General features: G+C 73.3%; 56 protein-coding genes (1 of these 56 cut by a window edge). 17 read left to right on the top strand and 39 right to left on the bottom strand.

The window, feature by feature from the left end; genetic code table 11:
* The 4 genes from EAH89_RS06370 to EAH89_RS06385 all read left to right on the top strand — a co-directional run.
* The coding region (locus EAH89_RS06370; protein ID WP_140881969.1) for a murein hydrolase activator EnvC family protein at positions 1-575 on the top strand (575 nt) is incomplete at its 5' end.
* Positions 576-693: 118 nt separating this feature from the next.
* The gene (locus EAH89_RS06375) at positions 694-2181 is read left to right on the top strand and encodes a S41 family peptidase (protein WP_140881970.1); all 1488 of its coding nucleotides are present in this window, start codon (positions 694-696) and stop codon (positions 2179-2181) included.
* A gap of 39 nt (positions 2182-2220) precedes the next feature.
* Positions 2221-3387, top strand: coding sequence for a divergent polysaccharide deacetylase family protein (locus EAH89_RS06380; RefSeq protein WP_140881971.1), 1167 nt, complete (start codon positions 2221-2223; stop codon positions 3385-3387).
* Position 3388: 1 nt separating this feature from the next.
* Positions 3389-3880, top strand: coding sequence for an RNA pyrophosphohydrolase (locus EAH89_RS06385; protein ID WP_140881972.1), 492 nt, complete (start codon positions 3389-3391; stop codon positions 3878-3880).
* Here the strand turns inward: EAH89_RS06385 and EAH89_RS06390 are convergent, their stop codons facing one another.
* The 7 genes from EAH89_RS06390 to EAH89_RS06420 form a co-directional block, all read right to left on the bottom strand.
* A complete protein-coding gene (locus EAH89_RS06390; RefSeq protein WP_241666885.1) occupies positions 3881-4990 on the bottom strand; it encodes an endo-1,4-beta-xylanase in 1110 nt (369 codons plus the stop codon).
* A gap of 2 nt (positions 4991-4992) precedes the next feature.
* A complete protein-coding gene (locus tag EAH89_RS06395) occupies positions 4993-5847 on the bottom strand; it encodes a ferritin-like domain-containing protein (RefSeq protein WP_140881973.1) in 855 nt (284 codons plus the stop codon).
* Positions 5848-6176: 329 nt separating this feature from the next.
* The gene (atpC, locus tag EAH89_RS06400) at positions 6177-6587 is read right to left on the bottom strand and encodes an ATP synthase F1 subunit epsilon (RefSeq protein ID WP_140881974.1); all 411 of its coding nucleotides are present in this window, start codon (positions 6585-6587) and stop codon (positions 6177-6179) included.
* 4 nt (positions 6588-6591) lie between these two features.
* Positions 6592-8019, bottom strand: a complete 1428-nt coding sequence (gene atpD / locus EAH89_RS06405) for a F0F1 ATP synthase subunit beta (protein ID WP_140881975.1) — start codon at positions 8017-8019, stop codon at positions 6592-6594.
* 13 nt (positions 8020-8032) lie between these two features.
* Positions 8033-8917 carry a F0F1 ATP synthase subunit gamma gene (locus EAH89_RS06410; RefSeq protein ID WP_140881976.1) on the bottom strand — a complete coding sequence of 295 codons (885 nt, stop codon included), beginning with the start codon at positions 8915-8917 and terminating at the stop codon, positions 8033-8035.
* 23 nt (positions 8918-8940) lie between these two features.
* Positions 8941-10473, bottom strand: coding sequence for a F0F1 ATP synthase subunit alpha (atpA, locus tag EAH89_RS06415; RefSeq protein ID WP_140881977.1), 1533 nt, complete (start codon positions 10471-10473; stop codon positions 8941-8943).
* A gap of 2 nt (positions 10474-10475) precedes the next feature.
* A complete protein-coding gene (locus EAH89_RS06420; protein ID WP_140881978.1) occupies positions 10476-11060 on the bottom strand; it encodes a F0F1 ATP synthase subunit delta in 585 nt (194 codons plus the stop codon).
* A gap of 336 nt (positions 11061-11396) precedes the next feature.
* Between EAH89_RS06420 and EAH89_RS06425 the strand changes: the two genes are divergently transcribed.
* A complete protein-coding gene (locus EAH89_RS06425) occupies positions 11397-11639 on the top strand; it encodes a hypothetical protein (protein WP_140881979.1) in 243 nt (80 codons plus the stop codon).
* A 4-nt stretch (positions 11640-11643) separates the two neighbouring features.
* On the top strand, positions 11644-11904 hold the full coding sequence (locus EAH89_RS06430) for a hypothetical protein (protein WP_140881980.1): 261 nt from the start codon (positions 11644-11646) through the stop codon (positions 11902-11904).
* A gap of 45 nt (positions 11905-11949) precedes the next feature.
* Here the strand turns inward: EAH89_RS06430 and EAH89_RS33010 are convergent, their stop codons facing one another.
* Both EAH89_RS33010 and EAH89_RS06440 read right to left on the bottom strand, forming a co-directional pair.
* Positions 11950-12540 (bottom strand): ComEA family DNA-binding protein, encoded by a 591-nt coding sequence (locus EAH89_RS33010; RefSeq protein ID WP_140881981.1) that lies wholly within the window; start codon positions 12538-12540, stop codon positions 11950-11952.
* A 107-nt stretch (positions 12541-12647) separates the two neighbouring features.
* Positions 12648-14975 carry a primosomal protein N' gene (locus EAH89_RS06440; protein ID WP_206667473.1) on the bottom strand — a complete coding sequence of 776 codons (2328 nt, stop codon included), beginning with the start codon at positions 14973-14975 and terminating at the stop codon, positions 12648-12650.
* 60 nt (positions 14976-15035) lie between these two features.
* On the opposite strand from EAH89_RS06440, the gene fsa reads away from it, so the two are divergent.
* Positions 15036-15692, top strand: coding sequence for a fructose-6-phosphate aldolase (gene fsa / locus EAH89_RS06445; protein WP_140881982.1), 657 nt, complete (start codon positions 15036-15038; stop codon positions 15690-15692).
* Positions 15693-15731: 39 nt separating this feature from the next.
* On the opposite strand, the gene EAH89_RS06450 is transcribed toward fsa, so the two are convergent.
* The 5 genes from EAH89_RS06450 to EAH89_RS06470 form a co-directional block, all read right to left on the bottom strand.
* Positions 15732-16160 carry a cupin domain-containing protein gene (locus EAH89_RS06450; protein WP_241666886.1) on the bottom strand — a complete coding sequence of 143 codons (429 nt, stop codon included), beginning with the start codon at positions 16158-16160 and terminating at the stop codon, positions 15732-15734.
* Positions 16161-16229: 69 nt separating this feature from the next.
* On the bottom strand, positions 16230-16898 hold the full coding sequence (locus EAH89_RS06455; RefSeq protein ID WP_140881983.1) for an orotate phosphoribosyltransferase: 669 nt from the start codon (positions 16896-16898) through the stop codon (positions 16230-16232).
* A complete protein-coding gene (locus EAH89_RS06460; protein WP_241666887.1) occupies positions 16895-18166 on the bottom strand; it encodes a Zn-dependent hydrolase in 1272 nt (423 codons plus the stop codon). The genes EAH89_RS06455 and EAH89_RS06460 overlap by 4 nt, the downstream gene beginning before the upstream one ends.
* The gene (locus EAH89_RS06465) at positions 18163-19125 is read right to left on the bottom strand and encodes a dihydroorotate dehydrogenase (RefSeq protein WP_140881984.1); all 963 of its coding nucleotides are present in this window, start codon (positions 19123-19125) and stop codon (positions 18163-18165) included. The genes EAH89_RS06460 and EAH89_RS06465 overlap by 4 nt, the downstream gene beginning before the upstream one ends.
* Before the next feature lie 10 nt (positions 19126-19135).
* The gene (locus EAH89_RS06470; protein WP_140881985.1) at positions 19136-19948 is read right to left on the bottom strand and encodes a dihydroorotate dehydrogenase electron transfer subunit; all 813 of its coding nucleotides are present in this window, start codon (positions 19946-19948) and stop codon (positions 19136-19138) included.
* Positions 19949-20091: 143 nt separating this feature from the next.
* Between EAH89_RS06470 and EAH89_RS32450 the strand changes: the two genes are divergently transcribed.
* The 3 genes from EAH89_RS32450 (at position 20092) to EAH89_RS06485 (ending at position 22666) form a co-directional block, all read left to right on the top strand.
* Positions 20092-20742, top strand: a complete 651-nt coding sequence (locus tag EAH89_RS32450; protein WP_140881986.1) for a hypothetical protein — start codon at positions 20092-20094, stop codon at positions 20740-20742.
* Positions 20739-21635 carry a tyrosine recombinase XerC gene (locus EAH89_RS06480; protein ID WP_408906285.1) on the top strand — a complete coding sequence of 299 codons (897 nt, stop codon included), beginning with the start codon at positions 20739-20741 and terminating at the stop codon, positions 21633-21635. The genes EAH89_RS32450 and EAH89_RS06480 overlap by 4 nt, the downstream gene beginning before the upstream one ends.
* A gap of 68 nt (positions 21636-21703) precedes the next feature.
* Positions 21704-22666, top strand: coding sequence for a tripartite tricarboxylate transporter substrate binding protein (locus EAH89_RS06485; protein ID WP_140881987.1), 963 nt, complete (start codon positions 21704-21706; stop codon positions 22664-22666).
* Positions 22667-22700: 34 nt separating this feature from the next.
* Here EAH89_RS06485 and EAH89_RS06490 read toward each other — a convergent pair whose 3' ends face one another.
* Positions 22701-23465, bottom strand: a complete 765-nt coding sequence (locus EAH89_RS06490; RefSeq protein WP_140881988.1) for an SDR family oxidoreductase — start codon at positions 23463-23465, stop codon at positions 22701-22703.
* 101 nt (positions 23466-23566) lie between these two features.
* Between EAH89_RS06490 and EAH89_RS06495 the strand changes: the two genes are divergently transcribed.
* Positions 23567-24079 (top strand): winged helix-turn-helix transcriptional regulator, encoded by a 513-nt coding sequence (locus tag EAH89_RS06495; protein WP_140881989.1) that lies wholly within the window; start codon positions 23567-23569, stop codon positions 24077-24079.
* Here the strand turns inward: EAH89_RS06495 and EAH89_RS06500 are convergent.
* The 12 genes from EAH89_RS06500 to EAH89_RS06555 form a co-directional block, all read right to left on the bottom strand.
* The gene (locus tag EAH89_RS06500) at positions 24025-25359 is read right to left on the bottom strand and encodes an MATE family efflux transporter (protein ID WP_140881990.1); all 1335 of its coding nucleotides are present in this window, start codon (positions 25357-25359) and stop codon (positions 24025-24027) included. The genes EAH89_RS06495 and EAH89_RS06500 overlap by 55 nt on opposite strands.
* Entirely contained in the window at positions 25352-25855 is a 504-nt protein-coding gene (locus tag EAH89_RS06505) for a winged helix-turn-helix transcriptional regulator (protein WP_140881991.1), read from the bottom strand. Before EAH89_RS06505 ends, EAH89_RS06500 begins: the two co-directional genes overlap by 8 nt.
* Before the next feature lie 54 nt (positions 25856-25909).
* A complete protein-coding gene (locus EAH89_RS06510; RefSeq protein ID WP_140881992.1) occupies positions 25910-26365 on the bottom strand; it encodes a GreA/GreB family elongation factor in 456 nt (151 codons plus the stop codon).
* Between the two features lie 7 nt (positions 26366-26372).
* Positions 26373-26675 (bottom strand): PGPGW domain-containing protein, encoded by a 303-nt coding sequence (locus tag EAH89_RS06515; RefSeq protein WP_161993495.1) that lies wholly within the window; start codon positions 26673-26675, stop codon positions 26373-26375.
* 66 nt (positions 26676-26741) lie between these two features.
* A complete protein-coding gene (lpdA, locus tag EAH89_RS06520; RefSeq protein ID WP_140881994.1) occupies positions 26742-28133 on the bottom strand; it encodes a dihydrolipoyl dehydrogenase in 1392 nt (463 codons plus the stop codon).
* 204 nt (positions 28134-28337) lie between these two features.
* Positions 28338-29327, bottom strand: coding sequence for a Brp/Blh family beta-carotene 15,15'-dioxygenase (locus tag EAH89_RS06525; RefSeq protein ID WP_206667474.1), 990 nt, complete (start codon positions 29325-29327; stop codon positions 28338-28340).
* Positions 29328-29339: 12 nt separating this feature from the next.
* The gene (locus EAH89_RS06530; RefSeq protein ID WP_140881995.1) at positions 29340-30146 is read right to left on the bottom strand and encodes a bacteriorhodopsin; all 807 of its coding nucleotides are present in this window, start codon (positions 30144-30146) and stop codon (positions 29340-29342) included.
* A 172-nt stretch (positions 30147-30318) separates the two neighbouring features.
* Positions 30319-31095, bottom strand: coding sequence for an ABC transporter ATP-binding protein (locus tag EAH89_RS06535; RefSeq protein ID WP_140881996.1), 777 nt, complete (start codon positions 31093-31095; stop codon positions 30319-30321).
* A complete protein-coding gene (locus EAH89_RS06540; RefSeq protein ID WP_140881997.1) occupies positions 31092-32210 on the bottom strand; it encodes a FecCD family ABC transporter permease in 1119 nt (372 codons plus the stop codon). Before EAH89_RS06540 ends, EAH89_RS06535 begins: the two co-directional genes overlap by 4 nt.
* A gap of 6 nt (positions 32211-32216) precedes the next feature.
* Entirely contained in the window at positions 32217-33365 is a 1149-nt protein-coding gene (locus EAH89_RS06545) for an ABC transporter substrate-binding protein (RefSeq protein WP_140881998.1), read from the bottom strand.
* Positions 33366-33539: 174 nt separating this feature from the next.
* Positions 33540-34799, bottom strand: coding sequence for a 2-oxoglutarate dehydrogenase complex dihydrolipoyllysine-residue succinyltransferase (gene odhB, locus EAH89_RS06550; protein ID WP_140881999.1), 1260 nt, complete (start codon positions 34797-34799; stop codon positions 33540-33542).
* Positions 34800-34824: 25 nt separating this feature from the next.
* Positions 34825-37725, bottom strand: coding sequence for a 2-oxoglutarate dehydrogenase E1 component (locus EAH89_RS06555; protein ID WP_140882000.1), 2901 nt, complete (start codon positions 37723-37725; stop codon positions 34825-34827).
* 565 nt (positions 37726-38290) lie between these two features.
* Here EAH89_RS06555 and EAH89_RS06560 point away from each other — a divergent pair.
* The 6 genes from EAH89_RS06560 (at position 38291) to EAH89_RS06585 (ending at position 42780) form a co-directional block, all read left to right on the top strand.
* Positions 38291-38899 carry a MarR family winged helix-turn-helix transcriptional regulator gene (locus tag EAH89_RS06560; protein WP_140882001.1) on the top strand — a complete coding sequence of 203 codons (609 nt, stop codon included), beginning with the start codon at positions 38291-38293 and terminating at the stop codon, positions 38897-38899.
* Positions 38896-39588, top strand: a complete 693-nt coding sequence (locus tag EAH89_RS06565) for a response regulator (RefSeq protein ID WP_140882002.1) — start codon at positions 38896-38898, stop codon at positions 39586-39588. The genes EAH89_RS06560 and EAH89_RS06565 overlap by 4 nt, the downstream gene beginning before the upstream one ends.
* Positions 39589-39637: 49 nt before the next feature.
* Complete coding sequence (locus EAH89_RS06570) at positions 39638-41149, top strand: ATP-binding protein (protein WP_194152308.1); 1512 nt, start codon at positions 39638-39640, stop codon at positions 41147-41149.
* A gap of 130 nt (positions 41150-41279) precedes the next feature.
* Complete coding sequence (cysE, locus tag EAH89_RS06575; protein ID WP_140882003.1) at positions 41280-42104, top strand: serine O-acetyltransferase; 825 nt, start codon at positions 41280-41282, stop codon at positions 42102-42104.
* Positions 42105-42186: 82 nt separating this feature from the next.
* Complete coding sequence (locus EAH89_RS06580) at positions 42187-42375, top strand: hypothetical protein (protein WP_140882004.1); 189 nt, start codon at positions 42187-42189, stop codon at positions 42373-42375.
* Between the two features lie 150 nt (positions 42376-42525).
* On the top strand, positions 42526-42780 hold the full coding sequence (locus tag EAH89_RS06585; protein ID WP_140882005.1) for a hypothetical protein: 255 nt from the start codon (positions 42526-42528) through the stop codon (positions 42778-42780).
* Positions 42781-42795: 15 nt separating this feature from the next.
* On the opposite strand, the gene ychF is transcribed toward EAH89_RS06585, so the two are convergent.
* From ychF to EAH89_RS06645, 12 genes are all read right to left on the bottom strand, one after another.
* Positions 42796-43890, bottom strand: coding sequence for a redox-regulated ATPase YchF (gene ychF, locus EAH89_RS06590; RefSeq protein WP_140882006.1), 1095 nt, complete (start codon positions 43888-43890; stop codon positions 42796-42798).
* Between the two features lie 119 nt (positions 43891-44009).
* Positions 44010-44582 (bottom strand): aminoacyl-tRNA hydrolase, encoded by a 573-nt coding sequence (pth, locus tag EAH89_RS06595; RefSeq protein WP_140882007.1) that lies wholly within the window; start codon positions 44580-44582, stop codon positions 44010-44012.
* Positions 44583-44675: 93 nt separating this feature from the next.
* A complete protein-coding gene (locus EAH89_RS06600) occupies positions 44676-45371 on the bottom strand; it encodes a 50S ribosomal protein L25/general stress protein Ctc (protein WP_140882008.1) in 696 nt (231 codons plus the stop codon).
* A gap of 164 nt (positions 45372-45535) precedes the next feature.
* The gene (locus EAH89_RS06605) at positions 45536-46621 is read right to left on the bottom strand and encodes a branched-chain amino acid aminotransferase (protein WP_140882009.1); all 1086 of its coding nucleotides are present in this window, start codon (positions 46619-46621) and stop codon (positions 45536-45538) included.
* 117 nt (positions 46622-46738) lie between these two features.
* A complete protein-coding gene (locus EAH89_RS06610; protein ID WP_140882010.1) occupies positions 46739-48214 on the bottom strand; it encodes a SulP family inorganic anion transporter in 1476 nt (491 codons plus the stop codon).
* 212 nt (positions 48215-48426) lie between these two features.
* Positions 48427-49317: a succinate--CoA ligase subunit alpha gene (gene sucD, locus EAH89_RS06615; protein WP_140882011.1), complete on the bottom strand. Its 891-nt coding sequence runs from the start codon at positions 49315-49317 to the stop codon at positions 48427-48429.
* A 2-nt stretch (positions 49318-49319) separates the two neighbouring features.
* Entirely contained in the window at positions 49320-50513 is a 1194-nt protein-coding gene (sucC, locus tag EAH89_RS06620; protein WP_140882012.1) for an ADP-forming succinate--CoA ligase subunit beta, read from the bottom strand.
* A 55-nt stretch (positions 50514-50568) separates the two neighbouring features.
* The gene (gene mdh / locus EAH89_RS06625) at positions 50569-51522 is read right to left on the bottom strand and encodes a malate dehydrogenase (protein ID WP_140882013.1); all 954 of its coding nucleotides are present in this window, start codon (positions 51520-51522) and stop codon (positions 50569-50571) included.
* Between the two features lie 163 nt (positions 51523-51685).
* On the bottom strand, positions 51686-52225 hold the full coding sequence (locus tag EAH89_RS06630) for a hypothetical protein (protein WP_140882014.1): 540 nt from the start codon (positions 52223-52225) through the stop codon (positions 51686-51688).
* 90 nt (positions 52226-52315) lie between these two features.
* Complete coding sequence (gene zapE, locus EAH89_RS06635) at positions 52316-53506, bottom strand: cell division protein ZapE (RefSeq protein WP_140882016.1); 1191 nt, start codon at positions 53504-53506, stop codon at positions 52316-52318.
* 220 nt (positions 53507-53726) lie between these two features.
* Complete coding sequence (locus EAH89_RS06640) at positions 53727-53957, bottom strand: DUF2171 domain-containing protein (RefSeq protein WP_140882017.1); 231 nt, start codon at positions 53955-53957, stop codon at positions 53727-53729.
* Between the two features lie 69 nt (positions 53958-54026).
* A protein-coding gene (locus tag EAH89_RS06645) for a Bug family tripartite tricarboxylate transporter substrate binding protein (protein ID WP_140882018.1) crosses the window boundary here: on the bottom strand, positions 54027-54142 show its 3' end. It continues 865 nt past the right edge of the window; 116 of the gene's 981 nt are visible here — the last part of the coding sequence; the start codon falls outside the window, past its right edge — the gene reads right to left on this strand; the stop codon is at positions 54027-54029.

Consider the following 54142-nt stretch of genomic DNA (forward strand, 5'->3'; position numbering starts at 1 on the left):
CCGAGGCGCGCGAGGCCGCCCGCGCCGCCCGTGCCCGCGAGGCGGGCGCCCGGGACGCGGCGCAGCGCGAGCGCGCCGCCCAGGACAGGGCTGCCCAGGAGCGCGCCGCCCGCGACCTGCGCGAGGCCGACCGGGCCGCCGAGCGCGCGCGGGCCAGCCTGGAGGACGCCCGCGAGCGGGCCCGCGAGGCCGCGACGACCACCCGCCCCACCCGCTCCGCCCCCGTCGCCGGCACGGTCCAGCGCGACTTCGGCGAGGGCGGCGCGAACGGCCAGACCTGGTCCGCGAGCCCCGGCGCGCGGGTGGTCAGCCCCTGCGGCGGCCGGGTCGTCTTCGCCGGGCCGTTCCGTTCCTACGGACGGATGTTGATTGTCGATTGCGGCGGCGGATACCATTTCGTCCTGGCCGGTCTCGACCGGCTGGACGCGGAGCCCGGGCAGCGCGTTCTGGCGGGCGAGGCGGTGGGAACACTTGGTAACCCCGGGGGATCTGGCGGGGGCCGCGCGTCGCTCTACCTTGAATTGCGGCGCGCCGGCCAGCCGGTGGACCCTGGGAACTGGACGAGCCGCGGCTAGGACCCCGGCCCCGGCGCATGCCGGGATCGGGGACGGGTCGGTAACCGTTGGGCAAGGCGCCCCGCGGCAATATGAAGGAGCCGCCGCGGCGCGCCGCGGCAGAAAGGGTGTCTGACCGATGCAAAATGCTGCCGGACCGTCGGACACGCCACCGGTTCCGCAAGGACTGGCCCCGCAAGGACCGGCTCCGCAAGGACCCGCGCCGGCGAAGCGGACGCGCCTGCGGATCCTGGGCCCGGTCGCCGCCGCCTTCACCGCGGGCGTGGTGATCGGCCCCGTGGTCGCGGCCTGGGCCCAGGACGGGTCCCGGGCCGAGACCTACCGCCTGCTGAACCTCTTCGGCGATGTCTTCGAGCGCGTGCGCGCCGAGTACGTGGAGCCCGTCAACGACCGCGACGTGATCGAGAACGCGATCAACGGGATGCTCCAGGGCCTCGACCCCCACTCCTCCTACATGAACCTCCGCAGCTTCCGGGACATGCAGGTCCAGACCCGCGGCGAGTTCGGCGGCCTCGGGATCGAGGTCAGCCAGGAGGCGGGCTACGTGAAGGTGATCTCGCCGATCGACGAGACCCCCGCGGCGCGGGCCGGCGTGAAGCCCGGCGACCTCATCACCCACATCAACAACACCACCACCCAGGGCCTGACCCTGCAGGAGGCGGTGGACCAGATGCGGGGCGAGCGCGGCAGCAGCATCCGCCTGACCATCCGCCGCGAGGGCACGGCCACCCCGATCGAGATCTCCCTCACCCGCGACGTGATCCGCCCGCAGGTGGTCCGCGCGCGGCTGGAGGGCGGCGACGTCGCCTATATCCGCCTCACCTCCTTCAACGAGCAGACCGAGGTCGGCCTGCGCCGGGCGCTCGCCAACCTGCGGACGCAGTCGCGGGACGGGCTGAAGGGCCTCGTGCTCGACCTCCGCAACAACCCCGGCGGCCTGCTCGACCAGGCCATCCAGGTCTCGGACGACTTCCTCGACCAGGGCGAGATCGTCTCCACCCGCGCCCGCCGCCCCGAGGACGCGCAGCGCTGGAACGCGCGCGCGGGCGACATCGCCCAGGGGCTGCCGGTCGTCGTGCTGGTCAACGCCGGCTCGGCCTCCGCCTCCGAGATCGTGGCGGGGGCGCTGCAGGACCACCGGCGCGCGATCGTCATGGGGGTCAAGAGCTTCGGCAAGGGCTCGGTGCAGACCGTCATGCCGCTGCCGGGCAACGGCGCCATCCGGCTGACCACGGCGCGCTACTACACGCCGTCGGGCCGCTCCATCCAGGCGACGGGCATCGAGCCCGACATCGAGGTGCTCGCCCAGCGCGAGGACGCCGTCCAGAACCGCGAGCGCGACCGGGAGGCCGACCTGCGGCGGGCGCTGCGCAACGACAACGGTGGCACCGCCGGCGCGGCGACCGGCGTGAACGCCCGCCCGCCCGCGCCCCTGCCGCCGCTGAACCTGCCGGCCGGCGCGGTGGACCGCGTGCAGCGCCTGCCGGCCGAGGGCGCCCCCGCCTTCGACCCGACGAAGCCCGAGACCGACCACCAGCTCCAGCAGGCGGTCGGGCTGCTGCGGACCATCGCGGCCAACCCGCCGCAGCGCCGCGCCAGCCGCTGAGCGCACCCATGGGGGATGGGGGGACGCCGTAGGCCACGCATGAGGGCACTCGGCGTCTTCTGGCTGGCCGTGCTGGCCCTGCTCGGCGCGGGCGCCGCCGTCCTGCACGGACTGGGGCCGCCGGAGGGCGGCATCCCGCCCGGCCTGGTGCGCGCGCCCGAGCCGTCCGCCGCCACGGCGGAAGCGCCGGCGCCCGCCCCGGAACCCGCTCCCGAGCCCCCCGCCGCGCGTGCCGAGGCCGCGCCGCCGGCACCGGCCACCCCGACTGCCGAGCCCCCCGCGGCCCGCCCGGCGGAGCCGCCGGCCGCGCCCGACGCGGCAGCCCTGGTGGCCCTGCCCAGCGCGCCGGAGCCCCCGCCCCTGCCCAGCGCCGCCCGCCGCGCCGAGGCGCCGCCCGACCGTCCCATCCCGCTTCCAGACCCCGCCCTGCAGGAGCCCTCGCGCTACGGCCCCGTGCCGAAGCTCGGGCCGGAGGGCCGCACCTCCATCCGCGCCTATGGCCGCCCCTTCGACCGCGGCGAGACCCGCCCGCGCGTGGCGCTGGTGGTGGGCAACCTCGGCCTCTCCGCCTCGCTCTCCGAGGAGGCGATCGGGCGCCTGCCGCCGGCGACTGGCCTTGCCTTCTCCCCCTACGCGCCCCGCCCCGACCCCCTGCTGGAGCGCGCCCGCCTGCGCGGCATGGAGGTGCTAACGGCCATCCCGATGGAGCCCGCCAACTACCCCGCCAACGACCCCGGCGACCGCGCGCTGCTGACCACCCTGCCGGCCTCGGAGAACGGCGATCGCCTCGCCTGGATCATGTCGCGCATCGGCGGGCAGGTGGGGGCCATCGGCGCCCTCGGCCCCATGCGGGGGGAGCGCTTTGCGGCGTTGCCCGAATCGATCGGCGGCGTGCAGGACGTGCTGCGGGAGCGGGGGCTCCTCTACATCGACCCCCGCCCGGGCGCCCCCTCTCCCGGCCGCGCCTGGGGCCGGAGCGTGGACGTGGTGGTGGACGAGCCCGCCACCCGCGGCGAGATCGACCGACGCCTGGCCGACCTCGAGCGGCTGGCGCGGGAGAAGGGCTCGGCGCTGGGCCTGGCCGCCGACGTCTCGCCCGTGCTGGTGGACCGCGTCGCCGCCTGGGCGGCCGGGCTGGAGGCGCGGGGCGTGGTCATGGCCCCTGTCACCGCCCTCATCCGACGCCCCGAGGAGATCCCCCGCTAGGATGAGCCCGCTGCCGTTGCGCCCGAATGTCGGCGCCTGCCTGTTCAACCGCGACGGCCTCGTCCTCGTCGCCCGCCGCGCCGACCAGCCGGCGGGCGAGGCGGCCGCGGGCGCCTGGCAGCTTCCCCAGGGCGGGCTTGACCCCGGCGAGGACCCGGAGGCGGCCGTGCTGCGCGAGCTGTCCGAGGAGATCGGCACGCGCAACGCCCGGGTGATAGGCCGGATGGGGGAGTGGCTCGACTACGACCTGCCGGCCCATCTCGTCGGCAAGGCGCTCGGGGGCCGCTTCCGGGGGCAGACGCAGATGTGGTTCGCGCTGCGCTTCCTCGGCGAGGACGCCGAGATCCGGCTCGACGCCGACGCGCACCGGGAGTTCGACGCCTGGCGCTGGGCGCCGCTGGCCGAGCTGCCGGCCCTCGCCGTGGCCTTCCGCCGCCCGATCTACGAGCGGCTCGCGCGGGACTTCGCGCCCTACGCGGTGCCCGGCGCCTGATCAGGCATTCGCGAAGGCGCGGGCCATGGCGCGCCACATCGCCTTGCGGTTGTAGTCGCCATCCAGCGGCAGGCCGCGGTGCCGCTTGCCGTCGCGCCGCGCGACCGCCGGCTCGGTGACGAGCCAGGAGTACCGGTCCACCAGGCCCCAGGTGAGGAAGGTCCGCACCCCGCCCGCGATGGCCGCCTCCAGGAAGGCGGCGGCGCGCTCGGCCACCAGCTGGTCCCGCGCCGGCTCGTCCTCCGGCACGGCCGGGCCCTCGCGGATGTCGAGCTCCGTGACGATCACCGAGAGGCCCTCCGCCCGCAGCGCGCCCACGAAGCCCGTGAAGACCGGGACGCTGAAGGGGCGGAGCATCTGCAGGTGCGCCTGGATGCCGACCGCGTCGATCGGCACCCGGCGCCGGACCATGCCGCGGACGAGCGAGAGCAGGCGGCGCCGCTTCTCCTCGGCCCAGGGCGTGTCCTCCTCCACGCCGTACTCGTTCAGCACGAGACGAAGCGTGGGGTCCTGCTCGCGGGCCAGGCGGAAGGCCGTGTCGATGTAGGAGGGACCGAGGGCGCGGAGGAAGGGCGTGTCGCGCAGTTCCCCCTCGGCCTGGGGCGTGTCGCTGCCGGGCGCGTCGGCCACGGCCTCGTTCACCACGTCCCAGTCGCGGATCCGCAGCCGGGTGGTGGCGAGGACGCGCGCGACGTGGGCGGCCATGACGGCGCGCGCGCGGGCCGGCCCCTCCGCGACCGCCTCCCGCGCCCAGGCGGGGAAGGCCTCGTGCCAGACGAGCGCGTGCCCGCGGGTGGGGCGGCCGCGCGGCGTGCCCCAGTCGAGGATGGCGTCGAGGAGGGCGAAGTCGAAGGCGCCCTCCCGCGGCTGCAGGACGGACCACTTGGCCTCGAACTCCGGCACCAGCAGCCCGGCCTCCCGCTCGAAGGCGGCGGCGTAGGACGGGTCCGTGGCGAGAAGCCCGCCCTGCACCGCCGCGCCGAAGGTGAAGCCCTTCGCGCGCGCGATCGCGTGCAGCCCGGCCTCCGGTGCCGGCTGCGCGCGGGCGCGCCCCGCCAGGGCCGCGCCGAGCCCCGCGCCGAGGAAAGGGCGTCGGAAGACCGGCGGCACGCTCAGGCGGCGCGGCGGGCCGGGGCGTTCTCGTTCGCGGCGCCCGCGGCCTGGGCGTACTTGCTCCGGCGCCACTGCAGCAGCTTCCAGGCGCCCTTGGCCGCGAGGTCCGAGAGGCGCCCGCGCGGCTCCAGCCCGATGGACTTGAAGATCATGCCCATGCCGCGCTCGATGTGGCGGAATCGGTAGTAGGACATCGACCGCCCCATGTAGCCGCGCATGCAGCGGTCGTGGTCGTAGGGCAGAGTCGCCGGCTCGTTGCCGCAGTGATAGGCGAAGGCGAGCTCGTCGTCCTCGGACTCGCCGATCCGCCCGGCCGCGACCCGCAGGCGCTGCGGGAAGGAGAGCTTCTCCCGCGCGAGGTAGCGCTTCATGTGGTCGTAGAAGAGCTTGAAGTGCCGGTACTCGTCGGCCGCGATCAGGCGGCAGACCTGGCGGAGGACCGGCTCCTCCGTGCTCTCGCCGAGCGCCGTGTAGTAGGAGGAGGTGCCCGTCTCCACCATGCAGCGCGCGATCAGCTCCCCTGTGCGCGAGCCGCGGATGGAGGCGTCGGCCTTCACGTCGATCTTGTAGCCGGCGCGGTAGCGGGCGAAGGCCTCGTCGAAGGACCAGCCGGGATCGGCCATCTCCGCCCAGCGGCCGAGGGCGTCGCCGTGCTGGACCTCCTCCACCGCCCAGTTGTCGGCGGCCTGGCGGAAGTCGGGATCGCCGGTGAAGACGTTGTTGAGGTAGATCGCGTAGTCCACCCCGTTCTTCTCGACGAGCGCCGCGGCCTTCACGAGCGACAGGATGCCGGGATCGACCTTCGAGGGGTCGAAGGCGTCCCAGGCGATCTGGTCGAGGGTCCAGTGCTTCATCGATCGGTGGCCTCGCGCAAGGGAAGGGCGTGCGGTCCCATTTGCCGGTCCGGGGGGGCCGCTTTCAAGCCCCGCGGGCATCTTATCGGACGCCGGCCGCGCTCGCCGGCGCGTCCCTCCTCCGTTGGCCCGCGGTGGAGCCAAGGATCGACGGGCTGATCCTCGGCAGCGGCTTCCTCCGGACATGGCGGTGGGCGCCGGCTGGCGGAACGGAAAATGCCCGCGCACCATCCGGATGCGCGGGCAAACCATGCCTCGGAAATTTTCGCGGTGGGCACCGCGGACGACAAGTTGGGCTAGGAAATCCGCCGCTTCGTCCGCGGGCTCCGCTAGGCCGCCTGGGCGGCGTCCTGCATCGCGCGGGCGGCCATCAGCCGGTCGCTCGCGCGATCCCGGATCTCCGGGGCGTCGTTGGCGGCGGCGGCCAGCGCGGCCTCCGCCTCCGTCACGCGCTGCGCGGCCGTGGTGCGGGAGAGCGAGGCGAGCGGCGTCGCCTCGTCCGCCAGCACCGTCACGCGGCCCGGCGTGATCTCGGCGAAGCCACCCATGATGAACAGGCTCTCCGTCTCGCGCCCGCCCTCGGTCACGCGGATGACGCCGCCCCGGAGGGCGACGATCATCGGCGCGTGGCCGGGCAGCACGCCCATCTCGCCCTCATAGGCCGGGATGACCGCCATCTCGACGGGGCGCGAGAGGAGCAGGCGCTCCGGGCTCACCAGCTCGAGGTCGAAGGTGGCCATGGGATCAGGCCGAGACCTTGAGGGTGTCGGCCTTCTTCACGGCCTCCTCGATGGTGCCGACCATGTAGAAGGCGGCCTCGGGGAGGTGGTCGTAGTCGCCGGCCACGATGCCCGCGAAGGAGCGGATCGTGTCCTCGAGCTTCACGAAGACGCCCGGCGTGCCCGTGAAGACCTCGGCCACGTGGAAGGGCTGGGAGAGGAAGCGCTGGATCTTGCGCGCGCGCGCCACGACCAGCTTGTCCTCCTCGGACAGCTCGTCCATGCCCAGGATCGCGATGATGTCCTGCAGCGACTTGTAGGTCTGCAGGATGCGCTGCGTCTCGCGGGCCACGCGGTAGTGCTCCTCGCCCACCACGCGCGGGTCGAGGGCGCGGGAGGTGGAGTCCAGCGGGTCCACGGCGGGGAAGATGCCGAGCTCGGCGATGGAGCGGTTGAGCACCGTCGTCGCGTCAAGGTGCGCGAAGGAGGTGGCCGGCGCCGGGTCGGTCAGGTCGTCCGCGGGGACGTAGATCGCCTGCACCGAGGTGATCGAGCCCTTCTTGGTCGAGGTGATCCGCTCCTGCAGCGCGCCCATGTCGGTAGCCAGCGTCGGCTGGTAGCCCACCGCGGAGGGGATGCGGCCCAGCAGCGCCGACACCTCGGCGCCCGCCTGGGTGAAGCGGAAGATGTTGTCGATGAAGAAGAGCACGTCCTGGCCCTGCTCGTCGCGGAAGTACTCCGCCATCGAGAGACCCGAGAGGGCGACGCGGGCGCGGGCGCCCGGCGGCTCGTTCATCTGGCCGTAGACGAGCGCGACCTTCGAGCCGGCGGTGTCGCTCTCGCCGAGCTTGATGACGCCGGCGTCGATCATCTCGTGGTAGAGGTCGTTGCCCTCGCGCGTGCGCTCGCCGACACCGGCGAAGACCGACACGCCGCCATGGCCCTTGGCGATGTTGTTGATCAGCTCCTGGATCGTCACCGTCTTGCCGACGCCGGCGCCGCCGAAGAGGCCGATCTTGCCGCCCTTGGAGTAGGGCGCGAGGAGGTCGATCACCTTGATGCCGGTGACGAGAACCTCGGCACTCGTCGACTGGTCCTCGAAGGAGGGGGCGGCGCGGTGGATCGTGTAGGTCTTGTCGTGCGGGACGGGGCCGCGCTCGTCGATCGGCTCGCCGATGACGTTCACGATGCGGCCAAGCGTGCCCTCGCCGACGGGCACGGAGATGCCCTTGCCCTGGTCCACCACCTCGGAGCCGCGGACGAGGCCGTCCGTGGTGTCCATGGCGATGGCGCGCACGGTGCGCTCGCCGAGGTGCTGCGCGACCTCGAGCACGAGGGTGCGGTCGCCGATCTGGGTGGTGAGCGCGTTGAGGATCTGCGGCAGCTCGGCGGGGAACTGCACGTCCACCACGGCGCCGAGCACCTGGGTGACCTTGCCGACGTTGTTCTTCATGGCATTGGTTCCTTCAGACAGCCTCGGCACCGGAGATGATCTCGATCAGCTCCCGGGTGATGTTGGCCTGTCGCGTGCGGTTGTAGTTGAGCGTCAGCCTGTTGATCATGTCGCCGGCGTTGCGGGTGGCGTTGTCCATCGCGGTCATCTGGCTTCCGTAGAAGCCGGCCGCGCTTTCCAGCAGCGCGCGGTAGATCTGGATGGCGAGGTTCTTCGGCAGCAGCGCCGAGAGAAGCTCTTCCTCGCCCGGCTCGTACTCGTAGAGCGCCTGGGAACCCTCGGCCGTGCCGGGGTCGTTCGCGGGAAGCGGCGCCGGGATCAGGCGCTGCTCGCTCGCCACCTGGCTGATGACGCTCTGGAAGCGGTTGTAGACCAGCGAGCAGACGTCGAACTCGCCCGCCTCGAGCATCGCGGTGATGCGGGTGGCGATCTCGTCGGCCTGCTCGAAGCCGATGCGCTTGACGTTGGCGTAGCTGATCTCGCCCACCACGCGGCTGGCGAACTCGCGCTTGAGGTAGGTCGCGCCCTTGCGGCCCACGGTCAGCAGCTTCACCGTCTTGCCCTCGGCCTCCAGCGCGCGGATGCGGGCGCGCGCGAAGCGGCCGGCATTCGTGTTGAAGGCGCCCGAGAGCCCGCGCTCGGCGGTGACGACGATCAGGAGGTGGACCTGGTCGCGCCCCGTGCCGATGAGCATCCTCGGCGCGTCGGGGCTGCCCACCACGGCCGCGCCCAGGGAGGCGAGCATGCGCTCCATCCGCTGGGCGTAGGGCCGCGCCGCCTCGGCCTGCGCCTGGGCACGGCGCAGCTTGGCGGCGGCGACCATCTTCATCGCCTGCGTGATCTTGCGGGTCGACTTCACGCTGTTGATGCGACCGCGCAGGTCCTTGAGGCTGGCCATGGGGGTGCTCCGCTACTCCCGGGTCAGCCGAAGGACTTGGCGAAGCCGTCGAGGAAGCCGGCTAGGGCCTTGTCGTTTTCGCCCGTGATCTGGCCGCTGGTGCGGATGCTCTCCAGGATCTCCGGCTTGGCCGCCTTCAGCTCGCCCAGCATGCGGCGCTCGAACTCGCCCACCTGGTTCACGGGCACCTTGTCCAGGTAGCCGCGCGTGCCGGCGAAGATCGACACCACCTGCTCCTCGACCGGCACCGGTGCGTACTGGGGCTGCTTCAGCAGCTCGGTCAGCCGCGCGCCGCGGGCGAGCAGCGCCTGGGTGGAGGCGTCGAGGTCGGAGGCGAACTGCGCGAAGGCCGCCATCTCGCGGTACTGCGCCAGCTCGAGCTTGATCTTGCCGGCGACCTGCTTCATCGCCTTGATCTGGGCGGCGGAGCCGACGCGGGACACTGAGAGGCCGACGTTCACGGCCGGGCGGATGCCGCGGAAGAACAGCTCGGTCTCGAGGAAGATCTGCCCGTCGGTGATCGAGATCACGTTCGTCGGGATATAGGCGGACACGTCGCCCGCCTGCGTCTCGATCACGGGAAGCGCGGTCAGCGAGCCGAGGCCGGCCTCCTCGCCCATCTTCGCCGCGCGCTCGAGCAGGCGGGAGTGCAGGTAGAAGACGTCGCCCGGATAGGCCTCGCGGCCCGGCGGGCGGCGCAGCAGGAGGGACATCTGGCGGTAGGCGACGGCCTGCTTGGAGAGGTCGTCGTAGAAGATGACCGCGTGCATGCCGTTGTCGCGGAAGTACTCGCCCATGGTGCAGCCCGTGTAGGGCGCGAGGAACTGCATGGGCGCGGGGTCGGAGGCCGTGGCCGCCACGACGATGGAGTACTCCATCGCGCCGCGCTCCTCGAGGGTGCGGACGAGCTGGGCGACGGTGGAGCGCTTCTGGCCGATCGCGACGTAAATGCAATAGAGCTTCTTGCTCTCGTCGGTGCCGGCGTTGATCGTCTTCTGGTTGAGGATCGTGTCGATGATGACGGCGGTCTTGCCGGTCTGACGGTCGCCGATCACCAGCTCGCGCTGGCCGCGGCCGATCGGGATCAGGCTGTCGATCGCCTTGATGCCGGTCTGCATCGGCTCGTGCACGGACTTGCGGGGAATGATCCCCGGCGCCTTCACCTCGACGCGGCTCCGCGTCACGTCGACCAGCGGGCCCTTGCCGTCGATCGGGTTGCCCAGGCCGTCGACCACGCGGCCGAGCAGGCCGCGGCCCACCGGCACGTCCACGATGGTGCCCGTGCGGGAGACCGTGTCGCCCTCGCGGATGCGCGTGTCGTCGCCGAAGATCACGACGCCGACGTTGTCGCTCTCGAGGTTCAGCGCCATGCCGCGCACGCCGGCGGAGGGGAACTCCACCATCTCGCCGGCCATGACGTTCTGCAGGCCGTAGCAACGGGCGATGCCGTCGCCGACCGTCAGCACGGTGCCCACCTCGGCCACGTTGGCGTCGGTGTCGAAGCCAGCGATCTGCTGCTTCAGGATGTCCGAAATCTCTGCGGGACGAATGTCCATGGTCAGGCGGCCCCCTTCATGGCGTAGCTCAGGCGCTGGAGCCTGGACTTGATGGATGTGTCGTAGAGGCGGGACCCGATCTTGACGATCAGGCCGCCCAGGATGGACGGGTCCACTGTCTCGGACAGGCGGACGTTCGAGTACCCGGCCTCGGTGAGGCGGGCGGCGATCTGGGTGCGCTGGGTGTTGCTCAGCGGGTGGGCGGTGATCACCTCCGCCGCCTGCTGGCCACGCTGCTCGGCGAGCAGCGTGTCGAAGGCCGACAGCACCTGCGGCAGGATGGCGAGGCGCCGGTTGGCGATCATCACGCCGAGGAGGTTGCGCACGTCGCCCGAGACGCCCGCGCGGTCGAGCACGGAGAAGGTGGCGTTGCGCTGGGCCACGGCGTCCAGGCGCGGGTCGGCGATGAAGGCGCGGAAGCCGGGATCGTCGCGGGCGAGGGTCGCGAGGTTCTCGACGTCGGTCGCGACGGCGTCCACCGTCTTCTTGTCCTTGGCCAGGTCCAGCAGGGCGAGCGCGTAGCGCTGGGCCGCACCGCCGATCTGCGGCGCGGAAGTCTGGACGTTGGCGGCTGCTTCGGAGGCCACTGGCAATCCCGTTCGAGGGTTGGTGAAGACCCGGCGGCCCGTTGCGGTCCCGTCCCGGGGAGGCGTAGCGGGCCTGCGCGAAGGCCCCGGGGAATCCCCCGGGCGTCGGCGCGCGCCCCTTAACACGGTGCAATGCGGGGCGGCAACCGCCCTGCGCCCGCGCCATGCGCGCCGCGCCGCCCTTCTATGGGGACGCCGACCGGCCAGGGGAAGCCGCCGAAGGAGGGCGCCGATGGAACCTTGGGCGGGTCTGCCGCGCTCTATGCTGGACCGGTAACGCCGCGGGTCGCGGCGCGATCCCGGCCCACACGAGAGCCTCGACAGGAGGAGCCAGCGATGGACAAGGACCGCACGGACCAGAAGCAGGACAAGGAAACCGGCGACTGGGTGTCCGACCTCAGGCCCGGCGCCACCGCCGACGCCAAGGTGGACAAGGGCGTCGAGGACACCTTTCCGGCCTCCGACCCCGCCCCCAAGACCGGCGCCACGGGCTTCATCTCGCCCAGCGGCAAGGACACGGCGAAGGCCGCCGATCAGGGGCAGGGCCAGCCCGGCACGACCGCCGGCGGCAAGCCCTGATCCCATGGGCGCGCGCGTCGGGCCCGGGCGGCCGGAAGGCGATGAGGCCCGCGAGGGTCCGGGCTGGAAGCCCGGTCTCCAGCCCGGGACCGGGCGCGGGTCGGAGCTGGACGAGGGGCTGAAGGACGGGGAGGTCACCGACCCCGCCCTTCGCTCCCCCCTCCCCGGCTTCGTCGATCAGGCGGACGCGGTCGAGGAGGCGATCGAGGGCTCGGGCGTGTCGGAGGCCCGCAACGCCGTCGAGGACCTGCCGCGGCAGGGCTGAGGCGCCCGCCGGTCAGGCCCAGCGGCGCCCCATCAACGACTCACATCAACGAAGCGTGATCGCCGGGCGGATGCGGTCGAAGGCGGCCTGAGGCACCCCGCCCTTGCTCACGAGTTCCTCCGGCCGCGCGTAGGGCCGGCCCCGGATGATGGCGTCGGCCCGCGCGTCGCCGATCCCGGGCAGCGTGCTCACCATGTCCCGCTTCGTCGCCGTGTTGACGTTCACTTGGACAGTCGTGATGCGGCCCCGCAGGTCGCTGATCACGGAGGCGGGCACGCTCGCCTTCGAGACCACCTCCTCCGCTGAGCGGTAGGGCCGGTGGGTGACGATGGCGGCCGCCCGCGAGGGACCGATGCCCGGCAGGAGCTGCAGTTCCTCGACGGTGGCGAGGTTGAGGTCGATGGCCGCCTGCCCCGGTGCCGGCGGGCCGAGCGTGCGGGGCGGCGGGGGCGCCGGGCGGACGGCCTGCCCCGGCTGGCCGCCGGGCGCGTTGCCCGGCGTCCCGTAGGGCGATCCCTGCGTCCCGCCCTGGCCACCGCCCGGAGTCCCCCCCTGGGGCATCTGCGCCCCGGCCGGCAGGGCCAGGGCAGGCAGGGCCAGCAGGCCGAGGAGCAGGCCCTTCGTCAGAAACCGCATCGGTCACCCTTTCGATCTTCCACACAGGCCGGCCGTGGGCCTTCCTCCCCTCAGGCTAGGAGCGGCGCGCGGCGCGGCGAAGGGGGTTCCGCGGGGTCGGCGATCACTTAAAGGAAGCTGACGGGATCCACGTCCACCTGCACGCGCACGGCGTTGGGCACCTCCACCCGCGACAGCCACTCCCGCAGCAGCGGCTGCACCGCCACGTCCCGCCGCGCCTTCAGTAGCAGCCGGCGCCGGTGCCGGCCGCGCAGCATCGACAGCGGCGCGGGGGCCGGGCCGAGGACCTGCACCCCCTCCCCGCCCGGCGCCGCGAGGCCGAGGTCGCGCGCCACGCGGTCCGCCGCGCGCTCGTCCTCCGAGCTGACGATCAGCGCCGCAAGGCGCCCGAAGGGCGGCCAGCCGCCGGGGCGCCGCGCCTCCGCCTCCTCCGCCATGAAGGCCTCGAGGTTGCCGGAGACGAGCGCCTGCATGACGGGGTGGTCGGGGTTCCAGGATTGCAGCAGCACCCGCCCGGGGCTTTCCGCACGGCCGGCGCGGCCGGAGACCTGGTGGAGAAGCTGCACCGTCCGCTCCGCCGCCCGCAGGTCCCCGCCCGCGAGGCCGAGGTCGGCGTCCACGACGCCCACGAGCGTCAGGTGCGCGAAGTGCCAGCCCTTGGCGACGATCTGCGTGCCGATGAGGAGGTCCACCTCCCGGTCCTGGATCATCCGCGCGGCCTCGGCCGCCGCGGCGGGGCCGGGGATGGTGTCGGAGGCCATGACGAGGCGCCGCGCGTCGGGGAAGAGGACGGAGGCCTCCTCCTGCACCCGCTCCACGCCTGGCCCGATGGCCGTCAGGCTGCCCTCGGCGCCGCATTCCGGGCAGTGCGGAGGAATGGGCTCGGCATGGCCGCAGTGGTGGCACTGCAGCCGCCGCTGCGCGCGGTGCTCCACCAGCCAGGCCGTGCAGTTCGGGCAGCGGATGCGGTGGCCGCAGGCGCGGCAGAGTGTCATCGGCGCGTAGCCGCGGCGGTTGAGGAACAGCATCGCCTGCTCCCCCCGCGCCAGGGTCTCGGTGATCGCCTCGATCAGGGGCGGCGAGATGAAGCGGCCGCGCTCGGGCGGGACCTTGCGCAGGTCCAGCACCGTCACCTCCGGCAGCCCGGCGCTGCCATGGCGGCGTGGCAGGTTCTGGGCGGCGTAGCGGCCCTGCTCCGCGTTGGTCAGCGTCTCCAGGCTCGGTGTCGCGGACACGAGGACGCAGGTGGCGCCCGCCATGCGCGCCCGCACCACGGCCATGTCGCGGGCGTGGTAGATGACGCCGTCCTCCTGCTTGAAGGCGGTCTCGTGCTCCTCGTCGACGATGATGAGGCCGAGGTCCGGGAAGGGCAGGAAGAGGGCGCTGCGGGCGCCCACCAGCACCGGCGCCTCCCCGTCGGCCACGGCCCGCCAGGTGGCGCGGCGCAGGCGGCCGGAGAGCTCGGAGTGCCAGATGGCGGGGGCGCAGCCGAAGCGCTCCTTGAAGCGGTCCAGCCATTGGGAGGAGAGCGCGATCTCCGGCAGCAGCACCAGTGCCTGTCGCCCCTGCCGCAGGCACTCGGCCACGGCGTCCAGGTAGACCTCCGTCTTGCCCGAGCCGGTGACACCCGCCAGCAGCGTCACGCCGAAGGCGCGCGTGGCAACGGAGGCGCGCAGCCCCGCCGCCGCCGTCTCCTGCTCCTCCGCGAGGGACGGGCCGGGATGGTCCGGGTCCGGCCGCGCGAAGCTGCGGGGGCGCGGGAGGAGGGCGGGCTCGATCAGCCCCTGGTCGGCCAGGCCGCGCAGCACGCCGGTCGAGACCTCGGCCTCGTCGGCGATGTCGGCGCCGGCGCGGGGCTCGCCGGGCTCCATCACGTCCAGCACGCGGCGGCGCTGGGGGGTCAGGCGGTAGCCGGGCGCGCCGCCCTGGGCGAGCTCGCCCGCGGCCGAGAGCTTCCACCCCGCCTGCTGCCCCGCCGGCTCCAGCGCGGCGGGCACGGACATGGCCATGCGCAGCACCGCGCCCGGCGGCGCGAGGGTATAGGCCGAGACCCACTCGACGAAGCGGCGCAGGCTCTCCCTCATGGGCGGCGCGGGCAGCACGCCGAGGATGTCCCTCAGCCGCCCCTCGGCCAGCCCCGCGTCGGGCTCGCCGTCCCAGACCACGCCCAGCAGCTCCCGCCCCCCCAGCGGGACCGCGACAAAGCTGCCCGGCTCCGGCAGCGGGGTGCCGACCGGCACGCGGTAGTCGTAGGCGCCGCCCCCCGCGCCATCGAGCGGAATGGGCAGCAGCACGCGCACGCGGCGGGACGGCGGCCCGGCCGGCGCCGCGCGCCGCTTGCCCTTCGCGGTGGCGGGCGGGGCGGCGACAAGGCCGTCCCCGAACAATCCGCCATCGGGAGTTGCACCCTTGCTGCTGGACTCCACCCCGGTCATCGCTATTGATCCGCCCTCGACGACCGTGAAACGCCGCCCGCGGCACCCAGGACCCGTATCATGAAATTCTTCGTGGACACCGCCGAAGTCTCCGAGATCCGCGCCCTCGCCGAGAGCGGGCTGCTCGACGGCGTCACCACCAACCCCTCCCTGATCGCCAAGTCCGGCCGCCCGATGGCCGAGGTGATCAAGGAGATCTGCGACATCACCCCCGGCCCCGTCTCCGCCGAGGTCACCGCCACCGATTACGACGGCATGATGCGCGAGGGCGAGCACCTCGGGCGCATCGCGGGGAACGTCGTCATCAAGCTGCCGCTGACCGAGGCGGGGCTGCGCGCATGCAAACATATGGTGAACAACGGGGTCATGGTCAACGTGACCCTCTGCTTCTCCGCGGCCCAGGCGCTGCTCGCGGCCAAGGCCGGCGCCACCTACATCTCCCCCTTCGTCGGGCGGCTGGACGATATCGGCCAGGACGGCATGACGCTGATCGCGGACACCGTGCAGATCTACAAGAACTACGACGCGATCCGGACCGAGGTGCTGGTCGCCTCCATCCGCCACCCCATCCACCTCATCCAGGCCGCGAAGATGGGCGCGCACGTCGCCACCCTGCCGCCCTCGGTGATCAAGTCGCTCTACAAGCACCCGCTGACGGACCGCGGTCTGGAGAGCTTCCTGGCGGACTGGAAGAAGACGGGCCAGTCGATCCTCTGACCGGGACGCCGCCGCAGCCGGGGGCAGCCTCCCCGGCCGTCAGGCCGCCGGCCCGGGCACCGGCACCAGCCCGTGGCGCCGCATGACCTCGCCCATCCGGGCCGGGTCCGGCGCGCCGCCCGCGACCAGGGCCGCCAGTTCCTGGAAATAGCCCGGCCCGAGCACGCCCGGGGTGAGGATGCAGAGGCAGGTCGCCGCCTCCTCCGTGCTGTTCTGGAAGCCGTGCACGGCGCCGCGCGGGATGAAGAGGGACTCGCCGGGACCGAGGTCGACCTCGCGGCCCGCCAGCGTCCAGCGGGTCACGCCCGAGAGGCCGAGGATCGTTTCGTCCCAGCTCTCGTGGTAATGCGGCACGGGCATCCGGGCGTTCGGCTGGATCGTCATCTCGAAGAGGCCGAGCGCGCCGCCCGTCCCCTCCTTCGTCTGCCGGAACCGCAGTTCCAGGCCGCCGAGCCGGATGGTGTCCACGCGTGGCCTCCTTCGGTTGAACGGCCCGGCGGGTCAATCCGGGCCAGGCGATGACGGGCGCGGCCCGGGCTAGAGCGGGGGCTTCAGCAGCGTCGCCCGCCCGCCATGGGCCGCGGACCAGCCGATCGGGTCCGCGAGGAACCGCTCCAGCAGCGCCCGGTCCTCCGCCGGCAGCGCTCCCTCCCCCCCGGCGTCCAGGACGTCGCGCCAGCTCGCCAGCGCGACGAGGTTCAGCCCCAGCTTCTCCATCCGCTCGGCGCCGCCCGGAAAGGTGCCGTGCCGGAAGAGGCAGAGCGCGTCCTCCACCACCGCCCCCGCCGAGCGAAGCCCGCGGGCGAAGGCGACCTTGCTGCCGCCGTCGGTCATCAGGTCGTCCACCAGCAGCACCCGCATCCCCTCGACCGGCCCGCCCTCCACCTGGGCGTTGCGGCCGATGCCCAAGGGGCGCTTGCGGACGTAGCGGAGCGGCAGGTCCAGCGCCTCGGCCATCCAGGCGGCCCAGGGGATGCCGGCGGTCTCCGCCCCCGCGATCGCCTCCGGCGGCGCGACGAAGGCGGCGCGGACCGCCTCCACCGCCAGCGCGGTCGCGGCCCGGCGCAGGCGGGGCTCGCCCACCAGCAGCCGGCAGTCGACATAGGCGGGGCTGGCCCAGCCGGCGGCGAGGATGAAGGGCTGGCCGTGGCTGACGCGGACGGCGCCGCCCTCCAGCAGCAGGCGCGCCAGGGCGGCGCCGCTCACGCCGCGGCCTCCCGCAGGCTGCGCTCGAGAAGCTCGGCGCCGATGAGGAAGTCCTCCATCTCCATGGCCTCCGCGGGGTTGTGGGAGCCGTGCTGGTTGCGGACGAAGATCATCGCGCTCGGGATTCCCGCCTGCGCGAAGACCGCGGCGTCGTGGCCGGCGCCGCTCGGGATGGGCTCGTCGGGCAGGCCCATGGCGCGCAGCCCCGCGCGCAGCCGCTCGATCCAGCCCTCGTCCATTTGGGCGGGCGCGGAGTCCAGCCGCCGGTCGAGGCGGAACTCCACCCCCCGCTCCTCCCCGATCCCCGCGCATTCCGAGAGGAAGAGGTCGTAGAAGGCCTCCAGCGTCTCGATGCTCTGGCTGCGCGCCTCCATGGAGAAGCGCAGCCGGCCGGGGATGCGCGCCAGCGCGTGCTCGGCGGGGTCCGTGCCGATGATGCCGGAGGTCACCACCAGGTCCCGCCCGCGCTCGAGCAGGGTCCGCCAGTGGCGGTCGAGCCGCGTGATCAGCTCGGCGGTGGCGAAGACCGCGTCGTGGCGCAGCCAGCGCGGGATGGTGCCGGAATGCCCGGCCTCGCCGAGGCACTCGATGGCGCGGTGGCGGATGTTGCCCCGGATGCCCGTGACGATGGCCACCGGCAGGTTGCGCGCGACGAGCACCGGCCCCTGCTCGATATGGATCTCGAGCCAGGCGGCGAGGCTGGCGGGGTCCAGCAGCCGCTCCCCCCGCGCCACGCGCCCGACGTCCACGCCCGCCTCCCGCATGCAGTCGGCCAGCGGACGGCCGGTGACGACGTGGGGCGTCGCCAGGTCCTCGGCCGAGAGGCGGCCGAAGAGGGCAGCGGAGCCCATGTAGGCGCGCCCGAACCAGGCGCTCTCCTCCCCCCGCAGGGCGTAGAGCGCGATGCCCCGCCGCGGCGCGAAGCCCTCCGCCCGGAAGCGCGAGAGCGCCATGAGGCCCGCGACCACCCCCGCCGCCCCGTCGAAGTTCCCGCCCTGGGGCACGGAATCGAGGTGCGAGCCGCAGGCGATGACCGGCAGGGAGGGATCGCTTCCCGGCAGGGTGACGACGAGGTTGGCGCCGGCGTCCCGATGCGTCCCCAGCCCCCCGGCGCGGGCCTCGGCTTCCACGATGTCGAGCGCGAGGGACTCGCCCGCGCCGTAGCTCTCCCGCGTGATGCCGACGCCGTCGCCCGTGGCCTCGCGCAGCCGCTCGAACACTCGCTCGGCGAGCGCGCGGCCCGCCGGGGGGGCCAGCGTCGCGCTCACGGCCCGGGCTCCAGGGACGCAACCTCCGCCCACTCGATCTCGGCCTCGTCCGCCTCCTCCCGCCGGATGGCGCCGGTGAGGTCCGCGACGCGCGCGATGCCGCGCCCGGCGCAGAAGCGGGCGAGGCCCTCGATCACCGCCTCCATGGCGCCAGGATGGAGGAAGGTCGCGGTGCCGACCTGAACGGCCGTGGCGCCGGCCACCATGTACTCCGCCGCGTCCTCGGCCGTGGCGATGCCGCCGCAGCCGATGACGGGCAGGCGGACGGCGCGGGCGCACTGGTAGACCTGGCGCAGCACGATTGGCTTGATCGCGGGGCCCGAGAGCCCGCCCATCACGTTGCCCAGCCGCGGGCGGAAGGTGGCGAGGTCCACGGACATGGCGAGGATGGTGTTGGCCACCACCAGCGCGTCCGCCCCCGCGGCCTCGGCGGCGCGGGCGACCTCCGGCACGTCGCCCGTGTTGGGCGTGAGCTTCGCCCAGAGCGGAAGCGCCGTCGCGGCGCGCAGCCGTCGGATCACGGCCTCCGTCGATTCCGCCCGCATGGCGAAGGCGCGGCCGTCCTCCTCGATGTTGGGGCAGGAGATGTTCGCCTCGATGGCGGCCACGCCGGGCACCGAGACCTCGGCCGCCAGCGCCGCGAAGCCCTCGGCCGTCGGCGCGGAGATGCTCACCACGAGCGGCGGCGCGAAGGCCCGCAGCGCCGGCAGCGTGTGCTCGAGGAAATAGGGCACGCCCTTGGAGGGGATGCCGATCGCGTTCAGCATCCCGCCGGGCGTTTCCGCCACGCGGGGCAGCGGGTTGCCGGCGCGGAGCTCCCGCGTGATCGTCTTGGTCACCAGCGCGCCGAGCGCGTCGAGGTCGGCGGCGAGCGCCAGCCCCTCGGCGAAGGTGCCCGAGGCCGGCATCACGGGGTTGGCGAGCACGAGGTCGCCGATCCGCACGCTCATCTCGGTCATGCCGCCCTCCTCAGGCCACCGCCTCCCGCATGTCGAAGACCGGGCCGTCCCAGCAGACCCGCTTGTGGACGATGCCGCCATCCTCGTTGAAGTCGCGCACGCAACAGAAACACATGCCCAGCCCGCAGGCCATCTGCTGCTCCAGCGCCACCTGGCCGGGAATGCCGAATTCCCGGCCCAGCCGCTGCTGCACCCGCAGCAGCCGCGCGGAGCCGCAGGTGAGGAAGGCGTCCGCCGCCCCCTCCGCGACCAGGCCGCGCAGCAGGCGCTCGACATGGGCCGGGCCGCTCGTGCCCTCCTGGTCCGTCACCGTGATCACGCGGGCGCCCTCCGCCCGGAACAGGTCCTCCGACACCACGAGCTCCGGCCGGCGGGCGCTGAGGACCGCGGTGACGCCGATACCCGCCGCCCGCGCCGCCCGCGCGATCGGCGCCAGCGTCGCGAGCCCCGCGCCGCGCCCGACCGCCACCACGGACCGCCAGGCGGGGTCGAGCGAGAAGCCGTGGCCGAGCGGGCCCAGGATGTCGAGCGCCTCCCCCGCCGCCAGGGTCGCGAGCCCCCGCGTGCCCGCGCCGGTCACCTTGTAGAGGAACTCCACCGTGTCCCCCGCGGGATCGGCGCCGTAGAGGCTCATTGGCCGCCGCAGGAAGGGCGCCTCGCCGGGCGGCGCCGGGCAGAGGAGCTGGAAGAACTGCCCCGGCCGCGCGCCGGAGGCCGGGGCGCCGGCGCGCAGCACGAGGTGCCGGTACTCGGCGTTCAGCGGCGCGTGCGAGAGCACCTCGGCGCGGAGGGCGGCGACGGGGCGCGGGGAGGGATCGGCCATGGGGCGTCCTTGCGGGAGGCCCCATTTCAGCGCGCCGCGCCGGCCCGCAGAAGCCCCCCCCGCGCGGCGCCGCGCGGGGCGGCGCGCCCAGGGGGCCGAGCGAGGATTCGCCCTTCCCGCCCCGCCCTGGCAAAATGGGGCGGATGACCTTTCCAGCCCCGCAGACGGAGGATGGCCGCGAGGCCGAGGCGGCCCGGGTGGCGGCCTATCTCGCCGCCCATCCCGGCTTCCTCGCCGAGCGGCCCGCCCTCTACCGCGCCCTCCACCCGCCCCGGCGCGTGCACGGGGAGACGCTGGCGGACCACATGGCCGCGCTCCTCGTCGCCGCGCGGGCGGAGACGGGATTGGTCGCGGACGCGGCGCGGCTCGGCCTCGACCTCACCATCCGCTCGGCCACCGCCATCGCGGCGCTGATCGGGGCGGCGGACGTGCTCGGCGTCGTCGCCGCGGAGTGGCCGGCGCTGCTCGGCCTCGAATGCGCGTCGCTGGCCGCCGAGGAGGCCCCCTCCCCCGGCCTCCGCGACCTTCCCGCGGGGAGCGTCGCGCGGCTGACCGAGGGGCGGGAGGTGCTGATGCGCGACCACCCGCCCGAGGCCGCGATCCTCCACGGCGAGGCCCACGCCCTCGTCGTCCGGGACGCCCTGGTGCGCCTCCCCGGCGCGCGGCCGCGCCTCCTCGTCCTCGGCGCGCGGGAGGCCGGGCGCCTGCCCGCGCGGGGCGCCACCGCCTCGCTCCGGCTGCTCGCCCAGGCGCTCGCCCGCGCCCTCGACGGGACGGCCCGGGCCCGGCCGTGATCGCGCCGCTCGCGGCCCGCGAGGCCTTCCTCGACTGGCTCGCGCGCGAGCGTCGCGCCAGCCCGGAGACGGTGGAGGCCTACGGGCGCGACGTCGCCGACCTCCTCGCCTTCCTCTCGGCCCATCACGGGGGCGAGCCGGACCTGGCGGCGCTGCGGCTCGCGGACCTCCGCGCCTTCCTCGCCTACCGGGCGGGGCTCGGCATCGGCGCCGCCTCCCGCGCGCGGCAGCTCTCGGCCCTCAAGACCTTCCTCCGCTTCCTCGTCCGCCGGCACGGGCTGGCGCCGCTGCCGCTGGGCGGGCTGAGCGGGCCGCGCCGCAAGCCGCCCGTGCCCCGCGCCCTGACCGAGGACCAGGCCCGCATCGCGACGCTCGACAGCGCGGAGGACAGCCCGGCCCTCGCCGCGCGGAACACGGCGCTCTTCACGCTTCTCTACGGCTGCGGCCTGCGCATCTCGGAGGCGCTGTCCCTCAACATGCGGGACGCTCCCCGCGCCGGGCTGGGCCTGCGCGTGCTCGGCAAGGGGGGCAAGGAGCGGATCGTGCCCGTGCTGCCGGCGGTGGAGGCCGCCGTGGAGGAATGGCTCCGCCACCGCGGCCCCGCGACCCCCGACGCCCCGCTCTTCACCGGCGCGAAGGGCGGGCGGCTGGACCCGGCGGTCGCCCAGCGGGCGCTGCGCGACCTCCGGCGCCTGGCGGGCCTGCCGGAGCACGCGACGCCCCACGCGCTGCGCCACTCCTTCGCGACCCACCTCCTCGGCGGCGGCGCGGACCTCCGGGCGATCCAGGAGCTGCTCGGCCATGCCAGCCTCTCCACCACCCAGCGCTACACGGGGGTGGACCAGGCGGGGCTGCTCGAGACCTGGCGGCGGGCGCACCCGCGGGCGGACTAGGCGCCGCTTCCCTCCGCCCGCCCGCTCCCCGATACTCCCGGCAACGAAAAAACCCGGGAGGACACCTCGTGAGACTCACCCGCCGCCGCGCCCTCGGCCTGGGCGCCGCCCTCGCCCTTCCGCTGCCCGCCCTCGCCCAGCGCGGCTTCCCCGACAAGGCCATCCGCATGCTCGTGCCCTGGGCGCCGGGCGGGACGACCGACGTGCAGATGCGCGCCGTCTGCGAGCAGGCCGGGCGGCGCCTCGGGCAGTCCGTGATCGTGGAGAACAAGTCCGGCGCCGGCGGCATCCTCGGCGCCCAGGCGCTGCTGAACGAGCGGCCGGACGGCTACACCCTCTCGCAGATGCCGATCAGCGTCTTCCGCGTGCCCTTCATGAGCCCGCGCCCGCCCTTCGACCCGCTGGCGGACTTCACCTACGTCTCGCACCTCACGGGCTACCTCTTCGGCGTGGTGGTGCGGGCCGACGCGCCCTGGGCGGACTTCAACGCCTTCCTGGCGGACGCGAAGGCCAATCCCGGCAAGTTCAACTACGGCACGCCCGGCGTCGGCACCTCGCTGCACATCACCATGGAGCAGGTCGCGACGAAGCGGGACCTGAGCTGGGTCCATGTGCCCTTCCGCGGCGTCTCCGAGAACATGCAGGCGCTGCTCGGCGGCCAGATCCACGCGACGGCCGACAGCTCCGGCTGGGGGCCGCTGGTGGAGGAGGGGCGGCTGCGCCTCCTCGTCACCTGGGGGCCGGAGCGCGCCAAGCGCTTCCCCGCGGTGCCGACCCTGAAGGAGCTCGGCCTGGATATCGTCTCCACCTCCCCCTACGGCGTCGCCGGGCCCAAGGGGATGGACCCCGCCGTCGTGCGGGTGCTGGACGCCGCCTTCCGGGGCGCGGTGGCCGATCCCGCGCACATGGCGGTGCTGGACAAGTTCGACATGCCGCCGATGCCCATGGGTCCGGAGGAGTACACCGCCTTCGTCCGCCGGCAGGTGGAGGAGGAATCGGCGATGATCCGGCGCATGGGGCTGCGGATGTAGCGCCGCAGCCCCCGGCCGCTCAGCGCCCGGCGCCTCAGCCCTGGCGGGCCTTCGCCGCGGCCTCGTTCAGCCCCGCCATCGTCTCGTCGAAGCGGCCCCCCGCCTCGGCGAAGCGAAGCGGGCGGACGCGCTCCACCAGGATCTCCCGCGGCGTGGGCTGCCCGGCGAAGAGCGCCATCACCTCGTCGATAAAGGCGTCGAGCGGCATGTAGCCGGGACGGCTCTCCTGGCCCGGCGTCAGCCCGGTCTGCACCCCCGGGGGCGCGAGCTCGATCACCTCCACCCGGCCCTTCAGCGCCTCCCGCAGGGAGAGGGTGTAGGAGTGGATGGCCGCCTTGGTCGCGTTGTAGGTCGGCGTCGCGACCAGCGGCACGAAGGCGAGGCCCGAGGTCACGTTGACGATGGCGGCGTCCGGCCGCGCGGCCAGGTGCTCGACCAGCGCGTCGACGAGGCGGATGGGGCCGAGGAGGTTGGTGGCGACCGTCGCCTCCGCGTCCGCGAGGTCGCGCGCGCGGTCCAGCGCCTCGAAGCGCATGATCCCCGCGTTGTTGACGAGGATGTTCACCCCGGGGTGCTCGGCCAGCAGCCGCCGCGCGAAGTCCGCGACGCCCGCCGCGCTCTCCACGTCGAGCTCGATCGCGTGCATGCCCGGCCGCCCCGCGATCGTGCCCTCCAGCGCCTCCCGCCGCCGGCCGGCGACGATCACGGTGTTGCCGAGGTCGTGGAAGCGCCGCGCCAGCGCCGCGCCGATGCCGGAGCCGCCGCCGGTGATCAGGATGGTGTTGCCGGTCTGCCTCATGATCCTGCTCCTTTGTCTTGGGAGCCCCCTACCTAGTCCCCTACTCTCGGCAGGAAAGAAGGCACCCGGAATATCCATACTTACCGAAAGGAGAGCGCCCCATGCCCCGCCTGCCCTTCACCGCGCCGACGATCCAGCGCGCCCGCCGCATCGCCGAGACCGCCCCGCCCGCCGAGTGCGACCCGCGGGTGGAGGCGCTGGTCAACGAGCTGATCGGGCGGGTGGCGGACAAGTGGACGATGATCGCGCTCGAGGTCCTGGCCGAGCACGGCGAGATGCGGTTCACCGGGCTCTCGCGCGCCATGCCCGGGATCAGCCAGAAGATGCTGACCCAGACCCTCCGCGGGATGGAGCGGGACGGCATGGTGACGCGCACCGTGCACGCCGTCGTCCCGCCGCGGGTCGACTACCGGCTGACGGAGCTCGGCGCGGGCCTCGGCGCCGCCTTCTGCGGCGTGTGGCTCTGGGCGGAGGAGAACCTGGCGCGGGTCGAGGCCTCGCGGGCGGCCTTCGACGCGCGGGCGGCGCGGCCGGCGCCGGCCGCGGCGGGCCAGCCCCCTCACCGCGGCGCCCAGACCGCGCGCCGCACCCCCATCGCCGTCACCAGCCCGTAGGCGGTGATGCCGAGCGCGACGGCGAGGAACTGCCCGTCTAGCCCCATGCCCAGCACGTCCCCCAGCAGCCAGCCGCCGCCGACCGCGACCGCGATCCGCGATACCCCCGCCGCCATCGGCCAGCCCATCCGCCCCGCCCCCTGGGAGGCGAAGTAGAGCGCCATGCCGAGGCCGAAGCCCCCGAAGGCGAGGCCCGTGTAGGAGAGCGCCCGCTTCGCGACCGCGATCACCGCGGGGTCGGCGCTGAAGAAGCCCGCGAAGGCCCCGGGCGCGGCCGCGACGAGGAGGCCGATCGCCCCCGTGACCGCCAGCGCCATCGCCCCGCCCGTCCAGGCGAGCCGGAGCGCCATATCCCACCGCCCCGCGCCCACGGCCCGGCCGACGAGCGCGGTGAGGGCGGAGCCGACGCCGAAGGCGATGGGGATCATCAGGAACTCGAGCCGAGCCGAGATGCCGTAGGCCGCGACGGCCGCCGCCCCGTGCGAGGCGAGGCGCGCGGTGACGAGGATGGTCGTGAGGTTCGCCACCCCCGCCAGCGCGCTCGCCACCAGCCCGACCGAGAGGATGCGCCAGAACATGGCCGCCGAGGGCCGCACCCGCAGCGTGGGCCGGAACCCCGCCCGCCCCCGCAGCACCGCAACCCCCATGACGAGGGTGCAGGCGAGGAAGGAGGCCCCCATCGCGGCGCCGATGCCGGGCAGCCCCATGCCCAGCGGCTCCGCCAGTGCCCAGGCGAGCGGCGGGTAGGCGGCCCAGGTGACGAGCAGCACCCGCGCCGCCAGCGCGTGCTGCCCGCCGCCACGCAGCACCGAGGCGAGGGTGTTGGCGAGCCAGACCGGCACCGCGCCGAGGCCGAAGAGCCACATCGCGTAGGGCGCCGCCGCCTCGGCGGCCGTGGCGCCCCCGATGGCGCCGAGCACCGCCCGCGGGAAGACCGCGAGCAGCACGGCGAAGGCGCCCCCGGCCGCCACCGCGATCAGCACCGCGTGCAGCACGAGGGCCGAGGCCTCCTCCCGCCGCCCGGCGCCGAGCGCCCGCGCGGTGGCGGAGGAGACGCCGCCGCCCATGGCGCCCGCCGACATCTGCTGCATGAGAAGGCTGAAGGGCAGCACCACCGACCAGCCCGCCAGCGCCGCGGTGCCCTGGCGGGCCGCGAGCCAGGTCTCGGCAATCTGCGCCGCGACCTGCAGGACGGCGCTGAGGGCGGTGGGGGCGGCGAGGCCGAGGATCTGCCGCGCGGCGGAGGGCGCCGGGAGCGCCGCGGCGAGGGTGTCAGCCACGGGCCGCCTCCATCCCGTCGGTCATCCCGGCGAGCGCGAGGCGCCGGCGCATGGCCTCGCCCGCGCCGGGGCCGGGCAGCAGCCGAACCTCCTCCGGCCGCAGCGGCGCGCCGCCGGGGCCGCGGGGCGGCTCGGCCACCACCTCCTCCCCCGTCGCGGCGTCGACGAGGCGCACCACCGGCCCCTCCGGCGCCATCCAGCGGTCGCTCCAGGCCTTGAGGGCGAGGAAGGCGGGGAAGAAGTCGCGGCCCTTCTCCGTCAGCCGGTAGGAGTGGCGGGCGCCCTCGGGCACGCGCTCCAGCACCCCATGCTCCACGAGCTTGGCCAGGCGCGCGCTGAGGATGTTGGAGGCGATGCCGAGATGGGCCGCGAACTCGTCGAAGCGGGTGGTGCCGTAGAAGGCCTCCCGCATCACGAGGATGGCCCATCGCTCGCCGAGCACCTCCATGGAGCGGGCGATGGGGCAGCGCATCCGCGAGAAATCGGTGCGGGGCATGGCGGGCTCCGGTTGGCTTGCAGGATGCAAGCCGATTCGCTTGCACGATGCAAGCTAATCCGCCGCGCCGTTCCTCACGCCCAGCACCGTGACCGGCCGCCCGCCCGGCCCCTCCACCTCGTCTCCGGCCTCCGCGCCCTCCAGCGCCACGGCCAGCGGCGCGCGCCAGCCGATGAGGCCCGCGGCCGGGTCCGCCTCATCCTCGCCGACAATCCGAAGCCGGCGCGGCGCGGGGCCGAGGCCGGCGACGGTCACCCAGGAGCCGAAGCCCACCGCGCTTCCCTCCGGCGGCGGGGTGGGCTGGGCGCTCGCGCGGCGCTGCTGCCAGTAGTGGAGGTCCCGCCGCTGCAGCGGGTCGGGCGCCTCCAAGGCCCGCAGCGCCGCGAGCGCCGCCTCGATCCGGGCCAGGCCCTCGGGCGTCACGGGATTGGGGCCGGGCGGCACGGGGCGCTCGGCCGGGGGCTCGGGCGGCTCGCTGCCGTCGGGCTCGCGGACGAAGGCGCGGCTCATGGCACCCTCAGCCCCGGCCGATGGCCCGCCGCAGCCCGGCGCCCCAGCCGGCGAAGCGGGCGGCGGTGGAGGCTTCCAGCGCCTCGATGCGGGAGACCATGCCCGGCCAGCGCCCCTCCACCCAGGCCCAGCGGTTGGCCGCCCAGAGGTGCTGGTCGCGCAGCACGAAGACGCCGAGCGCGAGGAAGAGGAAGCCCTGCAGGAAGGGCAGCACCAGCCCCAGCACGCCGAGCACGATGAAGAACCAGCCGAGCGCCTTGCGCTTCGGCCGGGGGTTCAGCGTGACATAGGGGGGGCGGGCCTGGTCCATCGCCCGCCACATGGCCCGCACGCCCCGCGGATCAAGCGCGGCGCGCGGTCTCGTCAGAACGGGCCGTCAGATGTGGATGGGGCGGCCGTCCACGGCGAGCGCGGCCTCCTTCACGGATTCGCTCAGCGTCGGGTGGGCGTGGCAGATGCGGGCCACGTCCTCGGCGCTGGCACCGAACTCGATGGCGGTCACCATCTCCGCGATCAGGTGGCCGGCGTCCGGGCCGAGGATATGCGCGCCGAGCACGCGGTCCGTCGTCTTGTCCGCGAGGATCTTCACGAAGCCGTCCGTGTCGCCCATGGCCCGCGCCCGGCCGTTGGCGGTGAAGGGGAACTTGCCGGACTTGTAGGCGGTGCCGGCCGCCTTCAGCTCCTCCTCCGTCGCGCCGACCGAGGCCACCTCGGGCCAGGTGTAGACGATGCCGGGGATGGCGCCGTAGTTCACGTGGCCGTGCTGGCCGGCCAGGATCTCGGCGACCGCGACCCCCTCGTCCTCGGCCTTGTGGGCGAGCATCGCGCCCGCGATCACGTCGCCGATGGCGTAGATGCCGGGCACGTTCGTCGCGAACTGCGCGTCGGTCTTCACCCGCCCGCGCTCGTCGAGCGCGACGCCGACGGCCTCGAGGCCGAGCTCCGCGACATAGGGGCGGCGGCCGATGGCGACGAGCACGGCGTCGGCCTCGATCGACTGCGCCTCGCCGCCCTTGGCAGGCTCGACCGTGAGCGTCACGCCGGCGTTGCCCTGCGTCGCGCCCGTCACCTTGTGGCCGAGCTTGAACTGGAAGCCCTGCTTGACGAGCACGCGCTCGAAGTTCTTCGCGATCTCGTTGTCCATGCCCGGCAGCAGGCGGTCGAAGAACTCGATCACCGTCACCTCCGAGCCGAGGCGCCGCCAGACGCTGCCCAGCTCGAGCCCGATCACGCCGCCGCCGATGACGACGAGGTGCTTCGGCACGCTCTCGAACTCCAGCGCGCCGGTGGAGGTGACGATGCGCTTCTCGTCGACCTCGACGCCCTTGAGCGGCACGCTCTCGCTGCCGGTCGCGATGACGATGTTCTTTGTCTCGTAGGTCTCGCCGGCCACCTCGACCTTGCCGGGCGCCGTGATCCTCCCCGCGCCCTTCAGCCAGGTGACCTTGTTCTTGCGGAAGAGGAACTCGACGCCCTTCACGTTGGCCGAGACCACCTCGCCCTTGCGCGCCTGCATGCGGGCGAGGTCGAGCTTGATGCCTTCCACCGTGATGCCGTGGTCGGCGAACTTGTGGGCGATCTCCTCGAAGTTCTCGGAGGACTGGAGGAGGGCCTTGGAGGGGATGCAGCCGATGTTGAGGCAGGTGCCGCCGAGCGTCTCCCGCTTCTCCACGCAGGCCACCTTCATGCCGAGCTGGGCGGCCCGGATGGCGCAGACATAGCCGCCGGGGCCGGAGCCGATGACGATGAGGTCGAAGGTGTCGGGCATGCGGGCTCGTCCTGCTGTGGTCTCGGGGCGATGATCTTGCAGGGCAGGTAGCAGGCCCGGGGCCTCGCTTGAAGGGCACACGCGCGCTCGACGACGGTCGGGGCAGGGTTGTCCGTGCCGCAACCCGGCGCGGCGGAGGATCGCGGGACGCGCCGCCCGACCCCCGCGCCGGGCGAAGCGGCCGGCAAACCGGGCGCCGCGGCGTCAGCGGGGCGGGCGGTGCCGTGACGCCCCGCCGACCGGAGGCGCCACGCGCGCGGCGATGCCGTCCAGCAGCAGGTGCGGCAGGGTGAGCGCCGCCAGCCCCTGCAGCGTCAGCGCGAGCAGGCGCTCCGGCGGGGCGCCGGGGAAGAACGGCCACAGGGCCGCGCCGATCAGCAGGGTGAGCGCGGTCACCGGCAGGGAACGCCACAGGGCCTCGCCCGTGCTCCTCACCCGTGGCGCGCGGCGGGGGTCGGCGGCGAGGGACGCCGTGTGCCGGGGCGCGTGCAGGCCGACGAAGTAGAGGGCAAAGCCCGCCAGGGGCGGCAGGGCCGCGAAGGCGAGGCCGAGCAGCAACCCCTCCACCGCCACGGGCCACCGTCCCGCCGCGATCATCCGCGCCACCGCGAAGGGCGCGAGCACGGCCCAGGCCAGGGCGGCGGCCTGGAGCCAGGGGGGGATGGCCGGCATCGGGGCGAGCATCGCCGCCTCGAAGACCCGCGCGGTCGCGGCGGGGTGCAGGAGCACGGGCAGGGCGATCGACAGGCCCCCGCGCACCAGGAGTTCCAGCGGGCGGCCCGGCCCGGCGTCCTCCTCCCCGAAATGAAGCACCGAGGCCGCCAGGAAGCCGGCCAGCACCGCCTCCGGCGCCGCGCGCCAGGCCAGCAGCACGGCGGCGGAGAGGGAGAGATAGGGCACGGCGAAGGCGAGGAACCACGCCCGGCCGAAGCGGGGCCGCAGCAGCGGGCGCGCGACCTCTCCGTCCAGGGCACCGTGGGGAATGCCGAGGAGGAGGACGACCGCCAGCGTGGCGGTCCAGGCGAGCGGGCGCGGCATCAGGGCCGTCGCCCCCAGCAGTCCGGCCACGGCAAGGAGCAGCGGCAGCGGCAGCGGCAGCCCCGGGTTCCCCCCGGCCGTGGGCGGCGCGGCGGGCGGGAGCGGCAGCGCGGCACCGGGCCCCGCGCCCGGGAAGGGGCTCGGCCAGCCCGGCATCGCCGCCCGCCCTCAGCCCACCCTTGCCGCCGGCGCGCGGGAGGCCGCGTGGGGCATGGCGGCGACGGTACGCGGCTCCTCGAGGCTGGTCCGGGCGGAGGCGCCCTGAGCCACGTCGGCCTTCGCGATCTTCCCGTGCTCGCTGGTGGCGAGGAGGCCGTAGGCGACCTTGGCGATCAGGTCGACGACGGCGAAGGCCGCGACGGAGGCGGTGGAGCCGATGTAGCGGAGCCCCTCCGGGTCGATCAGGAGAAGGACGGGGTAGACGAGCCACACGACCGAGAGGATCACCGCGCTGCGCCGGTAGGTGGCCCGCACGTCCTCGCGCTGGTGCGACGCCTCGGCGAGCAGAGGTCCCCAGATGAGGTAGTAGACCGGGAGAAAGGCCCCACAGGAGATCGCGAACCAGGTCCACTTGATCCAGGGGACGGTGGAGAGCCCGAAGAAGAGGGCCGTCACGATCATGAGCACGTCGGAGAGGACGATCCCGACGAGCAGCCCCGGCCGGCGCACGCCCGCGTGCATGGCCGTCAGGGACAGGGCGATCAGCAGGATCGGCGTGGTGAAGAGCCAGTCGATGTAGCGCGCGAAGTAGAAGTCGTACCCGGAACCGGCGCCCGGCACCCCGGACGGGAGGACGATGCTCCCCTGCCCCACTGCCATCGCGAAGTAGGAGCAGGCGGCGATGATCGGCACGATGCCGTGCAGGATGGTCGCCATGCCCTCCCTGGGCGTCCGGCTGCCCCCCGTGAGGAGGATGAGGGCCGCGCCGGCGGACATGCCGGCGACGCCTATCCAGAGCCAGAATTGATCGTTCATCGGTGGTCGGTGCCTCGGTTACGGTTCTCTCCGCCGCCAGGGCGAGAACGGGGTAAGTTCCCCCGGCAAAGGCCGGTTTCGCGAAGCGAAATTAACTAAAGCAAGATGGAGAAGATTAAATTCGGCTGCCATCCGGCGACCGGTCGGGGACGGTGCCCCGGCGCCCGCCGCGCTACAGGCGGGCCAGCGGGTAGATGGCGCGGTGCCCGCCCTCGACCGCCATGACGTGGCAATCCACCCCGTAGACCCGGGCGAGCCGCTCCCGCGTCAGCACCTCCGCCACCGGCCCGGCGTGGATGGGGGCGCCCTCCTCCAGCATCAGGGCCGTGTCGGCGTAGCGGGTGGCGAGGTTGAGGTCGTGCAGGACCATCACCGTCGCCATGCCGGCCTGCCGCGTGTGGGCGCGAACCAGCTCCAGCAGGTGAAGCTGGTTCGCCAGGTCCAGCGCCGAGGTCGGCTCGTCCAGCAGCAGCACGCGCGGGCGGCGGACGAGGGCGAGGGCCAGGGCCACCATCTGCCGCTGCCCGCCCGACATCTCCGCGGGCGTGCGGCGGGCGAGCGGCTGCAGGCCCAGCAGGTCCAGCATCGCCTCGGCCCGGCGCAGGCTCTCGCGCGGGGCGGCCCAGGCGAAGGCGCCGCCGTTCTGCGCGAGCAGCAGCAGGTCGAAGACGGTGAGCCGCGCCGAGACCTGCGCGACCCCCTGCGCCACGTAGCCGATGCGCCGGCTGCGCTCCGCGGGGCCGAGGGCGGCGAGGTCCGCGCCCTCGAGCCGGATCGCGCCCGTGACCGGCAGCAGCCCCGCCAGCCCGCGCACGAGGGAGGTCTTGCCCGCCCCATTCCGGCCGAGGATGGCAAGGCACTCCCCCGCCGCGACCGCGCAGGACACCCCCCGCACCGCCTGGAAGCGCCCGATGCGGACGCCGAGGCCCTCGACCGAGAGAAGGCTCATCGCACCGCCCGCCGCTGGCCGTGGAGGATCTGCATGAGGAAGACCGGCAGGCCCAGCAGCGAGGTGATCATCCCGATCGGCAGCACCGCGCCGGGCAGGATGAGCTTGCTGGCGAGCGAGGCGAGGACGAGCACCAGCAGCCCGCAGGCGGCCGTGACCACGAGGGAGAAGCGCTGGTCCTCCCCCACCAGGAGCCGCGCCATGTGCGGCGCGACCAGCCCGACGAAGCCCACCACCCCGATGGTGGCGGTGGCCGAGGCCGCGAGCAGGGCCGCGGCCACCAGCATGGCGAAGCGCAGCCGCTCCACCCGGATGCCGAGCACCACCGCGCCGTCCCCGAAGCCGCGCAGCGCCGTCAGCGCCCAGGCGCGGGCGAGCAGCACCGGCAGCACCAGGGCGAGGATCGCCGCGTTGATCGCCACCTTCGTCCAGGTCGCCTTCAGCAGCGAGCCGAGCAGCCAGAAGATGAGCGACTGAAGCTGGTTCACGTCCGCCATGTACTGCGCGACCGCGAGGAGGGCCGAGAAGGCGAAGTGCACGGCGATGCCGAGCAGCGTCACCGTCTCCACCCCCATCCCCGTGCGGCGCGCGAGCAGGGTGACGAGCACGACCGTCGCCAGCGCGAAGAGGAAGGCGTTGGCCGAGATGAACAGCTCGGGCGGCAGCCAGTCGGCGGCGGGCCCGAGGATGGAGGAGCCGAAGACGATCGCGAGCGCCGCCCCGAAGCCGGCGGCGGAGGAGATGCCCAGCGTGAAGGGCTCGGCCAGCGGGTTGTTCAGCACCGTCTGCATCAGCGTGCCCGCGAGCGCGAGGGCGATGCCGGCCAGCGCCGCGGTGAAGGTGATGGGCATGCGGAGCTCCCACAGCACCACCCGCACCGTGGGGTCGGCCGTGCCGGGGGAGAGCAGCCCCTCCATCACCTCGCCCGGCGAGAGCGTGCCGGAGCCGATCGCGAGGTCGGCCAGCATGGCCGCGAGGCCGGCCAGCAGCAGCGCGCCCAGCAGCACCGCCCGCCCGGTGACGGAACGTCGGTAGTCGCGGACCGCCGCGCCCTCCTCGCCCGCCGCCTCCGGCCGGGGAAGGGCCCCCTGGACCGCGCCCAGCTCCGACGACACCCGCGCCTACCCGCCGACGCGCGGCGCGGAGGCGGAGACGAGGAAGGGCGAGGGCGGGATGCGGGTGAAGCGGGCGAGGATGGTGCGGAAGGTCTCGTCCGGGTCGAGGCCGGCGAGTTGCCGGGGGTGGAAGGCCTTCGCCAGCGCCTCGAGGCCCACGACGTTGAAGGCGTGGTTGTAGAAGCCGTGCCAAACCCCGAGCACCCGCCCCTCCCGTGCCGCCTCGAGCAGGGCGAAGCCCGGCCGCTCCTCGAGCCGGGCGAGCCCGGCCAGGGCCGCCGGCGCCTCGGCCCCGTAGCCGAACGGAACCGCCACGGCGCCGCGCGCGCGCCAGTTGGCGCCGGTCATGACGTAGACCTCCGGCCGGCGGGCGATGACCGTCTCCATCGTCACCTCGCCGGAGGCGCCGGGGACGAGGTCGGCGCCGATGTTGTGGCCGCCGGCGGCCTCCACCAGCGGCCCCCAGCCCACCCGGCCCTGGGTGAAGCAGCGGGCCTCGGGCCCGCCCTGCCCCGCCCGCGTCTCGACGAAGACGTTCGGGCGGTGGCCGCTGGCGGCGATGCCGGCCTCGACGCGGGCGACGCGCTCCCGGGCGAAGGCCGCGTAGTCCGCGGCCTCGGCCTCGCGGTCCAGCGCCTGGCCGAGGAGCTCGACCGAGCGGATGGCGTTCGGGACGGGGTCGGCAAAGCTGTCCACGACCAGCAGCGGGATGTTGAGCTGGGCCAGCCGGCGGTCCACCCCGGCCTCGCGGAGGGAGCCCAGCGCGCGCTGCTCGGCCACGACGAGTTGCGGCCGGGCGGTGATGAGCTGCTCGGCGTTCACCTGGCCGTTGTCGCCGAAGCCCATGTCGGGAATGCCGGCGGCCTTCGGCCAGGCGGCGCGCAGCACGGCCCAGAAGCCGGCGTCGTCGCGGCTGGGAATGTTGTTCCAGAGCACCACCCGCTGGAAGGGGTCCTCCCGGTCCAGCAGGGCGAGGATGGCGATGTTGCGCCCGTCCTGGAGGGCGACGCGCTCGGGCCGGCGGGCGATGGTCACTTCCCGCCCCGCCGCGTCCGTCAGCGTGACGGGGTACTGCGTGGCCTGGGCCGGGGCGGCGAAGGCCAGGAGCGGGAGCAGCGCCGCGACGGCGAGGCGACGAAGGGAGGGCATGGGCATCGGGTCATCCTGCGGGCCGGCACCCCTTTCAGGCTCACTGCGAATGATTTGCAATATAAGATACTGTCATGCCAGGGTCATGGCCGGGACATGCAACCCGAAGCCCTGCCCCGAACGCGAAGCGCGCCGGAGGGTCCCCCCTCCGGCGCGCCCAGCCCGCGGAATGCGCGGCGATCAGAGCCCGAGCAGCAGCCGCCGCGCGTCCTCCACGCCCTCCTTCACGCGCACGAGGAAGGACACCGCCTCCTTCCCGTCCACGATTCGGTGGTCGTAGGAGAGGGCGATGTACATCATCGGGCGCACCTCGACCTTGCCGCCCACGACCATCGCCCGCTCCTTGATCGCGTGCATCCCGAGGATGCCGGACTGGGGCGGGTTGAGGATCGGGGTGGACATCAGGCTGCCGTAGATGCCGCCGTTGGTGATGGTGAAACTGCCGCCCGCCATCTCCTCGAGCTTGAGCTGGCCGTCGCGCACGCGCTTGCCGAAGTCGCCGATCGCCTTCTCGACGCCCGCGAAGGACAGGTCCTGCGCGTTGCGGATGACCGGCACCACGAGGCCCGAGGGGCCGCCGACCGCAATGCCCATGTTGACGAAGTTCTTGTAGACGACCTCGTCGCCGTCGATCTCGGCGTTCACCGCCGGGAACTCCTGCAGCGCCGCGACGCAAGCCTTCACGAAGAAGGACATGAAGCCGAGCTTCACGCCGTGCTTCTTCTCGAAGGCGTCCTTGTACTCGGACCGCAGCGCCATCGCGTTGCCCATGTCCACCTCGTTGAAGGTGGTGAGCATGGCCGCGGTGTTCTGCGCCTCCTTCAGGCGGCGGGCGATGGTGATGCGGAGGCGCGTCATCTTGACGCGCTCCTCGCCCTCGCCGGTCGCGCGCGGGGCCTTGGCGGCGGGCGCGGCGGCGGCGGGAGCCGGGCGGGAGAGGAACTCCAGCACGTCGCCCTTGGCGATGCGGCCGTCCTTGGCGCTGCCCTGGCCGATCTGCTCGGCCGAGACGCCCTTGTCCGCCATCATCTTCGCCGCCGCGGGAAGCGGGGCGTGGGAGGTGGCGCTGGTGGGCTCCGCGCCGCCGGGGCGGGAGACGGGGCCGGCCACGGGGCGCGGCTCCTCCACCTTCGGGCCGGAGGGGGCGGCCGGCGCCGGGGCCGGCGCGGCGGGGGCCGCCGCCTTGGGCGCCGCGGCCACGCCGCTGCCGGCGCCGAGCGTGCCGAGCAGGCCGCCGACCTCGACCTCGGCGCCCTCGTCGGCCGCGATGCTCTCGATCGTGCCGGCGGAGGGGGCGTTCACCTCCACCGTCACCTTGTCAGTCTCCAGCTCGACCAGCGGCTCGTCGGCGGCCACCGATTCGCCGGCCTTCTTCAGCCAGCGGGCCACCGTGGCCGTCGTCACGCTCTCGCCCAGTGTGGGCACCAGGATCTCGGTCATCGTCTTTCCTCTGCCAAGGTCCGGCTCAGCTCAACCCGAGCGCCTGGCGAACGAGCGCTTCCTGCTGCTGCGCGTGCACCTTGGCAAGCCCCGTCGCGGGACTGGCCGCCGCGGGACGCCCGACATAGCCCGGCCGGCGCGCCTTTCCGCCGACCTGAAGCAGCACCTCCTCGATCTTGCGGTCGACGAACTGCCAGCCGCCCATGTTCTCCGGCTCCTCCTGGCACCAGACCACCTCGGCCTGGCTGTAGGGGGCCAGGACCTTCGGCAGGGAGATGCGCGGGAAGGGGTAGAGCTGCTCCATCCGGACGATGGCCACGTCCTTCACGCCCTTGTCCCGGCGCTCCTGCAGCAGGTCGTAGTAGACCTTGCCGGTGCAGATCACGACGCGCTTCACCTGATCGGGCGTGACCAGCTCGTCCGTCTCGGGGATGACCACCTGGAAGCGGCTGCCCGGCCCGAACTCGGAGAGGGCGGAGACCGCCAGCTTGTGCCGCAGGAGCGACTTCGGCGTCATCAGGATCAGCGGCTTGCGGTAGTTCGCCCGGAGCTGGCGGCGCAGCGCGTGGAAGTAGTTCGCGGGGGTGGTGATGTTCGCCACCCGCATGTTCCGCTCCGCGCAAAGCTGGAGGTAGCGCTCGAGCCGCGCGGAGGAATGCTCCGGCCCCTGCCCCTCGTAGCCGTGCGGCAGCAGCATCACGAGGCCCGACATGCGCAGCCACTTCGTCTCGGCCGAGGCGATGAACTGGTCAATGATGACCTGCGCGCCGTTCGCGAAGTCGCCGAACTGGCCCTCCCAGAGCACGAGCGTGTTCGGGTCGGCCAGCGAGTAGCCGTAGTCGAAGCCGAGGACGCCGAACTCGGAGAGAAGGGAGTTGAAGGCCTCGAGCCGCTTCTGCCCCTCGCGGATGTTGTTGAGGGGCACGTACTCGGCCTGCGTCTGCTGGTCGATCAGGTAGGCGTGGCGCTGGGAGAAGGTGCCGCGCTGCACGTCCTCGCCGGAGATGCGGACGCGGTGGCCCTCCACCAGCAGGGAGCCGATGGCCAGCGCCTCGCCGGTCGCCCAGTCGATGCCCTCGCCCGTGTCGATCGCCTGCCGCTTGGCCTCGAGCTGGCGCAGGATCTTCGGGTTGGCCCCGAAGCCCTCCGGCACGCGGGAGAGGGCGGCGCCGACCTCGCGCAGCACCTCGGGCTCGACCGCCGTGTCAGTCTCGGCCTCGGGCTCGTCGTTGCCAGCGGCCTTGAGGCCGGACCAATGGCCCTCCAGCCAGTCGGCCTTATTCGGCTTGAAGGCCTGGCTGGCCTGGAAGGCCTCGTCCATCTTCGCGAAGAAGGCGTCCTGGATGGCCTTCGCCTCGGCCTCGGGCACCGCGCCCTCGGCGGCGAGGCGCTGCGCGTACTTCGTGCGCGTCGTCGGCGTCTCCTTGATGCGGGCGTACATCAGGGGCTGGGTGAAGGCGGGCTCGTCGCTCTCGTTGTGGCCGTGGCGGCGGTAGCAGACGATGTCGAGGACGATATCGGCTGAGAACTTCAGCCGGTACTCGGTCGCCAGCCGCGCGCAGAAGACCACCGCCTCGGGGTCGTCGCCATTCACGTGCAGGATCGGCGCCTGCACCGACTTCGCAACGTCCGTGCAGTAGAGGCCCGAATAGGCGTGGGCCGGCGTGGTGGTGAAGCCGATCTGGTTGTTCGTCACGACGTGGATCGTGCCGCCCACGCGGTAGCCGATGAGCTGGCTCATCGCCATCGTCTCGTAGACCACGCCCTGGCCCGCGAAGGCGGCGTCGCCGTGCAGCAGGATCGCCATGACGGAGTGGCGGCCCTTGGTGTCGCCGGCCATGTCCTGGCGGGCGCGCACCTTGCCGATCACCACGGGGTCCACCGCCTCGAGGTGCGAGGGGTTGGGCTGGAGCGAGAGGTGGACCTGCCGCCCCTCGATCTCGACGTCGGTCGAGGTGCCCAGGTGGTACTTCACGTCGCCCGAGCCCTGCACGTCCTCGGCGTGGCCCGCGCCCTTGAACTCCGCGAAGACCTGGGTGAAGGACTTCTTCACCACGTTCACCAGCGTGGACAGGCGGCCGCGGTGCGCCATGCCGATGGCGATCTCGTTCACGCCGCCCTTGGCGGCCTCGGCGATGATCGACTGCAGCGCGGGGATGGTCGATTCGCCGCCCTCGAGGCCGAAGCGCTTCGTGCCGACGAACTTCCGCGCGCAATAGGCCTCGAAACCCTCGGCCTCGGTCAGTTGCTGCAGGATGGTGCGCTTGCCGTCCTTGTCGAAGGCGGCCTTCCAGGGCGCGCCCTCGATGCGCTGCTGGATCCAGGACTTCTGCTCGGGGTCCTGGATGTGCATGAACTCGACGCCGATCGGGCCGCAGTAGCTGGCCTTCACGATCGAGAGGATCTCGCGCAGCGTCGCCGTCTCGCGGCCGAGGACCTTATCGATGAAGATCGGCCGGTCCATGTCGGCCTCGGTGAAGCCGTAGGTGCCGGGGTCCAGCTCCGGGTGCGGCTTCTTCTTCTGCAGGCCCAGCGGGTCGAGGTCGGCCTCAAGGTGGCCGCGCACGCGGTAGGCGCGGATGAGCATCAGCGCGCGGAGCGAGTCCAGCACCTGCTGCTTCGACACCTCGGGGGCGGCGGCCAGCTTGGCGGCCGCGGCGGGGGCGGAGGGCGCGGCCCCCTTGCCGCCCTTCGCGGGGGCAGGCGCCTCGGGCTCGGGCGCGAAGCCGCCGCGCGGGCGGGGCGCCCAGGAGGCGCCGGCCGCGTCGCCGAGCACGGCGCGCGCGTCGTCGTTCAGCGCGGCGAAGAGCTCCTGGAAGGACGGGTCCACGCTGTCCGGGGCCTGCACCCAGCGGGCGTAGAGGTCCGCGAGGAAGGCGGCGTTCGCCCCCGTCATCGCGCTGGCTAGGATGTCCACTCCGGGCATGATCTTCCGCTTTTCCGGTTCTGGTCTGGGGGTCTGGGCGAGGGGTCTAGAGGGCGAAGGGGGCAGGTCTGTGGCGGCCCGCGAGGAGCCGGGGCGGTCGGCGCGGCGGCGGCGTCCCCCGCCCGCGCGCAACTTCTGGACCTGTTCCCGTTGCCATTCCGTTGCTCTCCCGGCGCAGACCGGGCCTCCCGCGCATCAATTGGGCCGCGCCGCGCCGCTTGTCACCCGTCTTACCGGCATGACAGGTCGGCGCAAGGCGGGTTGATAAACCTTCGGGGCCGGGCGGGCCGGAGGGCGGAGCGGCGTTCGGTGGGCTCGCGCAACTTGCGGGAGCGGACCGCAAGGACCCACTCGCCCCGGAGGACGCCGCTGGCATAATGCGGCCCATGGGCCAGAACATGCCGCCGCGCGCCAGGGCACGAATCGGCCGCCGGTCCGGACCCGCCGGCCCGGAGGCGGCCCGCGGCGCGGGGGGATCGGCGCCGCGCCCGCGCCCGGGGGATCGACAGGGAAGCCTCGTTTCTTGCAGCCGACAAAAATCAGAAGAACAGGCATGAACGCATCCATGACGCTGCCACAGCCGGACGGCGCGCCGGCCCTGCCCGAGAGGCCCGAGCCGCGCGGCGGCCCGGGGGCCGCGGGCCGCAACCTCCTCTTCCTGCGCGAGGAGGAGCTGCGCCTCGCTCAGGACCTCCTCTTCTTCGGCTACCGGGACTTCACGGCCGGGCCGGACGCCATCCTGGCGGAGCTCGGCATGGGCCGCGCGCACCACCGGGTGCTGCACTTCCTCGGCCGCCGCCCGGGGCTGACGGTCGGCGAGCTGCTGGGGATCCTCGCCATCACCAAGCAGTCCCTCGCCCGGGTGCTGACGCCGCTGATGGCCCAGGGCTACGTCGCCCAGAGCCCCGGCCGCGCCGACCGGCGCCAGCGCCACCTCTCCCTCACCCCCCAGGGCGAGGCGCTGGAGCGCCGCCTCTTCGAGCGCCAGCGCGAGACCGTCACCCGCGCCTACCGCGAGGCCGGCCCCGCCGCGGTGGAGGGCTTCCGCCACGTCATGCGCGGGCTGATGGGCCCCGAGGCGCGGCGCGGGCTCGAGCGGCTGGGCGCGCGCGGGGAGCCCGCCGCGCCGGCCGCCGCGATCGCGCCCGGCCCCGGCAAGGGCAAGGCCCCTTGAGCGAGGCCGCGCACCTCCTGGTGGTGGACGACGACGCCCGCCTCCGCTCCCTCCTGCAGCGCTTCCTGGCGGAGCAGGGCTTCCGCGTCACCGCCGCCGCCGACGCCGCCGCCGCCCGCCAGGCGCTGGAGGGGATGGAGTTCGACCTCATGGTGCTCGACGTCATGATGCCCGGCGAGACCGGGCTGAACCTGACCGAGAGCCTCCGCCGCGCCGGCCAGGACGTGCCCATCCTGATGCTGACCGCCGCCGGCGAGCCCGACGACCGCATCGCGGGCTTCGAGCACGGCGCCGACGACTACCTCGCCAAGCCCTTCGACCCGCGGGAGCTGGCGCTGCGCATCCGCACCATCCTCAAGCGCGCCGCCCCGCCCTCCTCCACCCCCCTGCCCCCGGTGCAGCTCGGCCTGCGCTGGTTCGACCCCGAGCGGGGCGAGCTCCGCGGCCCCGAGGGCGTCACGCGGCTCACCGGCGGCGAGGCGTCGCTGCTGGTCGCCCTGGCCCGCCGGGGCGGCGAGGTGCTCTCACGCGAGGAGATCGCGGCCGCCATGGGATCGCCCGAGGCCGGGGAGCGCGCGGTGGACGTGACGGTCACCCGGCTGCGGCGCAAGATCGAGCCCGACCCGCGCGAGCCGCGCTTCCTGCACACGGTGCGCCACAAGGGCTATGTCCTGCGCCCCGGCTCCTGAGGCGAAGGCCCGGACAGGGCATCGGGACGACAGACCGAGGAGGGCCGCGATGGCACCCGACAGCGGCGCGGCGGAGATCGGCGAGCGGGAGGACGGCCGGGCGCCCCCCGGCGCGGCCGGGCGCCCGGGCCTTCGGCGCGGCCCCGGCTCCCTCTCCCTGGCCGACCACCCCGCGGAGGAGGAGGGGCGCCCCGGCTGCGCCCCGCCCGCCTGGACCCGGCGCCGGCGGCGCCTGCGCGGCTTCTTCACGGCGGCGCTCCGCCCCTTTGTCCCGCGCGGGCTGCTGGCGCGGGCGCTGCTGATCGTGCTCGTGCCGCTGGTGGTGACCCAGGGCATCGCCCTCCAGCTCTTCTACGGCACCCATCTCGACGTCATCTCGCGGCGGCTGGCGGCGGGGGTCGCGGGGGACGTGGGCATGGTGGTGGAGCTTCTCTCCCGCTACCCCGTGCAGGACGAGCGCGGCTGGATCTTCCGCGAGGCCGCCTGGCGGCTCGACCTGTCCCTCGCCTTCGAGCCCGGCGCGGCGCTGGGCCCGCCCGCCCTCCGCCCGGCCAGCCTGCCGCTGCTGCCGCTGGAGGAGGACCTCGACCACGCGCTGCGCGAGCGGCTGCGCCTGCCCTTCGACACGGACTGGCAGAGCGACCCGCGCAGCGTGATCATCCGGGTGGGCCTGCCCGACGGCGTCCTGCACGTCGAGGCGCCGCGGAAGCGCCTCTTCTCCGGCACGCTTTACCTGTTCGTCATCTGGCTCGTCGGCGCCTCGCTGCTCCTCTTCGCGGCGGCGGCGCTGTTCATGAAGAACCAGGTGCGCGCGCTGCGCCGGCTGGCCGCGGCGGCGGAGGCCTTCGGCAAGGGGCGCGAGACCGGGCCGATCAAGCCCGAGGGCGCGATCGAGGTCCGCCAGGCCGGCGCCGCCTTCAACGGCATGCGCGCCAACATCCGCCGCTTCGTGACCCAGCGGACGGAGCTCCTCGCCGGGATCAGCCACGACCTCCGCACCCCCCTCACCCGCCTCCGCCTGGGCCTGGCCATGCTGCCGGCCGGCGCCGAGGAGGACGCGGCGGCCATGGCGCAGGACGTGGAGGAGATGGAGCGGATGATCGCCTCCTACCTCGCCTTCGCCCGCGGCGAGGTGCTGGAGGCGGCGGAGCGGACCGACCTCGTCGGCCTCGTGCGCGACATGGTCTCGCGCGTGCCGGGCGAGGGGTCGCAGGTGGTGGTGCACGAGGTCCCGCCCTCCCTCACCCTGCCGCTGCGGGCCGACGCGCTGCGGCGCTGCCTCGGCAACCTGCTCGACAACGCGCGCCGCCACGCGGGCCTCGTCGCCATCTCCGTGCGGCCGACGCCGGGCTGGGCGGAGGTGATCGTGGACGACGACGGCCCGGGCATCCCGGCGGCGGCGCGGGAGGGGGCCTTCAAGCCCTTCGCCAGCTTCTCGACCGGCGGCACCGGCCTCGGCCTCGCCATCGCCCGCGACATCGCCCGCGCCCATGGCGGCGAGATCGCGCTCGGGGAGAGCCCGATGGGGGGCCTGCGCGCCGTGGTCCGCCTGCCCATGTAGCGCCCTGCGCAACCGTGAGGCCCCCCGCGCATGGACAGGGGCGCGGCCGCGGCCCATCTCGGGCGGCGACGCGACGGGCGGCGGGGCCAACCACGGGGCCGATAACGGGGCCAGCGACGGGGATGACGTGATGGACAGGGCCGCAATCGACATCGGCGCCGAGGTGGCGGAACCCACCCCCTCTCCGGCGGAGCTCTGGGCGGCGCTGCGCGCGGAGGCCGCGGAGGCGGCGGCCGCCGAGCCCGTGCTGCGCGGCCTAATGGAGCTCGCGATCGTCCGCCACGCCGCCCCCCTTCCCGCCCTCGCCGCCCTCCTCGCGGGGCGCCTGGCCGAGCCGCTGATGCCGGCCGAGCGGCTGGAGGACCTCGTGCGCGAGGCCGGCCCGGACTTCCTCCACCTCGCGGTCGCAGACATGGCGGCCACCCGCCGGCGCGACCCCGCGGCGCGCGGCTGGCTCCCGACCTTCCTCTACTACAAGGGCTTCCACGCCCTCTCCTGGCACCGGGTGGCGCACGGGCTGTGGCGGGACGGGCGCCACGAGCTCGCGCGCTACCTGCAGAACCGCGGCTCGCTCGTCTTCGGGGTGGACATCCACCCCGCCGTGCCGGTCGGCCGGGGGGTCTTCATCGACCACGCGACCGGCGTCGTCATCGGCGAGACCGCCTCGATCGGCAACGACGTCTCCATCCTCCAGGGCGTCACCCTGGGCGGCACGGGCAAGCAGCGGGGCGACCGCCACCCGAAGGTGCGCGACGGCGTGCTGCTGGCGGCCGGCGCCAAGGTGCTCGGCAACATCGTCGTCGGGCGCGGGGCGAAGGTGGGGGCGGGCAGCGTGGTCCTGGCGGACGTGCCGCCCTGCGCGACGGTCGCCGGGGTCCCGGCGAGGGTCGTGGGGTGGTGCCGGGACGCCGTTCCGGCCCTGGCGATGGACCAGAGCCTACCAGGAGGCAACTAGACTTCACATTACCGAGAATTCACGAGGCCTTGATCAGATGTTACGGCATGATACTCGGACCTTAGGGGAATGAGGGGCCACAATGCGTTGGATTCTGGGTAGCTTTTTCGTCGTCGCCTTCGCCAGCCTGGCGAGCACGGGCCACGCGGTGTCGCCGGGCGCCGTGACGACCTCCGTCGAGTCCGCCCGCGAGGTGGCCTCCGTCACGCAGGACGTCGCCAGCCGTCGCCACCGCCGTCACGTTCGTCACCGCCGCGCCGTCACGCGCTGAGCGGCCTTCCCGGAGCATCGCCCTGGGCCGATCGGAAAAGGGGCCCGGCGGGAAACCGCCGGGCCCTTTCTCGTTTCCCTCAAAGAACGTCTTGCCGCCTCCGTCCCGTCCTGGCTCAATCACGGGCTCGCGATGGATGGAGAGCAACGAATGCGCTGGCCCCTGACGACGGCCCTTGGCCTGGCGGTGCTCCTCGCCGCGGCGGCGCCCCGCGCGGCGGGCGCCCTCCCCATCGGCCCGCTGGCCGCGATCGCGGCGGACGAAGCTAGGCCCCTCGCCGAGCCCGTGCGCGGCGGCTACCGGGCCGGTTACCGGATGCACCTGCGGAGCAGCCTTCGCGGCGGCTGGTCGCGCCGCTACGGAACCATCCGCCGCTACCCCCGCACGCCCCGCTGGCTGCAGTGAGGGGCGCGCCTCCGCTCAGACGTTGAAGCGGAAGAGCAGTACGTCGCCGTCGCGCACGACGTATTCCTTGCCCTCCACCCGCATCTTCCCGGCCTCCTTCGCGCCCTGCTCGCCGCCCAGTGCCACGAAGTCGTCGTAGGCGATGGTCTCGCAGGCGATGAAGCCGCGCTCGAAGTCGTTGTGGATGACCGCGGCGGCCTGGGGGGCCTTGGTGCCCTTGGTGATGGTCCAGGCCCGCGCTTCCTTCGGGCCGACCGTGAAGTAGGTGATCAGGCCCAGCAGGCCGTAGCCGGCGCGGATGATGCGGTCGAGGCCGCTGTCGGGCAGGCCGAGGCTCTCGAGGAACTCCGCGCGGTCGGCCTCGCCCATCTGGCTGATCTCCGCCTCGATGGCGGCCGAGACGATCACGGCCCGCGCCCCCTCGGCCTTGGCCCGCGCCTCCACCGCCGCGGAATGGGCGTTGCCCGTCGCAGCCGATCCCTCCTCGACGTTGCAGACGTAGAGCACGGGCTTGGTGGTCATGAGCTGGAGGCGGGCGGCCGCGGCCTCCTCGCCCTTGGGCACGGCGGTGCGGGCGGGCTTGCCGGCGGCGAGCGCGGCCACGATCGGCTCGGCCAGCGCCACGAAGGCCGCGCTCTCCTTGTCGCCGTTCTTCGCCTTCTTCTGCGCGGCGACGAGGCGCTTCTCGAGGCTCTCGAGGTCGGAGAGCATGAGCTCCGTCTCGACCGTCTCGGCGTCGCGCACCGGGTCCACGCTGCCCTCGACATGGGTGATGTCGCCGTCCTCGAAGCAGCGGAGGACGTGGACGATGGCGTCCACCTCGCGGATGTTCGCGAGGAACTGGTTCCCCAGCCCCTCCCCGCGCGAGGCGCCGCGGACGAGCCCCGCGATGTCCACGAACTCGAGGCTCGTCGGCACCTTCTTGGCGGACTTGCCGATCCGCGCCAGCTCGTCCAGCCGCGGGTCGGGCACGCCGACGCGGCCCACGTTCGGCTCGATCGTGCAGAAGGGGTAGTTGGCGGCCTGGGCGGCGGCCGTCTGGGTCAGGGCGTTGAAGAGGGTGGACTTGCCGACGTTGGGCAGGCCCACGATGCCGCAGTTGAAGCCCATGGTGGCCGGTGTTCCGTGGTTCGGGGAGGGTCGCGCCCCCTTACGCCGGGGCGGCGGGTCGGCGCTAGCCCCGGCCGGTCATGCCTGGGTCCCCCGCCCGGCGCCCCGCGCCGGGGCGGTCAGCCCTGGGTCAGCAGCGCGACCTTCGTCATGAACTCCTCGCCCTTTCCCTCCGCGAGCAGCGGCGCGGCGTCGGCCACCGCGTCGAGCAGGCGGTCGAGCCACTCGGCGTCGACCTTCGCGAAGTTGCCGAGGACGTGGCCGTGGACGCGGTCCTTGTGGCCGGGGTGGCCGATGCCGAGGCGGACGCGCCCGAAATCCGGGCTGCCGAAGGCGCGCTGCATGTCGCGCAGCCCGTTATGACCCGCAGCCCCCCCGCCCCGCTTCACCCGCACCTTGCCCGGCGCCAGGTCCAGCTCGTCGTGGAAGGCGGTGATGTCGGGCAGCGGGATCTTGTGGAAGGCGGCGGCGGGCTGAACGGAATTGCCGCTGTCGTTCATGTAGGTGTGGGGCTTCAGCAGGATGATCCGCTGCCCGGCGATCCCCCCTTCCGACACCTCGCCCTTGAAGCGGCTGCGCCAGGGGGCGAAGCGATGGCGGGCGGCAATGCGCTCGACCGCCATGAAGCCGATGTTGTGCCGCTGGCGGGCGTGCTCCGCGCCCGGATTGCCCAGCCCGACCCAGAGCAGCATGGCGTGCTTCCCCAAACGAAAGGGGCGCCCCGCTTCCGCGGGCGCGCCCCAGATAGGCGGAGGGTGGGGCCGGGACGATCCCGGCCCCGCGCCTCACTTCTTCTTCGCGGGGGCCTTGGCGGCCGCGGCGGAGGCGGCCGGCTTGGCCGCGCCCTTGCCGCCCTTGCCCTTGGCGGGCTCGGCGGCCGGCGCCGGGGCGGCGATCACCACCTCGGCCTCGGCGACCGTCGGCGGCGCCACGGTCAGCACCACGAAGTCGCGGTCGAGCGTCGGCACGGCGCCCTGCTGGTCCTTCACCGCGGACCAGCGGATGGTGTCGCCGATCTCGGCGGCCGAGAGGTCCACCTCGAAGCGCTCGGGCACGTTGTCGGGGTCGGCCAGCACCTCGAGGTCGCGGCGGACGAGGTTGGCGACGCCGCCGGCCTTGATGCCCGGGGAGACGTCCTCGCCCAGCAGCAGCACCGGCACGCGCACGCGGATCTTCTGCCCGGCGGCGAGCCGCTGGAAGTCGACGTGGATCGGCTGGTCGGAGACAGGGTGGAACTGCACGTCGCGCATCAGGCAGCGCTCCGTCGGGCCGCCGGCCACCGCCACCTCGTAGAGGTGGGACTGCCAGCCGCCCTTGTGCAGCTCCTTCATCACGTCGCGCGGGTCGAGGGCGAGGAGGGTCGCCTCCTGCTTCGCGCCGTAGATCACTGCGGGGACAGAGCCCCCACGCCGGGTCGCGCGCGCCGCCCCCTTACCGGCCCGCTCGCGCGCCGCGGCCTCGATCCGAATGGTCTGGACCATTGCCACAAATTCCTTCGCACGTTGGGTTTGAACGGCTCGCGCTGCCATCAGGGCGCGCGAACAGGCGCCGGCCTCCAGGGGTGCCGGCGCGCCGGGGGGATTAGCGGGGGGCGGCGGAAGAAGCAAGGCCGGGGATGCGCCCCCGGCCCGGATCACGCCCCCGATCAGGCCTCCACGGGGACCTTCACCTCGGTCATCCAGCCGTGCGGGTCGGGCGCCCGGCCGTACTGGATGGCGACGATGGCGTCGTAGAGCTTCCTCGTCAGCTCCCCGGTCCGGCCGCCGCCGACGGTGATCTTCTCGCCCTTGTAGCCGAGCTCCCCCACCGGCGAGACGACGGCCGCGGTGCCCGTGCCCCACATCTCCGTCAGGGTCCCGTCCCGCCCAGCCGCCATCACCTCCTCGATGGAGACGCGACGCTCGTTCACCGGCACGCCCCAGTCCCGGAGAAGGGTGAGGATGGAGTTGCGGGTCACGCCGTCGAGGATGGTGCCGGCCAGCGGGGGCGTGATCACCTCGTCGCCGATCCGCATCATGATGTTCATGGTGCCGACCTCGTCGATCCAGCGCCGCTCCACGCCGTCGAGCCAGAGCACCTGGGTGTAGCCGGCGCGCTCCGCCTCCTGCTGGGCGGAGAGGGAGGCGGCGTAGTTGGCGGCGGTCTTCGCCTCGCCCAGCCCGCCCTGCACGGCGCGGACGTGCTTGTCGGTGGCCAGGATCCGCACGGGCTTCACGCCCTCCTTGTAGTAGGAGCCGACGGGCGAGCAGATGACGAAGTAGGTGTAGCGGCTGGCGGGGTGCACGCCGAGCATCACCTCCGTCGCGATCACGGTCGGGCGGATGTAGAGCGACGTGCCGGGCGCGCGCGGCACCCAGTCGTGGTCGGCCGCCACCACCGCCTCAAAGGAGCGGCGGATCAGGTCCTCGTCCATCGTCGGGATGCAGAGGGCGGCGCAGGACTTGTTCAGGCGCTTCGCGTGCCGCTCGGCCCGGAACAGGCGCACCGCGCCGTCGGCGCCGCGGAAGGCCTTCAGCCCGTCGAACACCGCCTGGCCGTAGTGCAGGACGGAGGTCGCGGGGTCCATCGGGATCGGCGCGTAGGGGACGACGCGCGGGTCATGCCAGCCGCGCCCCTCCTCATAGTTCATCATGAACATGTGGTCCGTCAGGACCTTGCCGAAGGTGAGCGAGGTGTCGTCGGGCCGGGAGAGCGGCGCCTGGGTGCGGGTGAAGGAGATATCCATGGTCATGGCGCCACCGCTCGCAATATTGTTGCTCAGAAGCCGATCCTAGCGCAACGTGAAGGCAGACGGAAATCGCGGGCACGCATCCCACCCATGTGCATCCGTCAGGGACCATGACCTAACTCAGTGGCCGGAGGAGAGGCCCGCCCCCTCCCGGTGATAGGCGCCCAGGCGCTCGACCATGGTGGCGGAGGCGTCGTTCAGCCCGGCCACCTCCACCGCCACGCCCTGGTGGCGGAGCTTCAGCACCACCCGGTCCAGCGCGCCGATGGCCGTGATGTCCCAGAAATGCGCGGCGGTGAGGTCGATCACCACGCGCTCCACCCCCTCGCGGAAGTCGAAAGCGTCGTGGAAGGCGCCGGCGGTGGCGAAGAAGATCTGCCCGCCGACGCGGTAGGTCCGGGTGGCGCCCTCGAGCGAGGAGGTGACGGAGAAGGCGCGCGTCACCTTCTGGGCGAAGAGCAAGCCGCTGAGGACCACGCCCACGAGCACCCCCTCGGCCAGGTTGCCGGTCGCGACCGTGACCGCCACGGTCGCCAGCATCACGAAGCTGGAGCCGCGCGGGTTGGTCCGCAACGCGGCGATCGAGCCCCAGCGGAAGGTGCTGACCGAGACGAAGATCATCACCGCCACTAGCGCCGCCATCGGGATCCGCCGCACCCATTCCCCGAGGACGAGGATCAGGAAGAGCAGGAAGGCCCCCGCCCAGAGCGAGGAGAGCCGCCCCCGCCCGCCGGAGGTCACGTTGATGACGGACTGGCCGATCATGGCGCAGCCCGCCATCCCCCCGAACAGGCCAGAGGCGATGTTGGCCAGCCCCTGCCCCCGGCACTCCCGGTTCTTGTCGCTGGCCGTGTCCGTCATCTCGTCCACGATGGCCGCCGTCATCATCGATTCCAGCAGCCCGACCATCGCGATGGTGACCGAGTAGGGAAGGATGATCCGCAGCGTCTCGAAAGTCAGGGGAACCTGGGGCAGCAGGAAACGGGGCAGCTCGGAGGGAAGCTCGCCCATGTTGCCGACGTTGCGCAGGTCCAGCCCGAGCCACACGGCCAGCGCGGTGCCGAGCACGATGGTCACCAGCGGCGCGGGAACGGCCCGGGTCACGCGCGGCAGCAGGTAGATGATCGCGAGCCCGCCCGCGACCATGGCGTAGAAGACCGGCCCCGCGCCCACGAATTCCGGCAGTTGCGCGAGGAAGATGAGGATGGCCAGCGCGTTGACGAAGCCAGTGATCACCGAGCCCGAGACGAAGCGCATGAGGTCGCCGAGCCGGAGGTAGCCGGCGCCGATCTGGAGCAGCCCGGTCAGCAGGGTCGCGGCCAGGAGGTAATCCAGCCCGTGGTCGCGGACGAGCGTCACCATCACCAGCGCCGTGGCGCCGGTGGCGGCCGAGATCATCGCCGGCCGGCCGCCCGCGATCGCCGTCACGACCGCGATGCAGAAGGACGCGTAAAGACCCACCTTCGGGTCCACCCCCGCGATGATGGAGAAGGCGATCGCCTCCGGAATCAGGGCGAGGGCGACCACGGTCCCGGCGAGTAGGTCACGCGTGACATTGGGCGACCACTCGGAGAGGGCGCGTCGGGCGGTTTTCATGGCGTATTCTCAGGGGCACGGCGCAAGGCGCGGGCGAGCAGGAGTGGACGGGTTCCGCGGCGGGGCCGCGCGGCCCCGGCTCAGGGCGGAGCGTTCCGCCGGGCGATAAGGATCCTGTTCACCCCCGCCGCTTGGCAGGCATCACGCCCCAACGCAACACGCCGCCGGGTGGACCCCGGCGGCGTGCGCATCAACCCGGCGTGTGGGTCGCCTCAGGCGGCGATGGCCTTGACCATCGTCGAGCCCAGCGCGGCCGGGCTGTCGGCCACGAAGACGCCGGCGCTGCGCATCGCGTCCATCTTCGCCTCGGCCGTGTCCTTGCCGCCGGAGATGACGGCGCCGGCATGGCCCATGCGGCGGCCCGGGGGGGCCGTGGCGCCGGCGATGAAGCCGACGACGGGCTTGTAGTTCGCGCTGCCCGGCTTGTTCTCGCGCCCCAGGAACTCGGCCGCGATGATCTCGGACTGGCCGCCGATCTCGCCGATCATGACGATCTGCTTCGTCTCGGGGTCAGCCAGGAACATCTCCAGCACCTCCTGGAAGTCCGTGCCCTTCACGGGGTCGCCGCCGATGCCGACGCAGGTGGACTGGCCGAGGCCCGCCGCCGTCGTCTGCGCCACCGCCTCGTAGGTCAGCGTGCCCGAGCGGGACACGATGCCGACCGAGCCGCGCTTGTGGATGTGGCCGGGCATGATGCCGATCTTGCAGGCTTCCGGCGTGATCACGCCCGGGCAGTTCGGCCCGATGAGGCGGGACTTGGAGCCGGAGAGCGCGCGCTTGACCTTGATCATGTCGATCACCGGGATGCCCTCGGTGATGCAGATGATCAGCGGAAGCTCCGCCGCGATCGCCTCCAGGATGGAGTCGGCCGCGAAGGGCGGCGGCACGTAGATGACGGAGGCGTCGGCGCCGGTGGCCTCGACGCACTCGGCCACCGTGTCGAAGACCGGCAGGTTGAGGTGCTTCTGCCCGCCCTTGCCCGGCGTCACGCCGCCCACGTAGTTCGTGCCGTAGGCGATGCCCTGCTCAGCGTGGAAGGTGCCCTGGGCCCCGGTGAAGCCCTGGGTCATGACCTTGGTGTGGCGGTCAACGAGAACGGACATGATCAGGCCGCCTTCTTCACGGCGTCCACCACCTTCTGGGCGGCGTCGGCAAGGTTGTCGGCCGGGATGATGGCCAAGCCGCTCTCGGCAAGGATCTTCTTGCCGAGGTCCACGTTCGTGCCCTCCAGGCGCACCACAAGCGGCACCTTCAGCGTCAGCGCCTTGGAGGCCTCGACGATGCCGTTGGCGATCATGTCGCACTTGGCGATGCCGCCGAAGATGTTCACCAGGATCGCCTTGACGTTGACGTCGGAGGTGATGATCCGGAAGGCCTCGGTCACGCGCTCCGCGTTGGCGGTGCCGCCGACGTCGAGGAAGTTCGCGGGGGACGAGCCGTAGAGCTTGATGATGTCCATCGTGGCCATCGCCAGGCCCGCGCCGTTCACCATGCAGCCGATCTCGCCGTCGAGGGCGACGTAGTTGAGGTCGTTCTTGACCGCGTCGAGCTCCTTCGGGTCCATCTCGCTGTCGTCGCGCAACGCCTCGATGTCCTTGTGGCGGAACAGGGCGTTGTCGTCGAAGGACACCTTGGCGTCGAGCGCGACCACGTCGCCCGCGCCGGTCACAACCAGCGGGTTGATCTCGACGATGGCCATGTCGAGGTTCACGAAGGCGTCGTACATCGCCGACACGAACTTGGTGAAGACGCCGACCTGCTTGCCCTCGAGGCCCAGCCCGAAGGCGAGCTTGCGGGCGGCCCAGGGGTAGAGGCCCGACGCCGGGTCGACCGCGACCTTGAGGATCTTCTCGGGGTGGTTCTCGGCCACCTCCTCGATCTCCATGCCGCCCTCGGTCGAGGCCATCACGGTGATGCGGGAGGTCTCGCGGTCCACCAGCAGCGAGAGGTAGAGCTCGCGCTTGATGTCGCAGCCGGCCTCCACGTAGACCTGGTTCACCACCTTGCCCTCGGGCCCGGTCTGCTTGGTGACGAGCGTGTGGCCGATCATGGCCGCCGCCGCCTCCTTCGCCGCCTCGGGCTTGACGACGCGCACGCCGCCCTTGCCGTTGGGGTCGTCGGTGAAGCGGCCGGCGCCGCGGCCGCCGGCGTGGATCTGGCTCTTCACCACCACCACGGGGCCGGGCAGCTTCTTCGCCGCCGCCTCGGCCTCCTCGGGGGTGCGGGCCACGTAGCCGTCGAGCACCGTCACGCCGTAGCGCTTCAGCAGCTCCTTGCCCTGGTATTCATGGATGTTCATGCGGGTCCCGCCTTCCTGACACAGAAAGGGCCGGGGTTGCCCCCGGCCCGCATTCTCAGACGCCGAGAGCCTTAAAGTCCTCGACGAGCTTCTTCACGGCGTCGCAGGACTTGTCGAAGGCGGCCTTCTCGCTCTCGGTGAACTGCACCTCGACGATCTTCTCGACGCCGCCGGCGCCGATCACCACGGGCACGCCGACGTAGAAGTCGTTCAGCCCATACTCGCCGTTCAGCATCACCGCGCAGGGCAGGACGCGCTTCTTGTCCTTGAGGTAGCTCTCGGCCATGGCGATGGCGGAGGCCGCCGGCGCGTAGAAGGCCGAGCCCTTCTCGAGCAGCTTCACGATCTCGCCGCCACCGTTCGCCGTGCGGTTGACGATCGCGTCGATCTTCTCCTGCGTCGTCCAGCCCATCTTGATGAGGTCGGGCACGGGGATGCCGGCGACGGTGGAGTAGCGCGTCAGCGGCACCATGGTGTCGCCGTGGCCGCCGAGCACGAAGGCCGTCACGTCCTCGACCGAGACGTTGAACTCCTGCGCCAGGAAGAGGCGGAAGCGGGCGCTGTCGAGCACGCCGGCCATGCCGACCACCATGTGCGCGGGCAGGCCGGACTTCTGCTGCAGCGCCCAGACCATGACGTCGAGCGGGTTGGTGATGCAGATGACGAAGGCGTTCGGGGCGTACTGCTTGATGCCCTCGGCCACCTGGCCCATCACGCCCGCGTTCTTCGTCAGCAGGTCGTCGCGGCTCATGCCGGGCATGCGCGGGAAGCCGGCGGTGACGATGATGACGTCCGCGCCCGCGATCGCCGCGTAGTCGGACCCGCCGGACATGGCGCTGTCGAAGTCGTCGACCGGGCTGGACTGCATGATGTCCAGCGCCTTGCCGGCCGCTACCCCCCCGAAGACGTCGAAGAGCACGACGTCGCCGAGCTCCTTCAGCCCGATCAGGTGGGCGAGCGTGCCGCCGATGTTGCCGGCGCCGATGAGCGCGATCTTCTTGCGGGCCATGGGGTTTCCTTCGCGGAGGAGTCTCGCGACTGCGAGAAAGGCGCGCAGGCATTAGACCCGGACGCCCGGAGGGGCAAGGCGCGGCAAGGCAGGGCCGCAACGGAAAGGGGCGGGGCGCCCCTCGGCACCCCGCCCCTCCCCAACCCCGGGTTGTTCCCGGGCGCTACATCGGCATGCAGCGGAAGGTGTCGACATGGCCGCTGGCGAGCACGGCCATGGTCCCGGCGGGGCAGTCCATCTGCTCGCCGTCGGCGGCGGGCAGGCCGGCGTGCCAGGCGCCCCGGCGAACGGCGCGGCCCTCGTCCGCGCCCTCGGCGCGGGCGCTCGTGTAGGCTGCCTTGGCGTACTTGCCGCCGCGGGCCGGCACGGTGGCCGCCGCGGCCGGGGCGGCGGAGAGGAGGCTCACGAAGCGGAGCCCCATGCGGCCCTGGCCGCCCATCGTCGCCGGGCGGCGGTCGGCGTAGCGCAGCGCCTGGGCGCGCCCGCTGCCGCGGACGGCGAAGGCCGGGCGGCGGGCGGGCGCGGCCTCTGCGGCCCGCGGCCCGCGCGGCGCCGTGGCGCGGGCGGCGGCGGGACGCGCGGCGGCCGGGCGGGCCGCCTTGCCGGCGGAACGCGCCTCCTGGCGGCTCCCCGCGGCGTCGGCGGGCTGCACGGACGCGAGCGCGACGACCGCGCCGAGCGCGATGGCAAAGGAACGCAGCATGAAAAATCTCCCCCTATGGCCCCTTCCCCGGATCCCCACCCGGCGCCCTGCCCCCTCAGGCGCGCGCCGGGCAATTCCGGGACGGGGCCGTTACGTCAGATGCGGCAAGGCCAGGTATTCCTGGCTCTGCATTTCCATGAGGCGGGAGGCGGTGCGCTGGAAGATCGCCGCCCCCTCGCCCTTCTCGTAGAGCTGGTCGGGCACGGCCTCGGCCGAGGCGACCAGCTTGCAGCGGTGCTCATAGAGCGCGTCGATGAGCGTCACGAAGCGGCGGGCCCGGTCGTAGTTCTCCGGGCCCAGCCGCGGCACGCCGTCCAGCACGAGCGTGTGGAAGTGGGTGGCCATGGCCAGGAAGTCCGCGGCGCCGAGATAGGCGCCGCAGAGGGTGTCGAAGTCCGCCCGCGCCACGCCCCGGTGGGCCTGCGGCACCTCGACCTTCCGGCCCAGCACCGTCAGCGTGCAGGGGCCGGCATTCGCGACGCCGCTCAGCTCGCGGAACGCGGCGTCGAGCGCGCGGTCGGCGCGGCCGCCGAGGGGCGTGTGCCAGGTCGGCAGCCCCCGGATGCGGTCGCGCCGGTAATCCTGAAGCGCCGAGAGCTGGAGAACCTCGAGCCGCTTCTGGATCATGGCGATGAAGGGCAGGAAGGCATCGCGCCCCGGCTTGCCCTTGAAGAGATCCGCCGGCGCGGTGTTGGAGGTGGCGACCACCACCACGCCGCGGGCGAAGAGCGCCTCGAACAGCCGCCCGAGGAGCATGGCGTCCACGATGTCGTGAACCTGGAACTCGTCGAAGCAGAGCAGCGCGGCCTCGGCCACGATCCGGTCGGCGAGCGGCGGGATCGGGTCGGCCGCGTCGCCATGGGTCCGGCGCCACTGGTGGATGCGGCGGTGGCAGGCCTGCATGAAGGCGTGGAAGTGCTCGCGGCGCTTCCGCGGCACGTCCGCCGTCTCGAAGAAGAGGTCCATCAGCATGGACTTGCCGCGCCCGACCTCGCCGACGAGGTAGAGGCCGAGGGGCGGGCCGTCGGGCTGGTCGTCCACGGGCTTGCGGCGGAAGAACCGGGCGAGGAGCCCGGGCTCCTCCTTTGCCTCGGGGTGCGGGTCGTAGCCGCGCAGCCGCCGCCAGAGGTCCTGCAGCGTCTCGGCCGCGCGCGCCTGGGCGGGGTCCGCGCGCAGGGCGCCCGCCGCCACGCGGGCGCGGTAGAGGGGGAGCGGGCCCTTCGAGACATCCGCCGAGAGGATGGCTTCGGCGGGGGCTGGTGCGGTCGTGGTGCCGTCCATGGGCGGCCGGTCTAGCCCGGTCCCGGGCGGCTCGCAATGTCGGGAGTTATGTTACCACCGCGGTTCCGTCCCGCGCGCGCAACCAATCGACCCTGGGAAGGTCGCCCCGCAAGCCCCTGTCCGGGCTGCGAAGCCCACTGGCGGGAAGGCACGAAAAACCCCGCCGGACAGACCCGGCGGGGCCTTCCTCGCGCCGGCGCCCCGCGCCGGGCGCGGCCGTTCAGCCCGCCTGGAACTGCTTCATCGCGTCCATGTGGTTCATGGAGGTCTTGGCCTTGTCGCCCTCGACCGAGGCGACGGCGGAGAGGGGCAGGTAGTGGTGCTGGCCGTCGGTGCTGTCCTTGCGGGTCAGCTTGATCCGGTCGCCCTCGACATGGTCGACCACGCCGACATGGTTCCCGCAGGACCCCACGACTTCCATGTGCTCCTTGATCTGCGATGCGTCGATCATGCGCGTCCTCCTTAACCCATGTGGTTGTGGTCGGGAGAACGCGGGCCGGGCGGAAGGGATGCAACGCCCTCAGTCGGCCGTGATGCCGGCCGCCTGGATCACCGGGGCCCAGCGCGCCCGCTCGGCCGCGATGAAGCGGCCGAAGGCATCGCCGGGCATCGGGTAGGGCATCGCCCCCTCCCGCG

It is taken from the genome of Muricoccus nepalensis, assembly GCF_006438825.1.
Classification (GTDB): Bacteria; Pseudomonadota; Alphaproteobacteria; order Acetobacterales; family Acetobacteraceae; genus Roseomonas; species Roseomonas nepalensis.

What these genes read in the sequence shown, in the direction of transcription:
- EAH89_RS06395 (WP_140881973.1), bottom strand. Translation starts at nt 5,847, where the DNA reads ATGAAGCACTGGACCCTCGACCAGATCGCCTGGGACGCCTTCGACCCC.
- atpA (WP_140881977.1), bottom strand. Translation starts at nt 10,473, where the DNA reads ATGGACATTCGTCCCGCAGAGATTTCGGACATCCTGAAGCAGCAGATC.
- EAH89_RS06600 (WP_140882008.1), bottom strand. Translation starts at nt 45,371, where the DNA reads ATGGTCCAGACCATTCGGATCGAGGCCGCGGCGCGCGAGCGGGCCGGT.
- fsa (WP_140881982.1), top strand. Translation starts at nt 15,036, where the DNA reads ATGAAATTCTTCGTGGACACCGCCGAAGTCTCCGAGATCCGCGCCCTC.
- EAH89_RS06585 (WP_140882005.1), top strand. Translation starts at nt 42,526, where the DNA reads ATGCGCTGGCCCCTGACGACGGCCCTTGGCCTGGCGGTGCTCCTCGCC.
- EAH89_RS06375 (WP_140881970.1), top strand. Translation starts at nt 694, where the DNA reads ATGCAAAATGCTGCCGGACCGTCGGACACGCCACCGGTTCCGCAAGGA.
- EAH89_RS06490 (WP_140881988.1), bottom strand. Translation starts at nt 23,465, where the DNA reads ATGAGGCAGACCGGCAACACCATCCTGATCACCGGCGGCGGCTCCGGC.
- EAH89_RS06530 (WP_140881995.1), bottom strand. Translation starts at nt 30,146, where the DNA reads ATGAACGATCAATTCTGGCTCTGGATAGGCGTCGCCGGCATGTCCGCC.
- odhB (WP_140881999.1), bottom strand. Translation starts at nt 34,799, where the DNA reads ATGACCGAGATCCTGGTGCCCACACTGGGCGAGAGCGTGACGACGGCC.
- EAH89_RS06425 (WP_140881979.1), top strand. Translation starts at nt 11,397, where the DNA reads ATGGACAAGGACCGCACGGACCAGAAGCAGGACAAGGAAACCGGCGAC.
- EAH89_RS06440 (WP_206667473.1), bottom strand. Translation starts at nt 14,975, where the DNA reads ATGACCGGGGTGGAGTCCAGCAGCAAGGGTGCAACTCCCGATGGCGGA.
- EAH89_RS06430 (WP_140881980.1), top strand. Translation starts at nt 11,644, where the DNA reads ATGGGCGCGCGCGTCGGGCCCGGGCGGCCGGAAGGCGATGAGGCCCGC.
- EAH89_RS06580 (WP_140882004.1), top strand. Translation starts at nt 42,187, where the DNA reads ATGCGTTGGATTCTGGGTAGCTTTTTCGTCGTCGCCTTCGCCAGCCTG.
- EAH89_RS06470 (WP_140881985.1), bottom strand. Translation starts at nt 19,948, where the DNA reads ATGGCCGATCCCTCCCCGCGCCCCGTCGCCGCCCTCCGCGCCGAGGTG.
- EAH89_RS06535 (WP_140881996.1), bottom strand. Translation starts at nt 31,095, where the DNA reads ATGAGCCTTCTCTCGGTCGAGGGCCTCGGCGTCCGCATCGGGCGCTTC.
- EAH89_RS06510 (WP_140881992.1), bottom strand. Translation starts at nt 26,365, where the DNA reads ATGAGCCGCGCCTTCGTCCGCGAGCCCGACGGCAGCGAGCCGCCCGAG.
- zapE (WP_140882016.1), bottom strand. Translation starts at nt 53,506, where the DNA reads ATGGACGGCACCACGACCGCACCAGCCCCCGCCGAAGCCATCCTCTCG.
- atpD (WP_140881975.1), bottom strand. Translation starts at nt 8,019, where the DNA reads ATGAAGAACAACGTCGGCAAGGTCACCCAGGTGCTCGGCGCCGTGGTG.
- pth (WP_140882007.1), bottom strand. Translation starts at nt 44,582, where the DNA reads ATGCTGCTCTGGGTCGGGCTGGGCAATCCGGGCGCGGAGCACGCCCGC.
- EAH89_RS32450 (WP_140881986.1), top strand. Translation starts at nt 20,092, where the DNA reads ATGACCTTTCCAGCCCCGCAGACGGAGGATGGCCGCGAGGCCGAGGCG.
- EAH89_RS06385 (WP_140881972.1), top strand. Translation starts at nt 3,389, where the DNA reads ATGAGCCCGCTGCCGTTGCGCCCGAATGTCGGCGCCTGCCTGTTCAAC.
- EAH89_RS33010 (WP_140881981.1), bottom strand. Translation starts at nt 12,540, where the DNA reads ATGCGGTTTCTGACGAAGGGCCTGCTCCTCGGCCTGCTGGCCCTGCCT.
- EAH89_RS06560 (WP_140882001.1), top strand. Translation starts at nt 38,291, where the DNA reads ATGACGCTGCCACAGCCGGACGGCGCGCCGGCCCTGCCCGAGAGGCCC.
- EAH89_RS06640 (WP_140882017.1), bottom strand. Translation starts at nt 53,957, where the DNA reads ATGATCGACGCATCGCAGATCAAGGAGCACATGGAAGTCGTGGGGTCC.
- EAH89_RS06410 (WP_140881976.1), bottom strand. Translation starts at nt 8,917, where the DNA reads ATGGCCAGCCTCAAGGACCTGCGCGGTCGCATCAACAGCGTGAAGTCG.
- EAH89_RS06605 (WP_140882009.1), bottom strand. Translation starts at nt 46,621, where the DNA reads ATGACCATGGATATCTCCTTCACCCGCACCCAGGCGCCGCTCTCCCGG.
- sucC (WP_140882012.1), bottom strand. Translation starts at nt 50,513, where the DNA reads ATGAACATCCATGAATACCAGGGCAAGGAGCTGCTGAAGCGCTACGGC.
- EAH89_RS06630 (WP_140882014.1), bottom strand. Translation starts at nt 52,225, where the DNA reads ATGCTGCGTTCCTTTGCCATCGCGCTCGGCGCGGTCGTCGCGCTCGCG.
- EAH89_RS06545 (WP_140881998.1), bottom strand. Translation starts at nt 33,365, where the DNA reads ATGCCCATGCCCTCCCTTCGTCGCCTCGCCGTCGCGGCGCTGCTCCCG.
- EAH89_RS06505 (WP_140881991.1), bottom strand. Translation starts at nt 25,855, where the DNA reads ATGCCCCGCACCGATTTCTCGCGGATGCGCTGCCCCATCGCCCGCTCC.
- EAH89_RS06515 (WP_161993495.1), bottom strand. Translation starts at nt 26,675, where the DNA reads ATGGACCAGGCCCGCCCCCCCTATGTCACGCTGAACCCCCGGCCGAAG.
- mdh (WP_140882013.1), bottom strand. Translation starts at nt 51,522, where the DNA reads ATGGCCCGCAAGAAGATCGCGCTCATCGGCGCCGGCAACATCGGCGGC.
- EAH89_RS06380 (WP_140881971.1), top strand. Translation starts at nt 2,221, where the DNA reads ATGAGGGCACTCGGCGTCTTCTGGCTGGCCGTGCTGGCCCTGCTCGGC.
- lpdA (WP_140881994.1), bottom strand. Translation starts at nt 28,133, where the DNA reads ATGCCCGACACCTTCGACCTCATCGTCATCGGCTCCGGCCCCGGCGGC.
- EAH89_RS06525 (WP_206667474.1), bottom strand. Translation starts at nt 29,327, where the DNA reads ATGCCGGGCTGGCCGAGCCCCTTCCCGGGCGCGGGGCCCGGTGCCGCG.
- sucD (WP_140882011.1), bottom strand. Translation starts at nt 49,317, where the DNA reads ATGTCCGTTCTCGTTGACCGCCACACCAAGGTCATGACCCAGGGCTTC.
- ychF (WP_140882006.1), bottom strand. Translation starts at nt 43,890, where the DNA reads ATGGGCTTCAACTGCGGCATCGTGGGCCTGCCCAACGTCGGCAAGTCC.
- EAH89_RS06555 (WP_140882000.1), bottom strand. Translation starts at nt 37,725, where the DNA reads ATGCCCGGAGTGGACATCCTAGCCAGCGCGATGACGGGGGCGAACGCC.
- cysE (WP_140882003.1), top strand. Translation starts at nt 41,280, where the DNA reads ATGGACAGGGCCGCAATCGACATCGGCGCCGAGGTGGCGGAACCCACC.
- atpC (WP_140881974.1), bottom strand. Translation starts at nt 6,587, where the DNA reads ATGGCCACCTTCGACCTCGAGCTGGTGAGCCCGGAGCGCCTGCTCCTC.
- EAH89_RS06465 (WP_140881984.1), bottom strand. Translation starts at nt 19,125, where the DNA reads ATGACCGAGATGAGCGTGCGGATCGGCGACCTCGTGCTCGCCAACCCC.
- EAH89_RS06495 (WP_140881989.1), top strand. Translation starts at nt 23,567, where the DNA reads ATGCCCCGCCTGCCCTTCACCGCGCCGACGATCCAGCGCGCCCGCCGC.
- EAH89_RS06610 (WP_140882010.1), bottom strand. Translation starts at nt 48,214, where the DNA reads ATGAAAACCGCCCGACGCGCCCTCTCCGAGTGGTCGCCCAATGTCACG.
- EAH89_RS06570 (WP_194152308.1), top strand. Translation starts at nt 39,638, where the DNA reads ATGGCACCCGACAGCGGCGCGGCGGAGATCGGCGAGCGGGAGGACGGC.